Source organism: Leucobacter sp. MMO-125 (genome assembly GCF_037148395.1).
Classification (GTDB): domain Bacteria; phylum Actinomycetota; class Actinomycetes; order Actinomycetales; family Microbacteriaceae; genus Leucobacter.
Map to the genome: position 1 here is coordinate 228,657 of NZ_JBBCTL010000004.1, position 57,671 is coordinate 286,327.

The window sequence follows — 57,671 nt, forward strand, 5'->3', positions numbered from 1 at the left end:
CGGCGGTGCGTCACCGGGAGCGGTGTCTGACTTCGGCTCAGTCGTCGCGGCGGCAGGGGTCGGCCCCATCGCCGTCACCCCGGACCCCAGCAGCACCGCAAGCACGGTCGCGATGACGGCGAACCGTCTCCACGAATGCGCATGCTGTTGCCCCACCAAGGTCTCCCCGAAATGCCGCGACCGCAGTTCGACACGACATCTCGCGCGCGAACCACGGTCAGTTCCAACCCGCCTTCCCCATCGATGTTCCGGCGGACGATTTCTCTGACTGTAGATTGCGCGCTTCGACAGATTCGGCCCGCGAGGCCCCCAGCAGAAAACCTTCACCCAAAGTTCCCCCCTTGCGCCAGGGGTCTACCCCCTGAGGCTCCGCTGACTACTCCCTCGGTGGTCTTGACGGGTAACCCTGAGGTCTAGAATGAAATTCCCATAGGGTGCGTCTCCGTTCGCGGAGCCCCCAGAACCGCGCGAGAAGGGCCGAGGAGATGACCCCGCCGCCTTCACCCGCAGACGGGCCCCGACCAGGAGGCGCGAACGGCGTCGTGCCGATCCTGCCCCGCCCTCGCCTGCTTGCCATGCTCCCGCACTCCCACGCCGGGGTCTCCCTTGACGATGATCCCAACCGTGTTTCGGGCTTCACGCTGCTGCTCGCCCCCGCGGGGTATGGCAAAACCGCGCTCCTCACCGAATGGCTGCGCGATCGCGACGAAGCCCTGATCCGCATCAGCTGCGGTCTTGGCGCCGCCAGCGATCCGTGGCAGCCGATCGCTCGCGCCCTCAAGGCGCTCATCGGCGACGACCACCGCGATCACCCCACTCCCGGAATCGACGGCGCCTCCTCGCAAGACGCCGCGCTCACTCTCGCCGCGCAACTCGAAACACCCGTCACGCTCGTGCTCGACGACTACCACCGCATCACCAGCCCCGAGCAAGATCTCGCCCTCGCCAACCTCGTGCAGATCGCGCCGCGCCTCACCCTCGTGGTCTCAGCGCGCCGCGTGCGCATCCTCGACGGGCCCCTCGTCACCGGCCGCGCCCCGGTCACCGTGCTCGATGCCGACGACCTCGCATTCACCCCCGACGAAACAGCCGCGCTCGCCAAGCTCAGCGAGCGCGCCATCGACGCGCGCTGCGCGGAAGCCCTGCAGCTCGCCGCTGGGTGGCCCCTGGTGGTGCGGATCGTGCTCGGCGCCGAACCCACCCCGGTCACGGCGCACGGCTCAGCGCATCCAGAGCTCCATCGTTTCGCGCTCCACTCGCTCGAAATCATCGGCGAGGTCGCGCGCCGCGCCCTACTCGCCACCTCATGCATCGACGCCGTCACCCTTCAGGGCGCGGCGAAGTTCATCGACGCCGGCATCCCGCAGACGCGCTCCGCGCTCTACGAGCTCCTCGAACTTGGGCTCGTCGTGGTCAACAACGACGGCCTCTCGACCGAGTTCTCCTGCCACCCAGCCGTGCGTGACGCCCTTACCGCCCGAGCCTCCCGGTCGATCAGCGCCGAACAGCGCACCATGCTGGTCACCGACCGCGCAGCACACATCGAACCCGGTGCGCCGTTCACGGCATTCACCCTCCTCTGCACGCACGGCGCCTACAGCGAAGCAGAACTCGTACTGGCCAATCACTTCACACTCATCACCGACGAGGGCCCCACCGCTCTCGCGGTGATCCGCACACTTCCAGACGAAGCGCTCTTCGCGCTCCCCTCCTTCGCCGCAGCACGCCTCTTCCTCGAACACGACGATCCGCGACTCCCGCAATCGAGCATGCAAGATCTGCTCGACCGCATGGATCGCGGCCTGCAGCGACGGCTCCGGCAGCCTGACGCCGATGCGGAGCACGGAGAGGCAGCAGCACGGGTGAAGCGAACCTCCATCGCCCTCGCCGAAGGCCTTCCTGAGGCCCTGCACCTCCCCACGCTTGCCCAGGCAATGCTCAGCGCGCGACTGCGAGGCAACATCGCAGGTGCCCACGCACTGGCCATGCAACTCGAAGCGCGCCTCATCGCGGCCGGCGCCGACCAGCCTCCGAGCACCCGCAACGACAGCATCACCCCCCGAGCCGCATCAGGATCACACTTCTTCTATTTGCGGGAGATCGCACTCACGGCGATGCTCGTCGAAGACTTCCCCACACAGCGTCGCAACTGGGCGCGGCTCCGCTTGCAATCCGAAGAGCTCATCGAACGCCCCTGGCAGGGGTTCCCGCCGGCATCCACCCGCACCGTCACCGACCCCGAATCGGGTGCGCGGTGGCGGGCGGCCGCCACCGGCGGGCTCGCGCTCACCGCCGCAATCGACGGCAGCATGCCAGAAGCCCGCGAACTCCTCGCAGAACTCGACGAGATCACCCCAGACATCATCGATCGCGCCCCGAACACCTCATCGCACCACGGCGACCTCGCCCGCGCTGTGCTCGCCGCCGAATACTGCGACCACGCGCAACTCGAACTCGCCGCGCAACGACTCCTCTCCTCCTCCTGCCGCTGCGACAGCTGGCGGCCGGCCCTCCTGGTCGCACAGGCGGCGTTCCAGCGCCGCAGCGGCAGCGCCGCGACCGCGCTCGCCGACCTCGACTCCCACCGCAGCCACTTCACCGGCGCGGCGGCCACGGCCGGAAGCCCCTGGATCCGCACCCTCGTGCATCACCAGGCGCGTCTGAGCGCCGAGATCGGCAACTTCGCCGTCGCCGAACGCCTCCTCGGCACACTTCCCTCAGACCACCCGAGCACCCGTATCGAGCGCGCCCGCGTTGCGCTGTTTGCAAGCAACGATGTCCAAGCGCTCATGCTCGTGCAGCAGGAACACGAGCGCACCAGCGTCAGGCAGCAACTGGGACGGGCGCTCATTTCGGCGATCGCTGCGTGGAACTGCGGGCGTCTCTCCGAAGCACTCGATGAGTTCGGTGTGGCCTGCCGGCTCATCGATCGGCACGAACTGCTCTCACCGCTCTCGGGGGTGCCCCACGGTGAACTCCTCGCACTCGCCGTTGCCGCAACCGAGGCCGGCATCGACGCGGCCGACCGCGCACTCGTGCACATCCGCGCGGTCCCGGAGGCCGCACGCGCCCAACGCCGCGCCGCGCTCACCGGCATGGAGCAGCGCACCCTCGAAGCAATCGCCTCGCATCGCAACATCAACTCGGCCGCCGAGGCCCTCTTCATCAGCCCGGCCACGGTGAAGAAGCACCTGCACGCCGTGTACCGAAAGCTCAGAGTGTCCGGCCGTGACGAAGCGCTCCTGCAGGCCTCACGCATGGGGCTCATCGATGAAGCGCCGGGGGATGCCCCGGCCGCAGAGACACTCGACCTGACGCACTGAGGCGTTGAGGCGCGAGCGGCCCCTGCTTCGCAGCGACGACGATCCTGCGCGTGGGGCTGTCAAGCTCGGGTCATCCGGCGGCTTCAAGCTCCTCGCGGCCCAACGCGCGGAGCCCTTCGATGAGGGCGCGCAGGCCGAAATCGAAGGACTCCGTTGCGACGGGCACCCCACGCTCGGCAGCCCGGCGGCGGGCCGCACGTTCGGCAGATTCGAGCACCGGCGTGCTTTCGGGATCCCGGAAGGGCCGCAAGTTGTCCTCCGGCGCGAGCGCGTCGAGCGCCGAGCCAATGATGTAAGACTCGATGGCGATGATTGCCGGCACAATGCGGTGCTCGGGGTATCCATCGCGCCGGAACGCCTGAGCAATACGGTCGTAGTCTGACATCGACTCCGGTTCACCGTCGACGGGGAACGTCGCGAGCGCGGCGATGATCCCCGGGTGCTGTCCGAGAGTCTCCCGATAGGACCGAGCCCACAGCCGGATCGCCTCGTACCAGGGCAGTTGGCCGAAGCCGGGGTCCCCCACGCGCAGGGTCAGTCGACCTCGCATGCCCGCGATGAGATCTGCCTTGCTCTCGAAGTAGTGGTGCAACGCAGGTGGGCGCACACCCAGGGAGCGCGCGAGCGCCGCGAGCGTGAAATCCGAACCACGGTCGTCAACGAGAGCGAAAGCGGCCTCAAGGATCCGTTCGCGCGATAGGACGGCGGCCCGAGGCCGTCCAGCAGAACGCTGGGCATCGGAGTTGGGGGACATGAGCCTTCCGAAATGTTGCGCCGATAATTGAATGCAGTTAAATTAAATCTGGTCCTCGGCTAAGCCCGAGGAAAGAGACAGAGGAGTGCGCCAGTGACGGCAGCCGACATCATCATAGATGGGGCCAGGGTGCGGACCCTGATCCCCGGAGACGACTCCCCTCGGCCCCGCTCCATCGCTCTCTCAGGCGGTCGCATCCTCGGGGTCGGTGAACGCGATAACATCGCCCAGGCCTTCCGTGGGCCGCACACCCGCCTCGATGACGCCCGGGGCATGACGGTGACCCCAGGCCTCATCGACGCGCACCTGCATCCCATTCAGGGAGCGGAGCTCACCCAGGGGCTCGACCTCGGCGCCGTCTCAGACCCACGCGAACTGCTCGCAGCGCTCCGAGAGGAAGCCGTGCGAGTCCGGCGCGACACCAGTGACGGCTGGGTCCGCGGCTGGAACCTCGACTATGCGGTCTTCGATGGGGTGCCGCTGCGATCCGACATCATCGATGAGGCCGTCGACGGGCTTCCCACCCTGCTCTTCTTCTTCGACTTCCACACCGCGCTCGCCAGCACCGAGGGGCTGCGACGCGGCGGCATCACCGGAGCGCGACACTTCGACGACAGCTCCGAGATCGTGGTCGACAGCTGCGGCCGCCCGACTGGTGAGCTTCGCGAGGACAGCGCATACCAGCCGTTGCTCGCCACGATGCCCGCGCTTCGCCCCGAAGAGACCCTCGAATCAGCCCGTCGCACCTTCGCGCGAATGCGCCGATCAGGCCTCACCGGCGGCACGATCATGGACGGTAATTCCGGCACGCTCGACCTCCTTGAAGCTCTTGATTCCAGCGGCAGCGGCCTGCCGGTGCGGATCGTCAGCGCCATGGACGTGAAACCCACCGCGACAGCAGAGGATCGCGCCGCCATCCGCGCACAGCGTGACCGCGGCGGCAGGCGCTGGCGAGGAGGCGTGATCAAGCTCTACGCCGACGGCGTGATCGACACCGGCGCCGGTTGGCTCTACGAGCCCGACGCTGACGGGGCCGGTCTCAATGGCTTCTGGGGATCGCAGGCCGACTTCGTCGCGACCGTCGCGGAGTTCACCCAGGCCGGATTCCAGATCGCTACCCACGCCATTGGGGATCGCGCCGTCGGAGAGACCGTCACCGCCTATGAAACCGTAGGCTGCCGCGCGCGCGGCCGCGCCACCCACCGCATCGAGCATCTTGAGTGCCTGAACCCCCGCGACATTGCCCGCCTCGCGGCCACCGGCATCATCGCCTCAATGCAGCTCCCCCATATGCAGTGGCGCAGACCAGACGGCAGCGACGAGTGGGCCAGACGACTCGGCCCCGTGCGCGCCGCGCAGGCGTGGAGCGCTGGTTCCGTGCTCCGAGCCGGCGCGCCGCTCGCACTCGGTTCGGACTGGCCCATCGCCGATCTCGACGCCCGATTCGGTCTCGCCTGGGCGGTGCTACGCCGAAACCCGGGTGATCTCGACGGATTCGTGTATGAGCCGCACGAGCGGCTCACCTCCGCCGAAGCACTGCACGGCTATACCCGCGGCGCCGCACTGGCACAGGGCGACACCGACCTGGGCGTGATCCGAGAAGGAGCCCGCGCCGATCTCGCCGTGTGGGCCGACGACCCGGTCACCGTGCCGGCCGACGAGCTCGTCAAACTCCCGGTGCTCGCCACCTACCTCGACGGTTCGCGCGAAGACCACGCCCAGTAGTTCCACCCCGAATCCGCCCACTATCGATAACCCGGCGCGACGCCGCAGCCGCGCCCTGCCCGAAAGGCAACCGTGATCCAGAACACCGCGCTGGCGCTCCTGCCAGTCCTGACCGTCCTCCTCGTCTCCGTGCTAACGAAACGCGCGCTCCTGGGCTTGCTCGCAGGCGCCGTCACCGGAGCGATCCTGCTCGGCGGCTGGGGCTTCTTCGACACCTTGGTAGGCACGTTCGGCGCCTCCCTCTCCAATGAAACGGTGCACTGGCTCGCCCTGGTCGTGGTGCTCTTCGGCATCCTCATCGCCTATTTCAATGTTTCGGGAGCCGTTTCCGACTTTGCTGAGTGGACCGAGCGCTTCGTCACTTCCCGTCGCAAGTCTCTGCTGCTCACCTGGCTGCTGACCGTGGCACTGTTCATTGACGACTACCTCAACGCCCTCACCGTGGGCACCTCCATGAAGCGCGTCACTGACCGCTATGGGGTGCCGCGCACCCTCGTGGGTGCGATCGTCAAACTCACCTCCGCACCGATCGCCGTGATCATCCCGTTCTCCACCTGGGCCGTGTTCTTCGCCGCGCTGCTCGAACAAGATGGTGTCACCGTCAACGGGTCCGGCTTCGGCGCGTATGTCCAGGGCCTGCCGTTCGTGTTCTTCGGCTGGTTCGCTCTGGCAATCGGCCTGCTCCTCGCCCTCGGCCTGCTGCCACTGGTGGGCCCACTGCGCCGTGAACAACTGCGCGTCGACCGCACCGGCGACCCCCTTCCCGAGGGTCTCACGGCCGAGGAACGTGCGTTCGAGCTGTCAGGTGCCGCCACCTCAGGCAAGCGCCCACTCCCCTTCAATTTCCTCCTCCCCATCATCACCCTCATCGTCGTGACGATCCTCACCGATATCAACATCGTGGCCGGCTCTGCGGCCGCCGTCGTCGTTGCAATCGTCCTGTATCTGGCGCAGCGCAGAATGACCATCCGAGATGTCTTCGAGCAGGCGTTCGAGGGCGTCATGAGCATGGGATACGTCATCATCCTGTTCGTGCTGGCGTTCATGGTGCAGCATCTGAACACCGAACTCCAACTCGCGGAGTGGGTCATCGGCGCAACCGAACCGGTCATGCACGGCGCGCTCTTGCCGGCCATCGTGTTCCTCGTGTGCGGCGTCTACGCCTATGCGACCGGCGCGTTCTGGGATCTCGCCGCCGTCATCACACCGGTCGTGCTGCCCCTGGCGATTGCGGTCGGCGTCGACCCGGTACATGCCGGAACGGCCGTGTTCTCCGGTGCCGCGCTCGGCTCGACCACCTGCCTCTACGGCGACGGCATCATCCTCGCGTCGAAGTCGGTCGGCGTGAAGCCGCTGAATCTCATGCTTTCGATCCTCCCGTACGCGGGGGCGGCGGCAGTGCTCAGCGTGATCGCCTACCTCGTGGCGGGCTTTGCCACGTTCGGCTGATCGCTCGCTGCGATCCCGGTGCGCCAGAGGTTCAAGCACCGGCCGCAGCAGGCACGAGGCCCCGGGGCGGACGCTGCGCGTCCGCCCCGGGGCCTCGGTGATAGACAGGGCGTGTTTGATACGCCTGCGTCTTTTCGTGCCTGTTCGCGGCATATCCCTGACGCTGCTGCCATGGCAGCGATTCACGGGAGATCCGTTAGGCGGTGAGCGTCCGCTCGGCCATCTCCACCACATTCTTCAGCAGTAGCGCGCGGGTCATCGGGCCGACGCCGCCGGGGTTCGGCGACACCCAGCCGGCCACCTCGGCCACTGCGGGATCGACGTCGCCCACAACTCGGCTCTTGCCGGTCTCGGGGTCGATCTTGCGCGAGACGCCCACGTCGAGCACGATCGCACCGGGCTTGACGTCTTCGGCGCGCACGATCCCTTCGACGCCGGCTGCAGCGACGATCACATCGGCACGGCGCAGTTCTGCGGCGAGATCCTGCGTGCCGGTGTGGGTGAGGGTGACGGTGGCGTTGTACTCGCGGCGGGTGAGGAGCGGCCCGATGGGGCGGCCCACGGTCACGCCGCGGCCCACGACGACCACGTGCTTGCCGGCCCAGGACAGGCCGTTGCGCTCGACGAGTTCGATCACGCCGCGCGGCGTGCACGGCAGCGGGCTTGTGATCTCGGTGTTTGCGTTCAGCACGAGTCGGCCGAGGTTGGTCGGGTGCAGGCCGTCAGCGTCTTTGTCCGGGTCGATGCGTTCGAGAATGCGATCGGTGTCGATATGCTTCGGCAGCGGCAGCTGCACGATGTAGCCGGTGCAGCCGGGGTCGGCGTTGAGTTCATCGAGCACCGCTTCGAGCTCGTCCTGGGTGACGGTCTCGGGCAGCTCGCGTTTGATCGACGCGATGCCGACCTCGGCGCAGTCGCGGTGCTTACCCGCGACGTACCACTGGGATCCCGGGTCTGCACCGACGAGCACGGTGGCGAGACCGGGCACGACGCCGCGCTCGCGCAGGGCGGTGACCCGATCGGTCAACTCGCTCTTGATCGCGGCGGCCGCGGCCGTGCCGTTGAGGATGTTTGCAGGCATGACTGACTCCTCTGATGAGCCGTGCGCCAGGGCTGCCGGAGGGCGGTGCTGACCGCGCGCTCCGGCAGCCCCGGCGAACGGGGTTACCAGGTCTCGAGACCGGGGTAGAGCGGGAAGGCCTCGGCGAGCGCGGTGACGCGGGCTTTGAGGGCCTCGATGTCGCCGCTCTGCTGAAGGGTGAGCGCGATGATGTCGGCTACCTCGGCGAACTCGGTGTCGCCGAAGCCGCGGGTTGCGAGGGCGGGGGTGCCGATGCGCAGGCCGCTGGTGACCATCGGGGGGCGCGGATCGAAGGGCACTGCGTTGCGGTTGACGGTGATGCCCACAGCGTGCAGTGCGTCCTCGGCCTGCTGGCCGTCGAGCTGCGAGTTGCGCAGGTCGGCGAGCACGAGGTGCACGTCGGTGCCGCCGGTGAGCACGTCGACGCCGGCCGACTTTGAGGCGTCGCTCGTGAGCGCCTCGGCTACGAGCTTCGCACCCGAGAGCGTGCGCAGCTGGCGATCCTTGAACTCATCGGTGGCGGCGAGCTTGAAGGCGGTGGCCTTCGCGGCGATGACGTGCATGAGCGGGCCGCCCTGCTGGCCGGGGAACACGTTCGAGTTGAGCTTCTTGTAGAGCTCGAGGTCGTTGGTGAGGATGAAGCCGGAGCGGGGGCCGCCGATGGTCTTGTGCACGGTCGAGGAGGTGACGTGCGCGTGCGGCACCGGGCTCGGGTAGAGGCCGGCGGCGACGAGGCCTGCGAAGTGAGCCATGTCGACCCAGAGGGTCGCGCCGACCTCGTCGGCGATCTCGCGGAACTTCGCGAAGTCGAGCGTGCGGGGGTAGGCCGACCAACCGGCGATGATGACCTTGGGCTTGTGCTCGAGCGCCTGCGCGCGCACCACGTCCATGTCGATGAGGAAGGTCTCGGGGTCAACACCGTAGTGCACGACGTTGTAGAGCTTGCCCGAGAAATTGAGCTTCATACCGTGGGTGAGGTGGCCGCCGTGAGCGAGTTCGAGGCCCAGAATGGTGTCGCCGGGCTCGGCAATGGCGCTGAGCACGGCGGCGTTGGCGCTGGCACCCGAGTGGGGCTGCACGTTTGCGTACTTCGCACCGAAGAGCGACTTGGCACGCTCGCGGGCGAGATCTTCAGCCACGTCAACGAACTCGCAGCCGCCGTAGTAGCGGCGGCCGGGGTAGCCCTCGGCGTACTTGTTGGTCAGCACGGAACCCTGGGCCTCGAGCACGGCGCGCGGCACGAAGTTCTCGCTGGCGATCATCTCGAGCGTGGCGCGCTGACGGCCGAGCTCGTTCTGCAGCACGGCGGCGATCTCGGGATCGACCGACTCGAGCGGCTCGTTGAAGAATGCGGACTGGGTGGACATTGTGTGCTCCTTCTATCTTCGTCTCCGCGGCACACGGAGATTCCAGAGAAATACGACCCAGGCGAGCGGCCAATTCATACGAAGTTGTCGTTCCCCGATGGTGTCCCATCTGCACGCCAGTCACGACGAGCACCAGTTTAGCGCGGATCCACTACCCTTGTACTCCGTGAGCACGAACACGATCGCCCCCGCAGATATCGCAGAGCACACCCAATGGGTGCTGACCCTTTCCTGCATTGACGGTCCGGGTATTGTGCACGCCATCAGCGGCGCGATCGTCGCCGCCGGGGGCAACATCGAGGAGAGCCAGCAGTTCGCGAGCGCCGACACCGGCCGCTTCTTCATGCGACTGCAGGTCAGCGCCGTGGCACAGCCCGAAACCTTCGAGCAGCGCTTCTCAGCCGCGCTCGCCCCGGTCACCGAGCGTTACCACATGACGTGGCGCCTCGACACCGTGGGCCGGCCGGTGCGCACGCTCATTCTCGCGTCCACCGCCACGCACTGCATCAACGATCTGCTCTACCGTCGCCGCGGTGGCCAGCTGCCGATCGAGGTGCCGCTCGTGCTCTCAAATCATGAGACCGTGCGCGATATCGCCGAGTTCTACGGCGTGCCTTTCGAGCACCGCCCCATCGCCGGCGCCGAAGACAAGGCTGCGTTCGAGCGCCGCGTGCTCGAAGCCGTCGAGGAGCACGACATCGAGCTGGTGGTGCTCGCCCGCTATATGCAGATCTTGTCGCCCGAGCTGTGCCAGGCGCTCGAGGGGCGCGCGATCAATATCCACCACTCCTTCCTGCCCGGCTTCAAGGGAGCGAATCCTTACAAGCAGGCGCACCAGCGCGGGGTGAAGCTGATCGGCGCGACCGCGCACTTCGTCACCACCGATCTCGACGAGGGCCCCATCATCGAGCAGGACACCACTCGCGTCGATCACTCGTACTCGCCGCGCGAGCTGGTGCAGCTGGGTCAGGACATCGAGGCGCGGGTGCTGCGCCACGCGGTGAACTGGTTCGCTGAGAACCGTGTGCTCGCCGACGGCGACCGCACCATCATCTTCCAGTAGTCGAGGGGTTCGCGAGCTCGGCAGAGAATCCTGCGATAAGCGCGCGCAGCCCGAGTTCGAACGACGCATCGGCGGGCCGCGTGCCCGTCTGTGCGAGCAGCTTCGCGCGGGCGCGGTAGGCGGAGCTGAAGCGCGGCACGTCATCGCGCGGGCCGGGATCGAGCATGTCGTCTGGCGCTGAAAGATCGAGTGCCGATCCCAGCACGAACGATTCGAGCGCAACGAGCACGGTCACCGCATGTGTTTCGGGCCAGCCGGCGTCAACGAGTTTCGCGATCACCGCCTCGTACATCACGGTGGTCACCGATTCTTCGGCGAGGGGCAGCACCGCGAGCAACGCGACGAGCGAGGGGTGCGCCGCGAACACGTCGCGATAGTGGTGAGCCCAGGTGGCGAGCGCGGCTTCCCAGGGCTCGCGTTCGAAGGCGTCGGTGGGGATCCGCTCACTGATGAGCTCTCGCACCCCCGCGATGAGTTCGTTGTAGCCCGCAACGTGGTTGTAGAGCGCGGAAGGGCGCACGCCGAGTTCTGCGGCGATCGCACGCATGCTTGCCGCCTCGGTTCCGCGCTCGTCGATCAGCCTGAGACAAGTCTCCGTAATGAGGCGTTTCGAGAGCACTCCGGCGCTCGGACGGCCGACCCTGCGACGGGTTGTGGGCGCTGCTGCCGCGCCGTCGCCGTTTCGGTTCGCCATTTTGGGCCTTTCCGTACTATTCTCATTTCGGCAGTTCTAAAAGAACCCCGTTCATTTTACTGATTCTGCCGCAGGAGCCGGGCCCGACGCCCCGCACCCGAGCACTATCAAAGGAGATACCGTGGCCGAGACCGCATCGCCGCAACAGCACCTCAGACGAGAACTCGGCCTCGGAGGGCTCATCCTCTTCGGCCTGGCTTACATGGCGATGGGCACCGTCTTCACCACCTACGGCATCGTCAACCAGATGACCGAGGGCCGTCTCCCTGCAGCCTACGTGGTCGCGCTGCTCGTCATGTTGTTCACCGCGTACAGCTATGCATCGATGGTGCGCCGCTACCCCGTGGCGGGCTCCGCCTACACCTACGCCCAGCAGGCCTTCGGCGGCGGCGCAGGCTTCCTCACGGGCTGGGTGCTGCTGCTCGACTACCTGTTCATCCCGATGATCAACTTCATGATTCTGGGGCTCTACCTGAACACCCAGTTCCCCGAGGTGCCGTCACAGGTGTTCTCGTTCGCCGCGCTGCTGCTCGTCTTCCTCTTCAACGTGCTCGGCATCACGCTCGTGAGCAAGCTCAACGTGGCGATCATCGCCATCTCCACGGCCTCGCTGATCATCTTCACCACGCTCGCGGTGAAGGCAGCCATCGGCAACCCCGACGCGCCCAGCCTCATCGATCCCTTCATCCCCGGCCAGGAGGGCTTCAGCCCCATCTTCGCGGGATCCGCCGTACTCGCGCTCTCCTTCCTCGGCTTCGACGCCGTCTCCACCCTCTCCGAAGAGGCGAAGCACCCCCGCCGCGATATCCCCCGCGCGATCATGCTCACCACCCTCATCGGCGGCGCCATCTTCATCATCGTCTCGCTCGCCGGCGCCCTCGCGTACCAGCCCGAGAACTGGCAGGACATCCCCCGCGAACTCATCGACGCCGCGGCGGTCGTGCTCGCCGAGCACGTGGCAGGCCAGTGGCTTGCGGTGCTGTTCGTCATCGTGAGCGTGGCCGGCTGCTTCGGATCAGGCCTCGCCGGCCAGGTCTCGGTCGCGCGCATCCTCTACTCGATGGGCCGCGACGGCACCCTGCCCCGACCGCTCGGCATCCTCTGGTCGCGCTACGGCACCCCGGTCGTCGCAGCCGCCACGGTCTCTGTATTCGCCCTCGCGAGCCTGTTCCTCACGCTTGAGCAGGCCGCCTTCATGATCAGCTTCGGCGCGCTCGCCGCGTTCACCATGGTGAACCTGTCGGTGATCCGCGTCTACCTCTTCCCGAAGGCCGGCGATCCCAGGCCCACCACCGCCGATTGGTTCCTGCGCGGCCTGCTGCCCCTCATCGGCTTCGCCATGTCGCTCTGGCTGTGGACCTCGCTGCAGCCCGGCACCTGGGTGGTCGGCGGCATCTGGTTCGCAATCGGCGTGGTGATCCTCGCGATCAACACCCGCTTCTTCACCCGGCCGGTGCCCCGCATGGACTTCTCCGAGGGCCCCGCCACCGAGGTGATCGACGCCGTCGCCGAAGCGACCCCCTTCAAGTGATTCACCTGCGGGGGTGCGGCGAGCGCCGCACCCCCGCAGCCGCCCCGCACACCCCGTAGGCAAAGGAGCCGCCACTATGAGCCTCACCGTCTTCACCGGAGGCACCATCCTCGTCGACCCGCTCGCCTCGGGTGCCGCGGCGCGAAGCGACGCCATCGCGTTCCGTGACGGCGTCGTCGCGGCGCTCGGAACCGAGGCCGCAGCGCTGGCATCGCAGCCCGACGCCAGAGTGATCGATCTCGCCGGCGGTGTGCTGGCGCCCGCCCCGGGCGACGGCCACGCTCACCCGCTGCTCGGCGGCCTCGAGGCGATCGGCCCCCGCATTCGCGAGGCCTCAGACAAGCAGGGCATCCTCGACGCCGTCGCCGCATGGAAAGCCGAGCACCCCGAGGCTGAGTGGATCGTGGGCGGCAGCTACGACGCCACCTTTACCGAGGGCGGCCTCTTCGACGCCCGCTGGCTCGACGAGGTCACCGGAGACACCCCCACGATTCTGCGCGCCTGGGATTACCACACGGCGTGGGTGAACTCGGCGGCGCTGCGTGCAGGCGGCATCACCGCAGACACCCCCGATCCCGCCCTCGGCCGGATCGTGCGCCGCGCCGATGGCTCCCCTCTCGGCACCCTCCAGGAGGCCGCAGCCAACGACTTCCTCGCCAATATCGTGCCGGCCCACCCCCTCGAAACCCGGCTCGCCGCCATCGAAAGCGCCACGCGCAACTACGCGGCGCAGGGCACCACCTGGGTGCAAGACGCCTGGGTCGAACTCACTGAGCTGCCCGTCTACCTCGCCGCAGCCGAGCAGCAGCGGCTCCACACCCGCATCAACCTCGCGTTCCGCGCCGCACCCGGCGAGTGGCGCGAACAGCTCGCAGCCTTCGCCGATGCGCGGGCGAGCGTCGACGCACTCGGAGCCGACCGCCTCAGCGCGCACACCATCAAGTTCTTCGTCGACGGCGTCATCGAGAGCCACACCGCCGCGCTGCTCGCGCCTTATGCCGACAAACCCGACGAGCACGGCCTGCCGAACTGGTCCGCGGCCGAACTCACCGCCGCCGTCACCGCGTTCGACGCGGCAGGCTTCCAGCTGCATCTGCACGCCATCGGAGACGCCGCCAACCGTTTCGCACTCGACGCCATCGAAGCCGCGATCCGCACGAACGGCCCCCGCTTGCGCCACCACGTCATCGCGCACGTCGCCCTGCTCGACCCCGCCGATGTCGCACGCTTCGCAGAGCTCGACGTCATCGCCAACTTCGAGCCGTACTGGGCGCAGTGCGACGCGGTCATGCGCGATCTCACGATCCCGCACCTCGGGCATCCCCGCGACGAGTGGCAGTATCTCATCGGCTCGATCGTGCGCAGCGGTGCGACGGTCTCGTTCGGCAGTGACTGGCCTGTGACGACGCTCGATTGGCGCCCGGCCCTTTCGACGGCGATCACCCGCCACAGCCACACCGACCCCGGCGCGGAGGCCTGGCTGCCGGAGGAGCGCATCGATCCCGCCACTGCGTATGCCGCCTACACCGCCGGTATCGCGCGGCAGGCTCTCGCACCCGACCGCGGCTCACTCGGGCCCGGCCAGACCGCCGATGCCGTCTGGTTGTCAGCGGATCCGCTCACCATCGCTCCCGAGGAGATTGCGGATCTCACCGTGCACGGCACGTGGCTTGCCGGCGAGCAAACCTTTCAACGATAAACTCCCAACAACACCGATTTCAAAGGAGAAATCATGAGCGAATCCTCGCAGCCGCATCTCAAACGAGCCCTCGGCCTGACAGGTCTCACCCTGTTCGGCGTCACCTACATGACGGTGATCACGGTCTTCACGACCTACGGCATCGTCAACCAGGTCACCGATGGGCACCTTCCGGCCGCGTACATCGTCGCCGTCGTCACGATGCTCTTCACCGCCGCCAGCTACGGTGCGATGGTGCGCCGGTATCCCGTAGCAGGATCCGCCTACACCTACACGCAGCAGTCGTTCGGCGGCGCAGCAGGATTCCTCACCGGCTGGGTCATGCTGCTCGACTACCTGTTCATCCCGATGATCAACTTCATGCTCATCGGCATCTACCTCAATACGCAGTTCCCCGCGATCCCCGCCTGGGTGTTCACGCTCGCTGCGCTGCTGATCGTGCTCGTGTTCAACGTGCTCGGCATCACGCTCGTCAACAAGGTGAACATGGTGATCATCGCGCTCTCGGTGGTGCTCGTGGTGCTGTTCATGGTGCTCGCCTTCAAGCACGCACTCGGCGGCAACACCGAGATCAGCCTCATCGAACCCTTCACCTTCGGTGAAGGCGGCATCGGCGCGGTTGCTTCAGGCGCCGCGATCCTCGCGCTCTCCTTCCTCGGCTTCGACGCGGTCTCCACACTCTCCGAAGAGGCCAAGCGCCCCCGCAAGGACATCCCTCGCGCGATCGTGCTCGCAACGATGGTGGGTGGCCTCTTCTTCATCCTGGTTTCGTGGGCCGGCGCGATCGCCTACCGCCCCGACTGGGCTTCGCTCACCGCGGGCGAGGTCGATGCCGCTGGTGTGACCGTCATGAACAACATCGGCGGCGAGGCGTTCACCGCCTTCTTCGTCGCAGTCTACGTGGTCGGCGCGTTCGGATCCGGCATGACCGGGCAGGTGTCGGTGTCGCGCATCCTCTACGCTATGGGCCGCGACGGCATGCTGCCCAAGCCGCTCTCGCGCCTGAACCGCCGTTTCGGCACCCCCATCGTGGCGGCTGTCACGGTGTCGGTGTTCGCGCTGTCGAGCCTGTTCCTGTCGCTCGACACCGTCGCCTTCATGATCAGCTTCGGCGCGCTCGCCGCGTTCGCAATGGTCAACCTTTCGGTGATCCGCACCTACCTGTTCCCGAAGGGTGGCCGCAAGCAACCGCTCACCGCTCGCTCGATTCTGACGCACGGCGTCGCACCGTTCATCGGTTTCCTTCTCACCATCTGGCTGTGGACCTCGCTCGAGCCCGGCACCTGGCTGGTGGGCGGCATCTGGCTGGTGGTCGGCGGCATCATCATCGCGATCGTCACCGGCGGCTTCAAGCGGCCCGTGCCCAAGATGGACTTCTCCGAGAACGATCCCACCACCGAGCAGATCGACCAGCTCGGCGAGGAGTATCCGCTTGAGCCGCGCCGCTGAGGCTGCGGCACCGAAGTCGCAACGCCGGCGCTGATGCGCCAACAGCAGCGGGCGGGCACGGGGAACACACCCCGCGCCCGCCCGCTGTGGTCTGTGGTTGCGGTTACGCGGCTGCGGCTTCGGCTGCGCGGCTGCGGTCAGCGCAGGTGCTCGACGTCCCCCGCTGACACCGTGAGCACGCCGCCCGTCGGCAGATCCACCATCAGCGAGCCGTCCTCGGCGAGCCGCCGGGCCCGCCCGTCAACCACCTCACCGCCAGGCAGATGCACCCGCACCTCCGTGCCGAGGGTCAGTGAGTGCCGGGCCACGCGAGCGCGGGCCGCATCCGGGTCGCTCGCAGCGAGCTCGATCAGCCGCAGCAGCTCGCCGGCGTAGGCCGCCAGCACACGATCGGCGAGGTCGTGGCCGAGCGCATCGGCGAGACTCGGATCCGCCCCCTCGTGCTCACCCGCAAGCTCGCTGCGCGCAGACCCAGCAGAGGCCGCACCAGCAGGCACCGACTCAGCAGGTGCCGACCCGGCAGAGGCCGCACCAGCCATCAGATCAGCGCCCGCTGCCAGCAGCGAGGTCGCCCGCTCAGTGGGCAGTTCCCACTCGGGGATGAGCAGATTGATGCCAGTGCCCACCACTACCGAACCGTCAGGCAGCAGTTCGCAAAGGATGCCGCACAGCTTCTTGCCCGGTCGGCCCGCGATCGCGTCTTCCTCGTCGCGCAGGTGCACATCGTTCGGCCACTTCACGCCAACGCGCAGTCCCTCGCCGAAGAACGGCTGCAGTGCGGCCACCACCGCAGAGCCTGTGAGCAGCGGCAGCCAGCCGATGCCCAGCCCGGTGAAGCCGCGGATCAACAGCGAGGCCGCGATTGCGGTGTCGGGCGGGGTCACCCAGCTGCGATCGAGCCGACCGCGGCCGGCGGTCTGATTCGAGGTCGCGAGGAGGGTGCCGTGCGGCAGCGCGTCACCTCCGGGCCTCGTTGCGAGCGCCCGCAGCTCGGCGTTCGTCGAGGGCGAGCTCTCCCGCCAGATCACCTCAGCCAGCACGCCCCGCGTGCGCCACAACTCCATACCCCCAAGCTACCCCCTCACCTCAAGCACCCACCGCTCCCCCTTTTCGTAGGCAATCGACTACGAATTTCTACTTCAGTTGGAGGTGTCCATGAACCATCAGCCAGAGGCCCGCGCTAGGCTGGCAGGCGTGATCGAAGAGAACGCAGCCGCAGCCGCACCCGCCTCGCAGGGAGCAGACTCGCTCGCGACCACCGCGGGCCGCATCGCAGACCATCGCCGCAAGTATCAGGAGGCCGTGGGAGACCGCGATGCCGCCGCCGCCGCGAAGCAGCATCCCCGTGGCAAGATGACGGCGCGCGAGCGCATCTCGGCGCTGCTCGACCCGGGCTCCTTCGTCGAGTTCGACAAGTATGTGAAGCACCGCACCCAGGGCTTCGGCATGGAGAACAGCCGCCCCTTCGGCGATTCGGTAGTCACGGGTGCCGGCACCATTCACGGCCGCCAGGTGGTCGTGTTCTCGCAAGACTTCACCACCTTCGGCGGGTCGCTGGGCGAGGTCGCCGGCGAGAAGATCGTGAAGGCGATGGAGTTCGCACTCAAAACGGGCGCACCGCTGCTCGGCATTCTCGATTCGGGCGGCGCCCGCATTCAGGAGGGTGTGGTCGCGCTCAGCAAGTACGCGAAGATCTTCCGCCTGAACACGGCCTGCTCGGGCGTGATTCCGCAGATCTCCATCGTGATGGGCCCTTCGGCGGGCGGCGCGGTCTACTCGCCGGCCCTCACCGACTTCGTGATCATGGTCGACAAGACCAGCCACATGTTCGTCACCGGCCCTGACGTCATCAAGACCGTCACCGGCGAAGATGTCGGCTTCGAAGAGCTCGGCGGCGCGCTCACGCACAATAAGACGAGCGGCGTCAGCCACTATCTCGCCAGCGATGAGCTCGACGCGCTCGATTACGCTCGCGCGCTCATCAGCTACCTGCCCGACAACAACCTCGCCGAGGCCCCGGTCTACGACAGCGACACCGCTCTCGAGATCACCAGCGCCGACCGCCGCCTCAACACCATCATCCCGGACAGCCCCAACCAGCCGTACGACATGAAGGTGATCATCGAGGCGATCCTCGACGGCGGCGACTTCCTCGAGGTGCAGCCGCTGTTCGCCCCCAACATCCTCATCGGCTTCGGCCGCGTCGAGGGCCGCACGGTGGGCGTGGTCGCCAACCAGCCCAACCAGATGGCGGGCACCCTCAACATCGACGCCAGCGAGAAGGCCGCCCGCTTCGTGCGCTTCTGCGACGCGTTCTCGATCCCGATCCTCACCCTGGTCGACGTTCCCGGCTACCTGCCTGGCACCGATCAGGAGTTCCAGGGCGTCATCCGTCGCGGCGCGAAGCTGCTCTACGCTTACGCCGAGGCCACGGTGCCGCTGGTCACGATCATCACCCGCAAGGCTTACGGTGGCGCGTACATCGTGATGGGCTCGAAGGAGATGGGCGCCGATTTCAATATCGCGTGGCCCACTGCCGAAATCGCCGTCATGGGTGGCGCTGGCGCTGTGAACATTCTCTACCGCAAGGAGCTTGCGGCAGCTGCTGAGCGCGGCGACGATGTCGAAGCGCTGCGGGCCGAACTCACCGCAAAGTACACCGCTGATGTGTCGTCGCCGTTCCTCGCGGCTGAGCGCGGCGAGCTCGACAATGTGCTTGAGCCCGCCGGCACTCGCCTCGCGGTGATCAAGGCGTTGCGCGGTCTGCGCGGCAAGCGCGACGAGCTGCCTGCCAAGAAGCACGGCAACATCCCGCTGTAACGATTGGACGCGGGCGAGCACGGCGGCGCGGAGGGGCGGATCGGCACAGGGGTGCGGATCCGCCCCTCCCTCACCGGCGCAGAGTCACCCCAATCAACCGCCCGCGCCCCGTCAGGTATTCTCATGGGGTTGCGCCCTGCCGCTCCGTGGATCGAGAGGAATCATCGTGAACGATCGCCTGCTGCCCCCTGACGCCGCCGAGCGCGACGCCGCCAGGCGCCGGGAGCTGGGTGCACTTGACGATGCGCTCAGCGGAGACGATATTCGTTTCGTGACGCGGATGGTGGGCGAGGAGGAGCGAGCCGCTGTGGTGGCGGTGCTTACCGCGGTGCGCAGTGAGGAAACGCAGCGGCGCAAGCGTGTGGCGCGACGCGACCGCGAACCGTGGGCGCGTTCGCAGCGGGTGCCAGAGGGCATCAACGATCTGCTCATCGAAGGCTGATCAGGGGCCACGCCGTGCACCGCACTGTCGCTGATGCTGAGCGCGAGTTGCGCGAGCTGATGCGCCGCGGTTTCTCGTTTCCGTTCGACCCGCAGGGCGCCCGCTCTGATCGCCCGCTGCGTCACTCCGCGGTGCTGATTCTGTTTGGCGCGCTGGACCGCACGGAGGCTTCGCCTGCGGGTGCCGCGGCCAGTGGTCTGCCGCCCGAGCTTGATGTGCTGCTCATCAGGCGGGCGACGGGCATGCGGCATCACGCGGGTGAGATCGCGTTTCCTGGTGGCGGTGCCGAGCCTGAGGACGGCGATGATCCGGCGCGCACCGCATTGCGGGAGGCTGCCGAGGAGACGGGCCTGGTGCCTGAGGGTGTTGAGGTGCTGGGTTCGCTGCAGCGCGTGCATATTCCGGTGAGCAACAATCTGGTGACGCCGGTGGTGGGTTGGTGGCGTTTGCCGAGTGATGTGGCGGCGGATCGCACGGAGTCGGTTGACGTGTTTCGAGCGCCTGTTGCGGAGCTTGTGGATCCCGCGGCGCGCGGCACGTCGGTGCTGCGGCGGGGCGGATCGACCTATCGGGGGCCGGCATTTCGGCTGCACGACAGGCTGGGCGGCCACATCGTGTGGGGGTTCACGGGGATATTGCTCGCGGCGCTTTTCGAGGAGCTGGGTTGGGCGGCGCCTTGGGATGCTGGCCGGCTACTGCCTGTCTCCCCCTGAGGTGGATCAGGTGCGCGGGGTTCAGGCGTGGCTTGCGCCGTCTTCTGGGAACACCGTTGCGGTGTCGCCCAGCTGCAGCGCGAGCGCGGTGGCCTGGGCGGCGTCTTCGAGGTTGAGGGCGCGCCGGTACGCCATCTCGACAGTGTCAGCCACGACGGAGCAGCCGTGGTGCTGCATCACCACGCAGTCGTGCTGCCGCAGCTGCTCGGCGGCGGTGTCGGCGAGCTCGTCGGTGCCGTTGTGGAAGAACGGGGTGACGCCGATGGGGCCGAGGTAGTAGGCGTGGTCGAGGGTGAGGCGGCGAATGTCGTGGCCCAGGCTGGCGAGCACAACCGCGGTGCGCGGGTGCAGGTGCAGCACGCACTCCACGTCGGGCCGTGCCCGGTAGGCGCGGTGGTGCAGTTTCCACTCGCTCGACGGCTTCACACCGCTCGCCGAAGGCGCGCCGGTTTCGTCGTCGTCGAGGCTGAGTTCGACGAAGTCGGCTGCGGTGAGCTTGTCGAACCAGACGCCGCTGCCTGAGACGAGAAAACGGTCATCGGCGATGCGCACCGACAGGTTGCCTGCGCTTGCGAGCACGAGGCCCCGAGCTGCGGCGTCGCGGCCCACTTCGATCAGCTCCTGCACCAGCCGGTCACGGTCTCGCGTTGTAGTCATGCTCTCCACCGTACTCGCTCCCCGCGCTCAGACCGCGCCGGTCAGCTCCCGATGCGTGGTGAGGGCCTGCTGGTCGGTGAGCGACGCCACGTAGTCAAGGATCGCCCGCGTGCGGCCCTGGCGACGCAGGCCCGCATCGCTGGTGTCGCCTGAGAGCAGATCGGGACGTTCCCGCCGCAGTTCGAAGGAGGCCGCAACGGCGTCGTCAACCCATTCCAGCAGGCGACGGGGTGCCCGCGGGGCGTCGATAGGGTCGGCAAGCCAGGCGTCGAAACCGAGGGCGAGGTCTGCGATGACGCGAGCCTGCCCGCGCTGAGGCTGCCCCAGTTCGGGGCGTTCGAGCACGAAGTGGGCGTGCACGAATTTGAGCACCATCACTTCGTGCCAGGCCTGCTGGTCGAGGCGCACGTAGCCGCTGCGCACGTGTGGTCGTTCTTCAACGACGATGGAGGTGCGCAGGTGTTCGATCCAGCGGCGGGTGAAGTCGGAGACGGCGCGTTCGCTGTCGATGCCGCCGTCGTAGGGCACTTCGAGGAGTGCGTCGCCCACTTCGGCGCTGACGCGGCGCACGGCGGCGGTGAAGGCTTCGCGATCCGCGATCCACGCGTCTTTGAGGGCGAGGCGCCGCCAGAGTTGTTCGAGGGCGTGGCCTGGCACGCGCAGTGCGCCTGAGCCGGCGAGCTCTTCGGGGGCCATGTGCGCGAAGCGGCTGAGGTCGGCGAGCCAGGCGCGGAACTCGCCCGCAACGGCGGCCTGCTGCAGCACCCCGGCCCGCGTGAAGTCGTCGAGGTCGTGCACGGCGTAGGCGATATCGTCGGCGAGGTCCATGACGGCGCATTCGACGGTTTGCATGCCTGCTGAGATGTGCGGGAATGCGGCGAGCGCGGTTTCCATTTCGCGTGCGTCGAGCGCGTAGGCGGAGAACTTCTCGGCGCCGTGCGCGGCGTCTGCGCCGACGCCGCGGGGGCGCTCTGCGACGGGTCGCTGGGCTTCGGTGACGCCGATCCAGGAGGCGCGTGTCCAGGGGTACTTGAGGGTGGCGGCGCGGGTGGCGGCGGTGAGGTTGAGGCCGGGGAAGTCGCGGCCGAGGGTGTCGAGCTGCGTGAGGATGCGGAAGCTCTGGGCGTTGCCTTCAAAGCCTTCGGCAAGGCCGAGGCGTTCGCGGGCGACGCGGTCGAGCACGCGTTCGCCGAGGTGCCCGAATGGCGGGTGCCCGAGGTCGTGGGCGTGGGCTGCGGCTTGGGCGACGACGGTGTCGCAACCGCCGAGGCGGGCGATGATCGCACCAGTGGGATCGTCGTCGCGTTCGCCGCGGAGGTGTGCGCGGTGCCGGGCCTCGTGCCCTGCGAGCTGCGCGGCGATGACGCGCGCGACGGCGCTCACCTTCAGCGAGTGCGTGAGGCGGTTGTGCATTACGGGGCCCACGCCTGATCGCGGCACGACTTGGGTGACGTCGGAGAGCCGCGCGAAGTAGGAAGAGAAGCGGATCCGCTCAAGGTCGATGCGGTACTCCTGTGCGCCTGCGAGTTCGGGGCGTGCGGCGTCGGTGGGGGCGACCGCGTCGCCTTCTTGCACGACGTAGACGCCGCTATCGCCGGCGCCGTCGCCAGCGCCGTCTCCGATGCCCGCCGATCGGTGCTGCGACGAGACGTGTTCGACGTGCTGTCGCGCTTCCCGAGTGCTGTCCTCAGTCATGCCCCCATTCAAGCATCAGCGAGCGCCCTGCGGCTGACCTGGGCGGGCGCACTGGAAATCGTTGCTCGCGGCGCTGTAGCCTTCGAAGCGGAGCCGTGTTCCCGCGCCGGCGGGATCTTGTGACGCGCCCCGATAGTCGAGGAGAGAGCCCATGAGCGAGCAGGTCGGCATCGTCTGGAATCCGTCGAAGGTTGAGGGCGAAAGGCTGCGTGAAGCCTGCGAGCGCGCGCTTGCTGAGGTGTTCGAGTCGCCGCAGGATCGCCCGGAGTGCGTGTGGTTCGAGACCACCGAGGAGGATCCGGGGCAGGGTGCTGCGGCTGCGGCGCTCGATGCGGGCTGCTCGCTGGTGATCGCCGCGGGTGGGGATGGCACGGTTCGGGCGGTTGCTGAGCAGCTCGGGGGTTCGGGATCGCCGGCTGCCGATCTGGGTGTGGTGCCGTTGGGCACCGGCAACCTGCTCGCTCGCAACCTGGGGATTCCGCTCGGCAACCCGCGGGCCGCGTTTGTGCGGGCGTTCACGGGCACCGGGGCACCGCTCGATCTGGGTGAGGTGCGTGTGACGCGGGCCGCGGCTGGCACAGACTCCGCCAAGGCTGCTGGAGTGTCCGGTGCGGATGTCGAGCCTGAGCGTCACGGTTTCGTGGTGATGGTGGGGTTCGGCATCGACGCGCAGATGATCGTGGAGACCGATGACGAGTTGAAGGCGAAGACGGGTTGGCTCGCCTACGTGGAGTCGCTGGGGCGGGCGGCCACGGGCGCTGAGGTGGTTGAGCTGTCGTTGCAGCTTGACGATGCGCCCCCGGTGGTCGAGAGCGCGCACACGGTGCTGGTGGCGAATTGCGGCAGCATTCAGGGCGGCTTCACGCTGCTTCCCGATGCGGCTCCCGATGATGGCGAGCTCGATCTGCTGGTGCTGCGCGCCGATAATGCGGCGGCCTGGCTCGACACGATGAAGAACATGGTGTGGGATAACGGGCTAGTGCGCCTCATCCGCGGGGGCTCTGCGGCGAGTTCTGCGTCGACAGCGCATCTGCGGGCCCGTAATGTTCGGGTGGAGCTGCCTCAGGCACTCGCGTTCGAGGTCGATGGTGACGATGTCGGTGAGGTTTCGTCGTTCGAGGTGCGGATCCTGCCCGCAGCACTGCGGGTGCGCTGAGCGTTCGCGATCCGCCACTCTCAGCCTGTTCCCCAGCGACTCCGAGCTTCCTCATCGGCGCGGCTGCGAGGGTGGGGTTATCTCAACCGTCAACCCGCAGCGCAGAGGAGCCCCCGTGCAGAGATCTCAGAAGGTGCTCATTGGTGCCGGTGCGGGGGTGCTGGCTCTGGCTGTGGCCGCTTCGGTGGCCGGTCCCATCGTGTACCGTGACTTCATCGCCCCGCCTGCGGCTGAGGCGCCGAGCCTCAGCAGCGATGGCGACATGCTCGATCCGGTGGGCGACGCGCTCGACCCAGCCGCACTGGTGGGCGAGTGGCGGGTGGCGCAGGGTTCGAAGGCCGGGTATCGCGTTGATGAGGTGTTGAACGGCACCGATGTGACGGTGACGGGGCGCACTGGTGAGGTGACGGGCTCGTTCACGATCGGCGCTGATGGCCTCACTTTGGAGCGTGCCGAGATCACGGTTGATGTGGCGTCGATCAGCACTGACAGCGCGCAGCGCGACGCCTATTTCCGCGACCAGGCGTTGCGCACCGCGGAGCACCCCACTGCAACCTTCACCCTCACGCAGCCGGTCACGCTCGACGCGGCTCCAGCGGCTGGGGCTGTGGTGCAGACGCGGGCGATGGGGGATCTCACGATCACCGGGGTGACGCGCAGCGTCACCGCAGAGGTGCAGTTGCGCGGTTCGGCGAATGCCGACGGCAGTGGCACGGTCGCCGAGATCGCGGGCACGATTCCGATCACATTCGCAGATTTCGGTGTGGAGGCGCCGAGTTTGGGGTTCGTGCGGGTGGAGCCCCAGGGCTTCGTCGAGTTCCAGCTCACCGCAGAGCAGGGCTGACGGCGCCCCGGGCCCGCGCCCGCGCTCATCGAGTCGGCCCGTTCGTATCGAGTCGGCCCACGATTCACGCAAAATCCAGGCCGACTCGATACGAATAGGGCGACTCAACGACAGGCGCGGGACACGCACCTACCCGTCGGCGAGGTCTTGCGCCGATTTGGGGAGTTTGCGCACGCGGGCACGGCGACGCCGGCGCTCCGGGATCATCGACCGCATCTCTTCAAGCTTGCCGAAGCACAACAGCCGGTCTTCGGCTTCGAGCACGACGTGCTTGCGGGGGTTAGGGATGACCTGCACACCGCGGTGCAGGGTGAGCACGGTGATGTCGCGGTCCCACAGCCCGAGTTCGCCAAGGGTTTTGCCCACGTGCTCTGAGCCGTGCATGGTGAGCTCGGCAACGCCGTAGCCCGTCGACACGGAAAGCCGCTGCCGCACATCGATTTCGGGGAAGTCGACCTGTCCGGCGATGTAGTCGATGATGGCCCCCGCCACGTCGAGGCCGGTGGCCTGTTCGATGCCTTGCAGGCCGGGTGACGAGTTGACCTCCATCACGAGCGGGCCTTCTTCGCCTTCGAGCATGTCGACGCCTGCGACGCGCAGACCCATGATCTGGGCGGCGCGCACTGCGGTCTGCTCGTAAGCGGGGTCGAGTTGCACGGGTTCGACGGTGCCGCCGCGGTGCACGTTCGACCTGAACTCGTCGCCGCTGGCGCGGCGGCGCATGGCGGCGACAACGCGGTCGCCCACGACGAGCGCGCGCACGTCGCGGCCGCGGCTTTCGGCTACGAAGCGTTGGATGAGCACGTTCTGGCGGGTGGAGTGCAGGGTTTCAATGATGGCTTCGGCCACTTTTACCTGCGGCGCAAGGATCACGCCGATGCCCTGTGTGCCTTCGAGCAGTTTGATGACCACGGGTGCGCCGCCCACGCTCTCGATGGCGGGGCGCACGTCGGCTCGGTTGCGCACGAAAGCGGTGGCAGGCATGTCGATGTTGTGGCGGGAGAGAATTTGGATGGCCCGCAGTTTGTCACGCGCGTTGGAGATGCCGCCTGCGGTGTTGGGGGTGTAGACGTCCATCTGCTCGAATTGGCGCACGACGGCGGTGCCGAAGTAGGTGATGGAACTGCCGATGCGGGGCAGGATGGCGTCGTAGTCGCTGAGCTGTTTGCCTCGGTAGAGCAGGTCGGGTTCTTCGCCTGCGAGGTCGATCGAGAAGCGCAGTGTGTTGAGCACTCTGACTTTATGTCCGCGCTCTTCGGCTGCTGTTTGCAGTCGCTGCGTCGAGTACGCCTGCGGGGCGCGCGAAAGAATCGCGAGTTTCACCGTGATTTCCTGCCAAGATAGATGCGTGACCGTACCCGACTATTCAAGCACTCTCACGGGCTGGCGTGAATGGGTGTCGCTGCCCGATATCGGTGTGCCGTGGATCAAGGCGAAGGTTGATACGGGCGCTCAGACCTCTGCGTTGCATGCGACGGAGATCGAGGAGTTTGAACGCGACGGCGCGTCGTGGGTGCGGTTCTTGGTGCAGCCGTGGCAGCTGACCGAAGAGGATGCTGTGGCGGTTGAGCTGCCGGTGCATGATCGCCGCACGGTGCGCAGCTCTTCTGGGCATGCTCAGTTGCGCCCTGTGGTGCTTGTGGAGATCGGTTTGGCGGGCCGCAAGATCGAGGCTGAGGTGACGCTGACGGATCGCGAGGAGATGGTGTTCCGCATGCTGATCGGCCGTGAGGCGTTGCGGCAGGGCTTTGTGGTTGATTCGGCGGCGTCGTTTTTGGGTGGTCGCCCGTCGCGCGAGATCCGCCGCCGCAATCGCGGCAGTGTGTAGCCGCAACACAGGGCTCGGCATTCGGGGGCGGATCGCGCCTGCGACGCCCGGCCCGGCGGCGGGCGCGATCCGCAGCCGAGGCACCCGAGGCACCTGACGCAGCTGACGCAGCTGTTGCCGCGTGGGCCTGCACCATACTGGGGAGCATGAGTTCTGCCCCTCCTGCGGTCTCGGCCGCCGCCACGCGCCCTGCTGCCCGCCCGCGGGTGCGCTATATCGGCATCGATCTGGCTCGTTTCATCGCCATTGTGGGCATGATGGCGGCGCACCTGCTCACCGTGAACCGGTTCATCCCGACCGCTTCGGAGTTCGACCGGGGGCTGGCCGACGGCGCTGAGGTGGTCACGAACGGCACCGCGGCTGCGCTGTTTGCGTTGTTGGGTGGGCTGAGCATGGTGTTCGCCACTCGCAGGTTGCTGCGCGAGGGCCGCACAGGCTCGGCCATCGGCGCAATCATGGTGCGCGGCGTGGTGCTGATCGTGATCGGCCTGCTGCTGGGCCTCATCGAGAACGGGATCGTGGTGGTGCTCGCCTATTACGGCGTTGCCATGATCTTGGTGGCTCCGTTCATCGCAGCGCCGGGTTGGGTGCTTGCCTCGGTTGCGACGGTGTTGGGTCTTGGTGGTGCCTGGTTCAACGCGGTGGTGCGCCGCTCGTTGGAGGTGGTGGTCGAGGGCAAGTCGGTGTCGTTCGAGCTGTTGTTCACCGATCCGGTGGGGGCATTGCGGGCGTTGTTGTTGACGGGCGAGTATCCGGCGATCACCTGGTGCGTGTATTTGCTGGTCGGTGTTTTGGTGGGTCGAGCCCTGGTCTCGGCGACGGGCCGGGGCGCGCTAGGTCGCGCCGCGGCGGTGTTGGGGGCTGCGGGTGTTGCGCTGACGGTGTTCGCCCAGCTGGTGTCGAATTGGGCGCTCGCGAATCTCTCGGTGATCGGGGTGGGCTCGGGCGCACCATTCGACGAGACGCTGGCTGAGCAGCTGATGGCGTGGAATTTCGGTGCACCGCCATTCGATCTGCCTGGGGTGCAGCTGCTTGCGATTCCGCACTCGGGCACGGTGTTCGATCTGCTGCGCACGATCGGCATTTCCTTCGCGGTGATCGGGGTGCTGGTGTGGTTGTGCGATCGTGAGGGTGTGGCGGGGCGTGCTCCGGGCCGTGTGCTGGGGGTGCTGCGCGCGACGGGTGCGGCACCGCTCACCGTTTACACCTTGCACATCATCGTGTCGGGTCTGCTGATGGGCCCGTATCGGGATCCCGAGGTGATGATGCAGGGGATGCCGTGGTGGGCGCAGGGGCCTGCGGCGTTTGCGTTGCAGCTGGGCGGGGCGCTGCTGCTGGGCGCGTTTCTCGCAGCGTCGAAGCGCCGTGGCCCGCTTGAGGCGCTGCTGTCCCGTATTGTGGGGCTGGTCATTCGCTGATTTGGGGGCTGCGCGGGCGGTCGCGGGCTTTTCGGGTGGCGGATCGCTGCGCGTGATCGTGGCCCGAGTGTGACGCTGCTTTACTCGTCGGCTCGCGCCGTCGCGTTGCGGGGCGGCAGCATGGGGGCATGACCGAAGCCGACTGTCGTTCCAGCGTTGCCCCCGCCGGGGTGCTTGCCGCGCAGGCCGACCCCAGCGGGGTGCCGTTCGCTGAGCTCGATCCCGCGCTGCTGCGTGCGCAGCGCTCGAGCATCAAGTGGACGCGTTTCCCTGAGGAGGTGCTGCCGCTCTTCGTGGCTGAGATGGATTTCGCCGTGGCGCCTGAGATTCGCGCCGCGCTTGCGGCCCGCATTGAGGCCTCTGATATCGGCTATCTCGACTCTCCCGGCCCGCTGGCACCCGCGTTCGCGAGTTTCGCACGCAAACGTTGGGGGTGGGAGGTGCCGCACGATCACGTGCATCTCGCCACCGATGTCGCTACGGGTGTGGTGGAGTCGTTGCGCGTGTTTCGGCCTGCGGGGGGCCGCATCGCGGTGCCCACGCCCGTCTACCCCGGCTTTTTCGAGATGCTGGAGGAGGTGCCCTTCGAGGTCATCGAGATTGCGCTCGACACGGCGCGTGAGCCGCGGCTCGACCTCGCCGCGATCGAGCGCGTCTTTGCCGAGGGCCCGGGCGTTGACGCTTTTCTGCTCTGCAACCCGCACAACCCCCACGGTCTCGCGCACCGTGCCGAAGATCTTGCCGAGCTGGCACGGCTTGCCGCCGCGCACGATGTGTTCGTCGTCTCCGACGAGATCCATGCGCCGCTCGTGTTCGAGGGTGAGGCCTTCACCCCGTTCGCCCCGCTCGCGGCGGCTGCGGGCGCGCTTTCGGTGACTACCACTTCGGCCAGCAAGGGCTGGAACCTGGCGGGCGCGAAGTGCGCGGTGATCGTCGCGGCCGATGCGCGCGCGAACGAGGTGCTGCGCTGTCTCCCGCCTGAGACGGTCACCCGTGCCAGCATTCTGGGCTTGCACGCCGGGGTTGCTGCGTTCTCGGAGGCTACCGCCTGGCTTGACCGAGCGATTGCGCTGATCGAGCACAACGAACAGCTGCTCAGCGAGCTGGTGGCCGAGCAGCTGCCGGGGGTGCGGCTCACGCGGCCCCGCGCCGGCTATCTTGCCTGGCTCGATTTCCGTGGGGCTGGCCTCGGTGACGACCCATACGCGCGCATTCTCAGCGAGGCGCGGGTCGCCCTCAACGATGGCCGCCACTTCGGCACCGGCGGGGCCGGCCATGTGCGCCTCAATCTGGCCTGCGCCCCGAACACGATCCGGGATGCTGTTGCACGCATCGCGACGATTCTGCCTCACCCATCGAAGGAGTCCCGATGACCCAGCAGACCGCGCAGCCGATCTACGACTGGCAGGGCTTCGGTTTCGACACCCGCCAGGTGCACGCCGGCGAGTATCCCGATAAGAACAGCGGTCTCCGCGTTCCCCCGATCGCGCTTTCGGCGGGCTACCTTTTCGATGATTTCGACGATCAGGTCAACCGCTTCAATGGCAGCATTCACTGGCGGGCTGAGGATCACGCGGGGCATGACGCCGCGAACGGCTTCTCGGTGAGTGAGCATGCACCGATCTACTCTCGCCAGGGCAATCCCACGAACTGGGTGGCTGAGGAGCGGCTTGCGTCGCTTGAGGGCGGCACGGTGTCGGTGGCGGTCGCGAGCGGGCAGGCGGCTATCTCGGCGGCGCTGTTCGCGCTCGCGCAGCAGGGCGACCACATCGTTTCGACGGGTTCGATCTACGGCGGCACTCGTATTCTGTTCGGCCGCAGTTTCAAACGCTTCGGCATCGACTTCGACTACGTGTGGGATGCGGCCGACGATGCCGAGTGGGAGCGCGCGATCCGCCCCAATACGAAAGCGATCTATACCGAGACGATTCCCAACCCTCGCAACGACATCACTGATCTGCGCCGCATCGCCGAGGTCGCCGCGCGCTATAACCTGCCGGTGGTAGTCGATAACACGGTGGGCACGCCCGCGCTGATTCGCCCCTTCGAGCACGGCGCCAACATTGTGGTGCACTCGACCACGAAGTTTCTCACGGGGCACGGCGCCGCGGTGGGCGGTGCCGTGGTCGATGGCGGCAATTTCGATTGGGAGGCCGCAGAGCGGGCGGGGCGCGGCTACCCGCTCATCACGCAGTCGTCGCGGCCGGGGGTTGCGTCAATGCTTGATCGTTTTGGCCGTGGTGCATATGCGCGGGCGGTGCGCGAGTCGGTGGTGAACGATATCGGCCCGACGATGTCGCCGCTGCACGGGTTTTTGTTGCATCAGGGCATGGAGACGCTGTCGCTGCGCATGGAACGCCATGTTGATTCGTCGCTGCGCATCGCGGCCTGGTTGAAGCAGCAGCCCGAGGTGCTTTCGGTGGACTATGCAGGGTTGCCGTCGAACCCGCTGCACGGGCTCGCAGTGCGCGATTATGGCGCCGATGCGGCGGGCCACGGTCGCACGGGATCGGTGTTCGGGGTGACGGTGCGGGGCGGCATCGACGGGGCGCGCGCCTTCGTCAACGGGGTGCGCGTGTTCTCACGCATGACGGGCATCGGCGACACCCGTTCGATGATTCTGCACCCGCTCACCTCGACGCACGGCACCTTTTCACCCGAGATCAACGATCGGCTCGGCATCACGCCGGGCCTGCTGCGGCTCTCCGTGGGCCTCGAGTCTGCCGACGATCTCATCCGCGATCTGCGGGGCGCGCTCGACAGAGTTGCTGCGCGGTAGCGTTGCGGGCCGATCCGCCCGCTGCGTGTGTCAGGGGCGGATCTGGGCCTCAGCACGGCCCGGCCTATGGCGCCGGGGTGGTGGCTTTCCAGCGCGGTTTGCCGTCGGGGCCGACGGTGAGCACTTCACCGGGCTGGCCGGTTTTGCCGTCGGCGTCGATGAAGCGGTCGATCACTTCGAGCTCGCGCGCGCGGATGCGGTCGAAGGCCCCGGTGATGCGGTTGAACTTCAGCACGCTCGGATCGCTCCACACGGTCTGGGTGCCATCCCACACGAGCAGCTGCCCGTCGCTCTGGCCCATCTTTACCGTCGTGGGCTGGTTAGGGCAGGAACCCGACAGCTTGATGTAGGCGTTACCCTCGGAGGTGGCGGGCAGCACGACGACGTTTTGCAGTGAGCTGTCGGGGCTGAGAAGCTTGATCTCGCTCGCACCCACATAGACCTTGCCGTCATTCTGAGTCACGTCGATTCTGTAGTACCTGTAGTTTGCTGGTTGCGAGAGCACAAACTGTTTGGTGTCACTGAGTTGCGCGGCCCAGGTCACCCCGCTTCGGGTGTCGAGGGTGGTCCATGACCCTGCCGCCCCGGTATCGGAGCCTTGGAAGGTGAAGCTGCGCGGAGCGTAGGCTCCCGGGTCAGACGTCTCAAAGCGGAGCGAATAGTTGTATGCCGCCACCTGCCGCTTTTGCGGGAGACCGATCTGCACCCATCCAGTCTTCACGTTGACGGCTGTGCTCCAGTCTGTCTTGAAATTTCGATCGAAGGCCCGCCAAGAATCCAGCCCGGAGCTCATCGAAGACGTGCTCGCGGTGTACCCCGTTGGAAGCGCATTCGAGCTCAGCGCTGGAGTCACAACGGCCTGCCCCGCACCTGGGGCTGGGGCAGTGTTCAGCGTGATGCCGGTCATCGTCTCGAATTTGTCGTTCGGGAGCATGGGGTAGTCGGCGCGGGTGACGGGTTGCCCGTTGGCGCGCAACCAGACCTGGCCGTGCTGGTCGGTGTAGCTGAGGCCGGTCTGGTTGAAGTAGCCGGTGTCGCCGATCGCGGGGCAAGAGGAGGCGGGTGCCGTCTGGTCGTCGACGCAGGCGAACGCGGCGCCCGACCACTGCAGCTTCTCGTAGGCCCCGCAGGTGGGCACGTCGAGGCTGAAGGTGTTGCCGTTTGCGGCATCGAGTTTGAGGCCGGCGCCCGCCCGGTAGGTGGTGTCGGCGTCGCCGATGGTCACCGTGCCGCCTCCGCCGGAGAGGGAGAGTTCGCGGGTGCCGGTGTTCCAGGAGAGGGTTTGCGCAGTGCCGGCCGCGGTTTCGTCGTTGGCGCAGGCGAAGCCCGGCACGCGCCCGTCGGGGTTGTTCACCGCGTTGAACACGAGCTTGTTCTTCGCCCCGCCCGGCTGCGAGGTGGCGGGGCAGTCGGTCATGTCGATCGCGAAGGTGTTCGTGGTGGCATCGAGGGCGAGCCCGGTGCCGGCTTTGTACACCGCATCGGCCGGGGTGGCCGGATCCACCCAGGTGAGCTTGCCGCCCACCACACCGAGCACCTGCCCGTTCTTTCCTACTGCGCCGCCAACGTCAAGAATCATCTCGGCGTGCAACTGCTGCGCGAACAGTTTGCCCGCCCCGGCATCGAACTTCACCAGCTTTGGATCGGTCCACACCGTCTTCGTGCCATCCCAGAACAGCATCTGCCCCGGGGCGGTGCCCGCCTCAACCAGCGTCGGCTGCCCCGGGCAACCCTCTGACACCTTCATGAACGGGTTGCCGGCACCCCTACCATCCCCGGGGTCGGTGGCTCGAGCAGGCATCACCACAACGTTCTTACGCGAGGCGTCAGCATCAAGAATGAAAAAGCTCGACACAACGCTGTACTTGTTCAGCGCATCGCCTTGCCGTACCTCTTTCGGGGAGAACCGGAAGAACTTGAAGGCCGCTGTAGGCGCAAAATCTACGGCCTTCCACACACCGAACGCCGCCTCTGACCAGGCATCAGTCGTGTTCTGGACATGAATCGGCACCCAAGTAGTGCCGTCAACGCTGCCTTGGAAGTCCCATCGAGACGGATACGCCTTGTAGCCCGGCGAGGGTTGGCGGCTCTGCATCACAAACCCACTGATGGATCGAGGCTCAGGAACTTCCAGCTGGAACCAGCTATTTGTCTGCTGCTGATACGCCGAAGCCCACATGGTCCCGCCATCATGATCTTGACGATGATCGAATTGGACCACGCTAGTCGCGCTGTACGGGTTCTGATTGAGCACCCTGAATGGCGAAGGAGTTGTCAGGCTTGTCATCGCTGGGAACACGATCCCTCGCCCGGGCGACGCGCTTCCACCCGATATCTGCGTGCCGCTCATCACAGTGAAGGCAGAATCCGGGAGCAAGGGGTACGCGGCTCGGGTGACTGGCGCACCGTTCGCGCGCACCCACACCTGCCCGGACGCATCCGTGTATTCGTAACCGCGCCCGTCTGCAGCGCGCACCCCCTCCTGTGGGAAGTAGCGCACGTCGCCCGGCACCGGGCAGGTTGACGGGGGCAATGTCAGGTCTTCAACGCAGGTGAACTTCTTCTGGCCAGCATCCCACTGCAGTTTTTGGGAGGCGGTGCAGGTGGGCACGTCGAGGCCGATGGTGCGGGAGCTTGCGGAATCCTGCTCGATTTTGAGCCCGGCACCGGCTTCGACGGCTTTGGTGACACCCGCGGGCGGGTTGGCCCACACGAGCTTGCCGTTCACAATCGTGAGCACCTGGCCCTCGGCGCCGGTGACACCGTTGGCGTCGCGCAGTTTCGAGGCCGCGCCGAAGGTGAGCTCATCGCCCACCTGCAGCTTGTTGGCAAAGAGGCCCGTGGTGGGGTCGAACTTCACCATCGAGGTGTCGGTCCACTCCGTCTTGCCCGAGGTCTGGTTCCAGAACAGCATCTGGCCGTCAGCCGAACCGGTACGCACCGTCGTCGGCTGGTCAGGGCAGTTCCCCGACACCTTGATGAACGCGTTGCCCGTGCCGTGCCCATCACCAGGATCGGTGGCTCGAGCAGGCAACACGACTAGATTGGCACGAGCATTGTCAGCGTCGAACAGGTATACGGTGCCGAGCCCGACGCGCCTACCTGTCGAGTTCACCGAGAGCCGAAACTTGTTGTAGCTGCCAGTGTCAGCGATAGGAAACAGTGTCCCATTCCAGCTTGAAACCGCGAGACTAGTGGGAGGCCACTGCGCATAGATGCTGTTCCAGGTTCCAAGCTGCACCAGTCCGTTCGTACCGCTCTGCCCATCGACACGCAGAGAGTATGGAAGGTAGTTCTGAATTGAGACATATGGACTCGAGATCTTGATCGAGCTAATCCGTCGAGCCTCAGGCAGTTGAACCTCAAGCCATCCTGAGGAGGATGCAGAAGCTAGCTGGGAATACCAGCTCCCTAGGAGTGGCCGCCCAAAGGGATACACCGGAGAAACTGGATCAGAGTTCCCACCCTCTGTGCTTGATGCCTGCGCGCTGTAGCCATTGGGCAATGCCCCGTTTGTTATTGAGGGCGTAACGAGCGCACGCCCAACAGGGTCACCTAAGGCGACAGCACCTCCGGTCACCTCATCGAATCTCTGGAATTGAGAGTCGCTCAGTGCGGCATAGCCACCACGATTCACTGGTGCACCGTTCGCACTGACCCACACCTGACCGTACGCATCCGTGTACTCGTAGCCGCGCCCGTCCCCGGCGCGCACTCCGTTCTGGGGAAAGTAGCGCACGTCGCCCGGCACCGGGCACGACGAGGCTGGCTGGGTCTGATCCGGCACGCAGGCGAAGGTCGTACCGGTCCAGGTGAGCACCTCACCGGCGGCGCACGCTTTAGGGATGTCGACGCCGAGAGCGTTGCCGTTTGCGGTGTCGAGTTTGAGGCCTGCGCCCGCGCGATACGTGGTGTCGTTGTCGGCGATGGTGACCTTGTTGCCGCTCGCGCCGATCTGCAGGGTGCGGTCACCCGCGTTCCAGATGAGGTTGGGGATTGCTCCGCTGCCGCCGGTCTGGTCGGTGCCGCATGCAAAGCCGGTGCCGTTCCACACCACTTTCGCGTCGGCGGCGGCGCAGCCCGCCGTGTTGATGTTGAGGTGGAACGCGTTGGAGGCATCGAGGGCGAGGCCGGTGCCCGCCGAGTAGGTGGTGTTCAGGTCGGCGGCGCAGGCCCAGACCCCACCAGCCTGAGCTTTGAGAACTTCACCGGGCTGGCAGGGGGCCAGCGAGAGGCGGTTGCCTGTCAGCTGCAGCGGGGCGTCGACCTCCACAGCGACACCCGCACCGGGGTCGCCCTTGTCTCCCTTGTCACCTTTGAGGCCCTGGTCGCCTCGGTCACCCTTCACACCCGGGGTGCCCTGATCGCCCTGGTCACCTTTCGCGCCGGGGTCGCCCTTCGCACCGCGCAGCGAGTTCAGAAAGTCTTGCGGGGTGCCCGAGTTGCCCGCGTCAAGCCACACCTCGTAGGCCGACTTTCCCGCAGCACCAGCAGCCCCGTCCTTACCCGCGGCACCGTCCTTGCCATCAACGCCGTCTTTGCCGTCGATGCCGTCCTTGCCAGCAGCACCGTCTTGACCGGCAACACCATCTCTACCGTCAACGCCATCTCGGCCATTGACGCCGTCCCTACCCGCAGCGCCATCCTTACCAGCGGCACCATCCTTGCCATCAACGCCGTCTTTGCCGTTGAGGCCGTTCGTGCCGGCAGCGCCGTCTTTCCCCGCGGGACCGATCAGCGAGCGCAGAAAGTCGTCGATGCTGCCGGTATTGCCCGCGTCAAGCCAGATCTCATACGCTGAGAGGCCGTTCTTGCCGTCAACCCCGGGCAAGCCATGCAGCCAGTCAAGAAAATCACGCTCACTGCCCGTGTGCCCGTTGTCGAGCCAGATGTCGTAGGCCGAAGCCCCCGCTGCACCATCACGACCGTTCACACCGTCACGACCATTCGCGCCATTCACACCATCACGGCCGTTGGTGCCATTCACGCCATCACGACCAGCCACGCCATCGCGACCATTCGTGCCATTCACGCCATCGCGGCCGTTCAGGCCGTCACGACCATTCGACCCCGGCGCACCATCGCGACCGTTCGGCCCGTTGGCACCGGCTGCACCATCACGCCCTTTCGAGCCGTTGGCGCCGTTCACGCCATCACGACCGTTCGACCCATCTGCGCCGTTCACACCGTCACGACCGTTGGCACCGCTCGCACCCGTAGCGCCGCCAATGCCCGCAACGCCATCGCGGTCGGCCGATCCGCCACCCCCAACAGCACCATCACGGCCCGCAACCCCCGCAGCACCGCCAAGATCAGCCGTCACATCCCCATCACGCAGCAGCGCCGCGACCAGACGATCCACATCGCCCGACGCGCCCAGCAGGGCAACATCTTGCCGCACATCAAGATAGCTTGCGGCCTCAGCATCAGGCGCGCACCCTACCCGCTGCGCCTCACCCAAACGATCACTGCCGATCAGACGACCCCACCAGCCACTCGCAAACGCAGGCACCACATACGCGCACGTCGTTACCGCAAACGGGCGCGCCGCCACCACTCGCTCACTCACCCGATCGCTGTCGCTGCGCGCACACCACGCCCACCCCGCACGACCACCGCTCGTATCCACACACGCCTCAACGTGCACATCACGCTCACGCCACGGCACCGGCGGCACCCACGAAAACTCCAAGGTCTCGCCCACCACCGACGCCTCACCAGGCACCGTATACAACAGGCGCCCTTCACCCGGCTCAGCGTCATACGCGCGCAACGTGACAGGCAACTGCGAAGCCTTCAGCACCCCAGCAGGGGCATCCACCGCCAGCGTCAGGCGGGCATCGCCCAAGGAGACCGCCACGAACGCCCCGCCACCGATCAACAGCAGCACCAGCAGCACCGCGAGCGCGAACGGCCCGCGGCGACGCCGAGCAGCGGTCTCATCCCGGGCGTCATCGCCCCAGGACTCCCCCGCCGCAGCCACGCCACTCTCCATCACGCGCACCCGACCCCCTCAGTCCGAAGCAATACGCCAGAGACAGATTACCCGAAGGGAGCACACCGAAACTTCACAACTAAGAGAGCGCGTCAATAGCCCCTAGAGAGAGTTGAGCTGGTTCCGAAACGATTAGGCCCCGATCGCGACTCGCTCTGCGTGATCAGGCCGTAGGTGGATGTTCCAATATCATCGGAGAAGACCTATACCTCTCGTTTAGAAGGGCACCAATGACGAAGGCCAAGAATCTCAAGCGAACGGTCCAGTACTGGAGATTGGTCGATGCCCGGGACGGCTCGCTAGTTGATGAAGTGGATTGGGAGATTGTTCTGGGAAAGCTCCAGGGCACTCGTCACACTTTCGACATTGAGGGTCGAGAACATGCAGGAACAATTGTTCCGCTTGAAGTGCTGGAAGAATGGCGCGAGCACTTGGACCTTTCGGGCATACCTGACGCCCGAAAAGTCCAGAATTCCGATCTCATTCGCGGAGTGGTTCTTGCGGCAGACAAGGACTATGTGCCAAACCAGGAAGAGGAAAACTCGGGCGCTCAGAAGCCGATGGGTTTGGCTGGTCGCGGCTGGAACCCTGTCGATAATCTCTTCATTTGGCATCTCCCGTTTGGGAACATGATCGGCGTGCTTGCTGAATCTACGTCGTCTTCCCGGGCTGGAAAGTACGCGAACTGGCTGACGCGAGCTACTAAAGACCAGTACAAGGATGATCCAGACTTTGCGTGGGAGGCGCGTCCTGTCATTGATCAGTCGAGGGCGAATCTCCTTCGGAAAGCGAAAGGGCTCAAGTCGTTCGCTTACGCTGGTGAGGTTGGCGAAGGCGTCCACGAAGCAACGGGGGCTCGCGCAATATTTGGTGGACCGGGGAAGAAGCAACCGACCGCGATCCGAATTGAGGTTAAGGCCTCGCTCGTTCGCGGGAAGACAGATGCACATGAGGACGAGCTTGTTCTCTTGGATTGGTTCACGCAGACGTTTGGATCGCTTGAGGGGAACGTAACCAAGGCCCAGGTCGCTCTCCCGCCGTCTCAAGACATCCCCGCCTCAGAGGTTGATTTGCTTCACCACAGACTGACTAGAAAGACCCAGGTGCCGCTCGAAACTGGCGCGACGAGAGCGTTCACTTCAATGTCGGCGGTTGGCGCTATCGTCAAAGCATTCGGAATCGACAGAGCCGACCTGCTCAAGCTTCGACACAACACTGACTAGGAGTGAAGATGGTTGATCGCGCATCCAAAGTACAGCTCGTGATCATCCTCGTTGTCGCGGTGGTTCTGGTCGGAGCATTCGGTTTCCTGCTGACGTGGGCAATTTCTGAAGTTTCTGATGCGAGATTGGAAGCTGGGCTTACGAATGTCGCCACAATTGGCGGTATCGTAAGCGGCCTTTCGCTCAGTGGAACTGCCGTTCTCGCGCTGAGCGGTCGATACACGGCAAAAGTCGTGGGCAAATACGGTTCCGTCATTCGAGTCATCCTGTTTGGGGGATTCTCTGTCCTTGTAGCCGCATCCCTACTTTGTGCGGTATCTGTGCTCTGGGTTGATCAGGCATGGACGCGAGCGGTTCTCGGTTATACCGTCCCGCTCATGCTCCTGACTCTCATCGCCACCGCTCTCCTCATCAACAGTGCCTTTGCCTGGAATGAGCCGCAGCGTCCCAAGACCAAGCCAAGTCCCTACGCCGACACAACCCCGTCGGAGCCATCAATGACACATTGAAGCGACCGTCGAGCGTTCCTAGTCAATACACCCTTCTGAGTCCCGAAGTCCTTTCAACTCGCGTAGCGCGCGCCGCCTCTCCTCCGGAGTGATCTGAGCGGCAAGAGCGTTATAGTCAGCGGTCGCCTTTTTGTAAGCCCGCTCCTGGCAATCGGCCGTGGCCAGGTCGGCCAGGTCGCGCATCGTCTCGGCATGCTCTTCGTTGATGTAGCGTGCGACGGCTTCGGCGTCGAACCGCCTACTTTGTTCGCTCTGCTCAGGCTCCACGGCCGCTCTTTCGCGCCCGATTGCGCTCAGAAGCAGCTCGGCTGGCCTGCGCCAGGCCACTGATCCGGTAATGCAGCGCCGGATAGTTGAGAAGGAACGTGGAGAGGACCTGCGCGTCGGCGTATTCGCGGTGACGCTGGGCCAGGTCCTCCGGCAGGCACACTCCGCTCGCTGCTTCTGCGTGGGTTTTGCCCGTGAAGATCACGTCCATAACCAAGGGGAAGGCCTCCCGGTCACCGAGAGCCAGGAATTCCCGCTCCGCTCCGCCCAGCGCCCGGTTGATGATGAGGCTGGCCTCGGCCCACATGGCATTGCGATAGAACACCACGTCCTCCAGCTCCGAGCGCCCCATACCCAGGGCATCAAGGACCGGCCAGGTGGGACGGGCAAGTTTCGCGAGGATGGACTCGGTGAAGTCGGGAGCTTGGGAAGGATGCACAGTCACTGCCCCTGGCTCGCGGGCGGAGCGGGATACTGCGCGGGCACCGGCTGTTGGTAGTAGACCGGGCGGGGTTTCGCCGCCCGCTTTGCCGCGAAGAAGGCGTTGGGCGCAGGTAGCCAGATCAGCACCGCGCCTGCGGCGGTAAGCAGAATCTGCAGCAGGGGCAAGACGCCCAGGATCAGCATGGCCAGGAGCAGGAAGATCGACATCCCCGACAGGATCGTGGCGATCAGTCGGGCGACGTTGCTGCCGCGGAGCACGAAGATCGTCACGAGCACGTAGCCGATAAGCCCGATCAGGCCCGCGAAGATCACCGCCCCGAACCAGGGTGCCTGCATCTGTCCCACGACCCGGTCCATATTGCCGTAGAGCTGGCCGGTGATCGGGTCGGCCTGCATGTAGGCCTGCGCGGCGAGCCGGGACTCGTTATTGGCCTTGACTACCGAGGCGATGGGGCCGATCAGCGCGAGCAGGCCAGCGACACCCCAGAGGATTCCGGCGGTGAGGACCGTGCCGGGCAGCCCGGCGAACGCGCTATGGGGCCGGGGCGGCGGGGTGTAGGCGGGCGGCGAGTAGACGGGTTGTTGCTCGGACACGGGACCTCCGGTTTGTTGGAAGTCCCAGCGCACTATTCCAAGTCCCTGAGCAGGTCGGCCGGGGTGACACCGAGAGCATCTGCCAGCCCGAAGAGTGTGGTCGCTCGGGGATTGGACGGCGGGCCGTCCTCCCGCGCCGATCCCCGACCCGCCTCCAGGAGCTGGACCTGGTTCTTGGTGATCCCGGCTCGATAGGCCAGGGCTTCTTGGGTGGTGTTCTGATCCTTCCGAAGTTGCTTGATTCTCATCCCGAGTTCAAGCGCAGAGTTTTTCGTCCAGACCACACATCGAGCGTCGCCCGAAAACCATGTTTACTCGACCCTATATACCGGGATTCAATTCAAGTTTGGCACGCACGGAAGGCCGATGCAAGCTATGAACTGGCCCCCTCGGCCTTCGTTTTCATCATCACGCGAACTTCGGTATCGCCTACTCCCTCGTACCAGGCAAGCAAGCGCACAATTTCAGATTCACGAATCATGATTGCTCCACCGGTGGGCGCCCTCTCTGAAATGACTTCTTCGCGTTCGATCCACTTGTAGAGCGAGGATCGCGAAACATGCGGCGAGAGGAGGCGAATTGCTTCAGCTACCGATATGGCCTTGTCTCCCATATAAAACCCCTGTTCATATCGAATTTATCTACTTCTATAGCGTAGCTTCGCGTCTAGCTCCGAAACAGCGTGGCTGGATTAACTGGACGATTAGGAAGTTTGGTACGATCGAGAAATAGTCATAGCTTCACGCTGATTGATCGCTTGCCAGCGCAGAACAGTGCGATCCCGACCCTGAAATGGAGCCAGGGCAACGGAATCTCGGCTCTGCCCAAAGCGGGTATTCCGGAAGCGATGAACTGACGCTCGCTTCGTTTTAGACCGGCAACGCGTTCGACGGTCAGACTCCAGTCGGAATGACTGGAGCTTTGCCATGCCTGCTGTGCGAGTAGATATTGAACGGGCGCTATGGGCGGAATTCTCTGCTCACATTCCCGAGCATGTCAGTAATCATCGCTACGGCGGGCATCGTCCTCGAATCTCCAACTACATCGTGTTCAGGAAGCTCCTAGAGGTGCTCGCTTTCGGTATTTCTTACGCGAGCGCCGCCGACCACCTCGTCTCCGCGAGCACGCTTCGCAGGAGAAGAGATGAATGGATCGAGGCCGGCATCTTCAAGCGCGTGGAGCAGGCGGCCCTTGACGCCTATGAGAAGGTGGTCGGCCTGGACCTGGAGAACATCAGCGTAGATGGTTGCCTGGTCAAAGCCCCTTGGGGTGGGAAGGAGTTCTCTGGACCCAACCCCGTGGACCGGGGCAAACCGGGGATGAAGCGCTCGCTCATGGTGGATGGCAACGGCATTCCGCTGGGCGTCATTCTGGCCCCGGCGAACCGCCATGACAGTCCTCTTCTGCGCCCAACTCTCGAATGCCTGAGGCGTTTTGGCTTCGACCTGCCGGAAAAGATCACGGTTCACCTTGATGCTGGCTATGACTCACGAGTGACGCGCGATCTACTGGACGAATTGGGCTGTGATCATCAGATCAGCAAGAAAGGCCTCCCACTTCAGGCAGGTCGACGCTGGGTCGTTGAGCGCACCCACGCCTGGCACAACAGTTTCGGCAAGCTCCTACGGATGACCGAGCGGCACCTTGCCTCAGCCGATGCATGGGTGTGCTTGGCTAACGCGATCATCGTAATTCGCAGAATCATCGGCGAAGCGTGGAAGACCCACCGATGGGCCCGCCGCCCGAGGCGACCAGTGAGTGGCAAATAGACTCGAATGAGTAGCGTGAAGTCAAGACGAGTGCGCTTCAGTCGCTCCAAGCGACCGGGGAAGCATGCCGTCCGGTCGCGCCACGCGAAGCCCAAGAATCGCATCGTCGCGCTGCTTCACTTCACGTTGCCCTCTGTGGGACGAGTTGCGCGAAGCCTAATTGCCCAGTTAATTGTCGCCTTGGTGAGTAGTGGATTGTTCGCGATCTTTCTGCGGCACTAGCACCGACACCGCTCAGCCGTGGATGATTCGCAGGCGCGTTTTTCGCCAGTGCGCTTGCCCGAAGCCTCCTTCTAGTGATCCTGATCTTGGCTGGCGAGCCTCAAAGTGAAGTAATTTGGATCTCTTGCCATGAGGAATGGTCGTGCATCTGGATTGCCCAATGGTGGTGAAAGCCACGCCCACACGAGAAATGATGAACCTGACAACTCGTCAACCGATTTGCTCCGCGTCCGCGTAAGGGTTAGATCGATTACCTCACGACTGAGCCGGACACTTGGAAGACCTTTAGCAGTATGCAGCCAGGCCCCTCCATCGGTAGTGGGCTCGCAGAAGATCACCGTTCCCCAGTAGAGTCGCTTCCGTTTCACGCTTGCGTCTCTAATCTGGTTCAGTTCAACGCAGTAATCGCGGACGGTTGTTTCGGCGTCTTCAAGCTTCAATCGTTCGTCGCTCGCCGCGAAAGCTTCATCCCTGAGCAGGCGGCGCAGAAGGCGATTCATTTGAATCGAGCCAATAGTGCGCTCACCGCCTTCGAGCCTGGCGAAGCGCCGCGCCTTACCCGTGTGGCTTTCTGCGTCGGGATCATGCTCGAACCGGTCAGCTGATTCATGCGTCACACGATCCGGGACGATACGCAGGATACCGTCGAGCGCTTCACGCCGAGCTGCAGCGAAAAGGTCAGCTGACTCGCGGTCACCTGTCTGTTGCGTGGCGAACTCGCACCCAGTGACGTGAGGCCTGGCGCCAAAGAAAAACGAGTTTCCATTCGATCTCTTGGCCGTGAAATAGGCAGGTGCGTCGCATCCGTCGCAAGCAAGCCTTCGACGATACCTCGCGATAACTGAAGCGGGTAGCCGCCCAAACTCCTGTGCACTAAAGAGACGGTTGTCATCTAAGTATCTCGCGACGTCCATGAGAGCAGATTAAGAGTTGAATCCAGTTACTGGCAACCCCGGGAATTCCGGCTGCTAGATCGTATCGATTTGGAGTTCATGCCCGGGTATTTACGAGGCGCCGCGAAGGGCTATTGACGCGACCTCTAAGCTTTTTCACCCTAATCGTTAAAGCATCAGGCGGGCATGGTCAGTGCTGCGCGCATCGAGGTCACCCGTGTGGCCGTTATTCGGGCGCGCAAAAGGCCACACGCGTGACCTCGATGCGTGTGGGTGGGGCGGGGTGTGTACGGGAGCGGCGCGCGGGCGCGCGGGCCGCGCAGCGCCCGCAGCGCGCGCCTACACGCCGCGGGCGGCGGCGCGAGCAGCCTCGACGGCCTCCGAGCTTGCGGCATACTGATGCTCGGCCGCGGGGAACGCCCCCGAACGCACCTCATCGGCATACGCACCGATCGCGGCAACCGTATCGGGCCCGATCGTGCCGTACGTCTTCACAAACTTCGCCGTGCGCCCCTCGGTCACGCCCAGCAGATCATGCAGCACCAGCACCTGCCCGTCAGCCGGGCCAGCCCCGATACCGATGATCGGAATCTCAAGCGTCTCACGCAGCACCGCAGTCACCTCAGACGGCACCGCCTCAACCACCACGCAGAACGCGCCAGCCCGCTGGGCCCCCACAGCCTCCTCGATCACGCGCGCCGCGCTCGCCTCGGTGCGACCCTGAGCGCGCAAGCCGCCCAGCGCCGTCGCCGTCTGTGGCGTCAACCCCACATGCGCCACCACCGGGATGCCCGCAGCAACAATCGCACTGATACGGCTCAGCTGCGCAGCCCCGCCGCCCTCAAGCTTCACCGCGTCGGCACCGGCCTCCTTCACGAAGCGCACCGCAGTTGCAACCGCCTGCGCATCGCTCTGCTCCGTCGAACCGAACGGCACATCGCACACCAGAAACGGGGTGCTGGTGCCACGACGCACAGCCTTCGCGAGCGTCAGCATCTCATCGATCGTCACCTCGGCGGTCGTCGGATAGCCCAGCACCACCTGGGCACCCGAGTCACCCACGAGCACCATGTCAACGCTGGCCTGCTCCGCGGCGCGCGCACCGGGGTAGTCGTAGGCCGTCACCATCACAATGGGGTCGCCAGTGCTCTTACGCTCGATCAAACTCGGGATCGTCACCTTGGGCATCTCAGCACTCCCTACCGCTGCTCGGGCCCGGCACCCAGCAGCACGTTATCGATGAGCCGCACCTCGCCAACGCGCGCGGCGATAGCGCAGAGCGTCGCGCCGGTCACCCGAGGCACTGCCTCCAGCGTATCTGGATCAACGAGCGCAAGATACTCGGCCGTCACACCACTCTGCGCGAGCACCGCCACACCCCGCTCAATGAGGGCGGTCGCATCGGTCACACCAGAACTCACAGTCTCAGAGACCTCGGCAAGCGCGCGCGGAATCGCAAGCGCCTTCGACCGCTGCTCAGCGCTGAGCCGCGTATTCCGGCTCGACCGCGCCAGGCCGTCATCGTCACGCGAAATCGGGCAGGCCACGATCCGCACCGGAAGACCCAGATCAGCAACCATACGGCGCACCACCACCACCTGCTGCGCATCTTTCTGCCCGAAATAGGCGGCATCCGGGGCGGCGGCAATCAGCAACTTCGACACCACCGTCGCAACACCGTCGAAGTGGGCGGGCCCGCGCCCAGCCCCCTCAAGCGTTTCGGTGATGGCGCCCCCCACATGCACCGTCGTCGCGAAACCAGCGGGGTACAGCTCCGCCGCCTCCGGGGCGAACACCAGATCGACACCGGCGCTCTCGGCAAGTTCCGCATCACGATCCTCCTGCCGCGGATACGCGGCAAGATCCGCAGCCTCAGTGAACTGCGTCGGATTGACGAAAATCGACATCACCACGTAGCCGTGCTCGGCCCGCGCGGCCCGCACCAAGGAAAGATGCCCTTCATGCAGCGCCCCCATCGTGGGAATCAGTGCAATCGACGCGCCGGCACCCCTCGCCGCAGCAATTGCTTCGCGCAGCTCGCTCAAAGTGCGAACGATCTTCATGCTGGGGTCTCCTTGTCTGCAGGCAGTGCGGCATTCGGTGACGCGATCTCTGGTTCATGCTGCGCAGGCACCTCGGGGTGGCGGATCGCGGGCGCCGAGGCAAGCCGACGCGTCTCCGCAGCGAGCGCATCAAACAGCGGCAGCCGATCCGCCATCCGCTCAGCCACCGCCGCACGCTGCCGCTGCACGGTACCCTCATCACCGCGAGCAATCGGCCCCGTCAACGCCGCAGCAGCACCCCGCTCACCCCAATTGCGCAACGCCGCCTCCGCAAGCGGCCGCAACGCATCACGCGGCACCCCCGCACCAGCAGCAAGCTCCTCAGCAAACCCCTCAAGCGCAACCAAAAAATTCGAGGCGATCGACGCCGCCGCGTGATACGCCGCGCGATCCGCCCCCCGCACCCGAAACGTGCGCAACCCCAACGCGCCAGCCACACGCTGCGCAACCGCCAACGCCCCCTCATCAGAGGCGTCAATGGCCGCGTGCGCGCCAGAGAACGACGTGCCAGCACCCAACACCGTCAACAGCGGATGCAACGAAAAGGCGGCATGCGGTCGCAACACCTCAAGACCCGTCGCCCCTGAACAATGCCCCACCACAGGGCCAGCAACCACCAGCGCCGCAGCCTCAGCAATCGCCGCATCAGGCACCGCCAACAGCACCACATCGACAGGCCGACCATCAGGGCCCACCCCATCAGCACCCCGCCCAGCAAGCGGCAGCACCTCAAGATCAGAGCCCGCCAGCGCATGCGCCAACGCCGCGCCCACCCGGCCGCGCCCAACGAGCTGCACGCGCATGCCCGCTACAGCTCCAAACCGTAGAGATTGGGTTCGGGGGCGAGAATCACACCGAACTCCTGCTGCACACGCTGCACCACGAAACGGGCGAGCTCAGCCACCTGCGCGGCGGTAGCGCCGCCGCGGTTGGTGATCGCGAGAGTGTGCTTCGAGGAGATCGCCGCACCAGACCCCGGCAAACGAAACCCGCGCGGCACCCCAGAATGCTCAATCAGCCACGCCGCCGAAAGCTTCACCCGCCGCTCAGGCGCCGGCTGCGGAAGACGCATCGGCAAACCAGCCGCAAGCTCCTCAAGCGTCGTGATCGCTGGGGCGGGCTCGACATCGCCCACCGGAAAACGAGGCGCATCCTCCGGCAAGGTGCGCGCAAAACGCTCACTCACAATGGGGTTCGTGAAGAACGAGCCGGCGCTCCACGTATCGTGATCCGCCGCATCAAGCACCATGCCCTTCGAGGCCCGCAAGCGCAACACAGCCTCTCGCAACTCGCGCACAGGCACACGCGCACCCAGCTCAACCCCGAGGGCCGCCGCAAGCTGCGCGTAACGCACGGGCTCCGAAAGCGCATCGGCCTCGGGGGCGACAGGGGCCGCAGGCGCAGCATGGCGGCCTGCAGGAGCCGAGGCGTCGGCTGGCGCATCGGCCGGCGCGGCCATACCTGGCGGCACAGCCATGCTGAGCAGCAGGTCAATCGAGAGCACCACACCCTCACGCCCGCGCTTCATCACCGAATCGCGGTAACCCAACTCCAACTCGTCAGCAGCGAGGCGCAACACCTCGCCGCTCTCACGGTCGAAAAACTCAATCGAATGCAGCACGTCAGCGAGCTCTTGCCCGTACGCGCCAATGTTCTGCACGGGGGCCGCACCCGCAAGCCCAGGAATGCCCGACAGCGCTTCGATCCCCGACCAGCCACGCTCAACACACTCAGCAACAAGCGCATCCCAGTCATGGCCCGCCTGCACCCGCAACCGCAGCCGGCCCACCGGCTGCTGCGCATCGGCCACAAGCTCGATACCGGTGCTGCGCACCAGCAGCAACGTGCCCGGAAAGCCGTTATCGTGCATCACCGTGTTCGAGCCGCCACCGAGCAGCAACCAGGGTTCGTCACCCTCCCACAGCTCGGCGGCGAAACTCACCAGTTCGTCGCGGCTGCGCGCCACCAGCATGCGCTCAGCAGGGCCACCGACACGCATCGTGGTCAGCTCGGCGAACGATGTGCCGTCGTCGACAGACACCGCGCCGGGCTCAGGGATCGAAGCGGCAGCCGACAGATTCACGCGAACGCCGCCAACAGCTGGGCCTTGCCCAGCACAGTCGCACCCTCGAAAACCACCTTCAAGTCGACGCGGGCCGTACGTGCCTCAACATCGATAGCGGCGATCGTCGCAGTGACAGTGACTGACGCGCCCTCGCGTGCGTCGACAGGCACCGGTCGGGTAAACCGCGACTGATAGTCGCGCACCCACGCAGCAGACCCCAGCCAGTCAGTCGCCACAGAACCTGCCGCGCCCATCGTGAGCATGCCGTGGGCCAACACACCCGGAAGCCCCACAGACTGCGCAACATCGTCACGGTAGTGAATCGGGTTGAAATCGCCCGACGCGCCCGCGTAACGCACCAAGCTGTCGCGGGTAAACCGAAGTTCACGCTCAGCGACAACATCACCCAGGGTCAGATTCTCGAACTCCGGTGCGATGGTCATGCGTCTTCCCCTCTCACCACAAGCGTCGAAATAGCCGTAACCACATGCGCCCCCGAGGCGTCAGCAATACTGCTCGACGCCGTGACCATCGAATTGCCGCCGAGCTGCTTCACCGCGGCAATCGTGAGCGTGGCCGTCAGCTCATCACCCGCGACGATGGGGCGGGTGTAGCTGAAACGCTGATCGCCGTGCACCACGCGCGAAAAGTCCACACCGGCCTCAGGATCGGCGAGCAACTGCGCCAGCGTTGCCTCCTGCACCACGACGGCGAAGGTGGGCGGTGCCACCACGTCGGAGTAGCCCGCGGCGCGCGCGGCCTCGGGATCGAGGTGCAGCGGAGAGTCGCTCTGCACGGCACGCGCAAACTCGCGCACCTTCTCGCGACCCACCAGATACGGGGCAGTCGGCGGGTACTCCCGGCCTTGGATCTCTGGATTCACCACCCGGACAGTCTACCGCGCCGCCCCTCCCCGGCTCCGGGCGCCGGGTTTGCCTCCGCCCCCTTCCCCCTTCGCTCTCCATCTTCCCCTTCCCCTCTCCCCTCTCCTCCCAACCGCACCGATCGACGTTCAAACACCGAACTCACACGAATCGAGGTGCGTAAACGTCGATCGGCGCCGTGGGGGTCGGGAGGAAGAAGAAGGGAAGGAGAGAAGGAAGGATCGGATCGCGGCGCTCGGGGCGGCAGGCGGGGCGGATCCCGGCGCGGTGCGAGGGGGCGGATCCCGGGGCGAACTATGCGCATCGGCAACGAAACGTCGAAAGGTTTGTGCCCTATATCCAATGCTCGCAGGGAGTCCTGGAATAGGCTGTACCCCATGTCGCGCATTCGTAAAGTGCTTATCGCCAACCGTGGCGAGATCGCCGTCCGCATCATCCGCGCCGCCGCAGACAGCGGCATCGCCTCGGTCGCCGTCTACGCCGATCAGGATCGGGATGCCATGCACGCGCAGCTCGCCGACGAGGCGTACGCGCTGAACGGCACCACCAGCGCCGAAACCTACCTCGTGATCGACAAGATCCTGGCCGTCGCCCGCCGTTCGGGCGCCGACGCCGTGCACCCGGGCTACGGCTTCCTCGCCGAGAACGCTGAGTTCGCTCGCGCCGTTGCCGCTGCCGGCCTCATCTGGATCGGCCCGGGCCCCGACGCGATCGAGCGCCTGGGCGACAAGGTTTCCGCACGTCACGTCGCCGAGAAGGTGGGCGCACCCCTCGCTGCCGGCACGAGCGATCCTGTGGCGAACGCCGACGAGGTGCTGGCCTTCGCCGACGAGGTCGGCCTGCCGATCGCCATCAAGGCGGCGTTCGGCGGCGGCGGTCGCGGCCTGAAGGTCGCCTACCACCGCGAGGAGGTCGCCGAGCTTTTCGAGTCGGCCACGCGCGAGGCTGTCGCGGCGTTCGGTCGCGGCGAGTGCTTCGTCGAGAAGTACCTTGAGAAGCCGCGCCACGTCGAAACCCAGTGCCTCGCCGATCAGCACGGCAATGTGGTGGTGGTTTCGACGCGCGACTGCTCGCTGCAGCGCCGCCACCAGAAGCTTGTCGAGGAGGCGCCCGCGCCGTTCCTCACCGATGAGCAGAACGAGAAGCTGTACTCCGCGTCGAAGGCGATCCTCAAGGAGGTCGGCTATGTGGGTGCCGGCACCTGCGAGTTCCTCGTCGCGAAGGACGGCACGGTGTCGTTCCTCGAGGTGAACACCCGTCTGCAGGTGGAGCACCCGGTTTCCGAGGAAGTCACCGGCATTGATCTCGTGCGCGAGCAGTTCCGGATCGCCGAGGGCGGCGTCATCGATTACGCCGACCCGGTGTCTCGGGGCCACTCCTTTGAGTTCCGCTTGAACGGTGAGGATCCAGGCAACGGCTTCCTGCCTGCCCCCGGCCCGGTGTCGCTGTTCAAGCCGGCCGCCGGCCCTGGTGTTCGCGTTGACACGGGCGTGCAGTCGGGTGATGTGGTTTCGGGCTCGTTCGACTCGATGCTGGGCAAGCTCATCGTCACCGGCGCTACCCGCGAGGAGGCGCTTGAGCGTTCCCGCCGCGCCCTCGACGAATTCGAGATTCAGGGCCTGCCGACGGTGCTCCCCTTCCACCGCAAGATCGTGCGCGATCCCGCGTTCACCGCACCCGATGGCACCTTCGGCGTGTACACGCTGTGGATCGAGAGCGAGTTCGACAACGATATCGAGCCCTGGGAGGGCGAGGTGCCGCCGATCGGCCAGGATCCGAAGCGGCAGACCGTCGTTGTGGAGGTCGCCGGGCGACGCGTCGAGGTATCGATGCCCGCAACGCTGCTGCCGCTCGTCGATCAGGACGTCACCCGCGGCCCTGCCCCGAAGCGTGCGAAGGGTTCCGGCGTGGCAACCGCTACGGGCGACGCCGTCGCGGCTCCGATGCAGGCCACTGTGGTGAAGGTCGCCGTTGAGGCCGGCCAGCAGGTCGCCGAGGGCGATCTGGTCGCAGTGCTCGAGGCCATGAAGATGGAGCAGTCGCTCTACGCGCACCGCGATGGTGTGGTCGCCAACATCGATGCGCCTGTGGGCCAGACCGTGCCGAGCGGGCACGTGCTGCTCAGCATCGTCGATTCCGAGTAGTTCCCCCCGGCTGCGACACCGCAGCCGTCGCATGCCGAAGGGCCGCCCCGAAAATCGGGGCGGCCCTTCGTCGAATCTGCGCCCGACTGCACGGTGCAGCACTACTCAGAACGCTCAGCCCGCAGCCCCGCAGCCCCACAGCCCCACAGCCCCACAGCCCCACAGCCCCAGCATGAAAAGGAACATGAAAACAAGCGGGCTTCGCACAACTTGCGCAACTGTCGTCGCGTATGGGTTTAGAATGCTATGCGGGGATCAATTCATCCGATATTTGGACAAGGAAGTCAAATAATGACAGCACCAACGTCAGCACCGCCCAAGAACAGCGCGCACGAGCGCCGGAAAGTCGTCGCAGCCTCGATCATCGGCACCACGATCGAATGGTACGACTTCTTCATCTACGCCTTCGCCGCCAACCTCGTGCTGGCGAAGCTGTTCTTCGAGCCCGCCGGCCCCGGCATGATGCAGATCCTCTCGCTCGTGACGATCGGTCTCTCGTTCCTCTTCCGCCCCCTCGGCGCGTTCCTCGCCGGTCACTTCGGTGACAAGCTCGGCCGCCAGCCGATGCTCGTCATCACGCTGCTGGTCATGGGCGTCGCGACCGTGGGCATCGGCCTGCTGCCCACCTACCAGTCGATCGGCATCGTGGCCCCGGTCATCCTCATCGTGCTGCGCATCCTGCAGGGCCTCTCGGCCGGCGGCGAATGGGGCGGTGCCGTGCTCATGTCGGTCGAGCACGCGCCCGAGGGCAAGCGCGGCCTCTTCGGCGTCTTCCCCCAGCTCGGCGTGCCGTTCGGCATGCTGCTCGCCTCGGCAATGCTCGCGATCATGCGCGTCGTCGCACCCGGCGATGCCTTTGAGGAGTGGGGCTGGCGCGTGCCGTTCCTGTTCTCGGTCGTGCTGATCGTGATCGGCTTCGTCATTCGCCGCACCGTCGACGAGTCGCCCGTGTTCAGCGAGATCAAGCAGACCAAGAAGCAGGCCTCGGCACCCATCGCCCAGGTGTTCAAGGCGCACACCCCGCTCGTGATTCTCGCCGCACTGCTGTTCGCCGGCAACAATGCCGTCGGCTACATGCTCACCGGCGGCTATGTTCAGGGCCTCGCCTCACGCCCGGAAACCGAGGGCGGATTGGGATACGACCCGGTGCAGGTGCAGCTCGCCGTGCTCGCCTCCGCCGTGGTCTGGGCGATCTTCACCTTCATCTCGGGCCCGCTGAGCGACCGTTTCGGCCGCAAGCCTGTGATGACCGTCGGCTGGTTCCTCCAGGCCGCGGCCGTCATCCCGCTCTTCCAGTTCGTCTTCAACGGCGGCGTCGGCGGCGTGCTCATCGGCACCAGCCTGCTCGCGGTGGGCCTTGGCCTCACCTACGGCCCCACGGCCGTCTGGTACGCCGAAACCTTCCCGGCCTCGATCCGCTACTCGGGCATCTCGATCAGCTACGCGATCGGCGGCGTCATCGGCGGCGCCTTCGCGCCGACCATCGCGCAGATCCTGCTGCAGTCCTTCGGCAGCACCTGGGCCATCGTGGTCTACCTGCTCATCATGACGGGCCTCGGCCTGCTCGCGAGCACGCTGCTGAAGGATCGCACCAACATCCCGCTCGACCCCGAGTTCGAGCACAGCGGCCTCATCAAGACCTGGGCACCCGCGAAGCGCTAACTCGCGCACTCGCGCACACAGAGAGGGGCGGATCCGGTAACGGATCCGCCCTTCTCCGTCGTGCCGGGGAATACGTGATCCGGCCCCCCGGTTGCATTTCGCATGGCCGCCACCCCGCTCTCGATCCTCGACCTCGCCACAGTGGAGGCAGACGGCAGCATCGCCGACGCATTCCGCCACTCCGTCGCAGTGGCCCGCCTCGCCGAGAGCAGCGGCTACCGCCGCATCTGGTACGCCGAGCACCACAACATGCCGTCGATCGCTTCGAGCGCCACCGCTGTGCTCATCGGCCACATCGCAGCCCACACCGAACACATCGGCCTCGGCGCAGGCGGCGTCATGCTGCCGAACCACTCGCCCCTCGTCATCGCCGAACAGTTCGGCACCCTTGCCGAATTGCACCCCGGCCGCATCGACCTCGGCCTCGGCCGCGCACCAGGCACCGACGGTGCCACGTTCCGCGCCCTGCGCCGCACCCACGAGGCCGCCGAGAACTTCCCAGCCGACGTGCTCGAACTGCAGCGCTACCTGTCAGACGAGCTGCCCCGCACCGCAGTGAACGCTTACCCGGGGCGCGGCACCCGGGTGCCGCTCACGATCCTCGGATCCAGCCTGTTCGGTGCGAGCCTCGCAGCACAGCTCGGGCTCCCCTACTCCTTCGCCTCGCACTTCGCCCCGCAGCAGCTCACCGCGGCAGTGCAGCACTACCGCGCACACTTCGTGCCGAGCGCTGCTCACCCCGAACCCTACGTGAGCGCCGGCATCAATGTGGTCGCTGCCAACACCGACGAAGAAGCCGAAGCCCTGTTCGTGCGCACCGAGATCGACCGAGTGCGGCGCTTCCTGTCGCGGGGCCGCGAGCGCGAACTCACCGCCGATGAGGCTTCGGCGCTCGTCGACACCCCCGCCGGTGTGGAGATCCGCGGCATGATGCAGTACACCGCGATCGGCGGGCGCGAACGGGTGCGTGAAGAACTCGAAGCCTTCGCCCGCTTCGCCAATGTTGACGAGCTGATCACCGTGCACCCGGCCCCCACGCGCGCCGAGCAGCTGGCCTCGGTCAGGATCGCAGCCCCGGAGAACTGAGGCCCGCAGCACGCACCGGGATCCGCCCCACGCCCCGGGATCCGCCCCTCACACACGCATCGGCCCCGGCCCGCCGCGGCGACCGCTCCGCTGAGGAGCGCCCGCCGCAGCGAACCGAGGCCGATCTATCACCCAGAAGCCGGGTGACGGGACTACTTGCCCGTGCCGCCGATGTGGGCAGCCCAGGGGTAGAAGGTGTAGTCGAACGCGGCCGGCGCGCCGGTGATGCGGTTGTTCTGCCACACTGCGTTGTCCTGCGTGATGCCGGGCGTCATCGGCAGCAGTTCCTCGCGGGAGATACGCGCCATCTCGGCGGTGGCTTTGGCGCGCTCGGCGTCATCCTCGATCTGCACGGCCTTCGCGAAGAGCTCGTCGATGCCGGTGTAGCCGTAGGAGTTGAACGAGCCGCCGGTCACCGAGGTGATCTGCATCCAGTCGAGCGGATCGGGGATGTTCGGCCAGAAGGTGGTGTAGAGGATGTCGGTGTCACCGCGGGTTTCGGGGTCGTACAGGTAGTTCGTGTACTGGTTGGCCGGCGACACCGTCAGCTTGAAGTCGAGGCCGAGCTTCTTGGCGGCGTCTTCGACGGCGAGGCCGAGCTGCTGGGTCTCCGACTGCTCGGGCACCACCATCTTGATGGTCTTCGCCTTCGCCTCGGGGCTGGCACCCTCGAGCGCCTGCTTCGCGGCCTCGATATCAGCCTTGCCGTCGGTGGCGAACTCCTGCTCGAGCACGTCCATCGCGCTCGCACTGGTGCCGAACGCGGCGGGTGGGGTCTGCAGGGCCGAAGCCTTACCGATGCCGCCGAAGGCCTGGCGGGCGATGCCGCTCCAGTCGGTCGCGAGCTGCAGCGCTTCACGGATCGCGGGATCCGCCATCGCGCCATCGGGGTTCGTGTAGAACGTGGTGACCACGAGCGGCGCAGGGCCGAAGGCGAGCTCACCGGCGTCGCTCGACAGCAGCTGCTGCGTCGAAGAGCTCGGCGGGTTGTAGGTGCCGTCGATCTCGCCCGAGAGCAGCGCCGAGGTGATCGCCGTGTCATCGGTGAGGAAGGTGAACTTCAGCTCCTTGGCCTTCGGCCGCAGCTTGTCGTTCCAGTAGCCGTCGTAGCGGCTCAGGGTGATCGAGTCGCCCTGATCCCACTTCGTGAACTGGAACGGGCCCGTGCACATCACGCCAACCGAGGGGGTGCCGAGGTCTTCGGCGTGCGCCTCGATGAACTCCTTCTGCATGACGACGCCCACGAAGCTCGCGAGCTGCTTATGGAAGAGGTAGTTCGGGGTCTTCAGCTTGACGGTCACCTCGAACTCGCCCGTCGCGGTGACCGACTCGACCGAGGAGTAGTTGGCGTGCTGGAAGGAGGTGGGGTCGGTCTGCGAGTGAGTCATCGTCGCGGCGACGTCTTCGGCGGTCATAGGGGAGCCATCCCAGAAGGTGACGTCGTCGCGTAGCTGGTATACCCAGGTGAGCGGATCGGGGTTCTCCCACGATGCCGCGAGGTTCGGCTTGATCTCGAACTCGGGGGTCTGCTGCAGCAGGGTCTCGCACATGTTCGACCCGACCATGTTGGGGGCGAAGTCGGCGGAGGTGAAGGGGTTCAGCGTCCACGGCTCGCCCTGGAACAGGTTCCAGGAGACCGAGTCGACCTCGGTGGTGGGGGCGGGCGTCATGGTGGTGAGTTCGTAGGTGAACTCTTCCTTCGGCGGCTTGCCGCCGGGGCCGCCGGGCGCTCCGGCGCAGGCCACGAGCGCGGTGCTCGCGATCAGGCCAACAGCGAGGGCTGCGCCGGATCGGCGGATCGTCTTCGATCTCATGTCATTCTCCTTGTGAATGGGGTGTGGTGTTCGTGGGGTCGGGTGAGGATGACGGCCCGGGCTCAAAACCGGGCAGGGCCGGCGAGCGGATCCCAGCCGTCCTGGGGCACGCTGTCGCGCAGCAGGCGGGTATAGGGGTGCTCGGGGCTGTCGAGCACCCGCTCGGTGGGGCCCTGCTCGACGACCTCGCCGTAACGCATGACGATGGTGTCGTCGCAGATCTGGCGAATCACCGCGAGGTCGTGGCTGATGAAGAGGAAGCCGATGCCCTGCTCGGCGCGGATATCGGCGAGCAGGTTGAGAATCTGCGCCTGGATCGACACGTCGAGCGCCGACACCGCCTCATCGAGGATGAGCAACTGTGGCTGGGCGGCAAGCGCACGCGCAATGGCGACGCGCTGCCGCTGACCGCCGGAGAGCGCGCGCGGCAGGGCGCGCAGCTGCCGCTCGTCGAGACCGACGAGATCGGCGAGCTCTTCGACTCTGCTGCGCAGCTGGGCCCGATCACCGGGGAAGTGCAGACGCACCACCTCGGCGAGGCAGTCGCCCACGGTCTGCTTGCGGTCGAGCGAGGTGTAAGGATCCTGAAACACGATCTGGATCTCGCGCCCGCGACGCTTCCACTCGCGTGCGCTGCGCGGCGGCGCGGTGCGATCCTCGCCGCGGTAGAGGATCGTGCCTGAGGTGGGGCGTTCGAGCCCCATGACCATGCGTGCGGTGGTGGTCTTGCCAGATCCCGACTCGCCGACGATGCCGAGCGAGCCGCCGGCTTCGAGCTCGAAGGAGACGCCGTCGACGGCGACCGCGCGGGCGCGGCCGGTGCCGTAGTGCTTGGTCAGCCCCTGCACCTGGAGCAATGGAGCGGTCATCGAGTCGCCTCCTCATCGGCGGGGCCTGCGGCGAGGCCGGTAGCAGGAACGGGATCGGCGGCGGCCTCCACAGGTGCGAGCAGCGCACCCCGCAGCTCATCGGCCCGCAGGCAGCGGCTCAGACCGGCAGCGTCGAGCGCTTCGAGCGCGGGCTTCTCGGCCCGGCAGCGATCCTGGGCAAAGCGGCAGCGCGGCGCGAAGGCGCAACCGGCCGGCGCCTCATAGGCGGTGGTGGGGTGGCCGGGCACCGAGAGCAGGCGCTCGGAACGCCGGTGAATATCGGGGCGGGCCTGCACGAGCGCCGCAGTGTACGGGTGCAGCGGATCGCGGTGCAGCTGCGCCGAGCGCTGCTGTTCGACCACCTCGCCGGCGTAGAGCACCACGGTCTCGTCGCAGATCGATCCCGCAAGTTCGAGATCGTGCGTGATGAACAGCATGGCCATGCCGTACTCCTGCTGCATACGCTTGAGAATCGCCATCACCTCGGCCTGCGTGGTGACGTCGAGCGCGGTGGTCGGCTCATCGGCGAGGATGAGTCGCGGCCGTGCCGCGACGGAGGCGGCGATCATGACGCGCTGCAGCAGACCGCCCGACAATTCGTGCGGGTACTGCCGCATGCGGCGTTCGGCGTCGTGCACGCCCACAGCTTCGAGCAGTTCGACGGCGGTGGCCTCAGCCTGGCGGCGGCCCGTCTTGCCGTTGAGAATCATCGCCTCGGTGAGGAAGTCGCCGATGCGGCGCACCGGGTTGGTGTGCGCGCGGGCATCCTGGAACACCATCGCGACATCGGAGGCGCGGTAGCGGCGCAGCGCATCTCCGCGCAGATCGAGCACGTCGCGGTCACCGAAGCGCACGCTGCCGGTGACCGCGGCACCCTCGGGCAGCAGACGCGAGACGGCACGGACGGTCATCGACTTGCCCGACCCGGACTCGCCGACGAGGCCGACGGTCTGCCCCTCGCCGACGGAGAACGAAACCTGCTTGAGCACGGTGCGCATCTCATCGCCGACCTTGAGATCGACGGTGAGGTCTTCAACGGTGAGCAGAGCGGTCATGCGCGGTTCTCCGATCGCTGGACGAGGCGGTCTCCGAGGGTGTTGACGGCGGCGACAGTGATCACGATGAGCAGGCTCGCGGCGAGAGCTTCGCCTGGCTCGCCCTGCAGGATGCCCGACATGCCGCCGCCGACCATCGCACCCCAGTCGGCCGTGGGGGGCTGCACGCCGAAACCGATGAAGGAGAGCGCGGCGAGGTCGATGAGCGCAAGCCCGAAGCAGAGCGTGGCGTTCGCGACGATCAGCCCAGAAACGTTGGGCAGAATGTGCCTCGCGCTGATCGCGAAGCCGTGACGCCCCTGCACCTGCAGCGCAGAAATGTAGGGCAGGTTGCGTTCGCGCAGCGCCGCGCTGCGCACGATACGCGCAATGTACGGGGTGTAGGCGATTGCGAGCGCGATCGTGGCAGCCAGCAGGCCAGGGCCGAACAGAGCGGTGGCGAGGATCGCGACCAGGATGCCGGGGAATGCGAAGATCGCATCGATGACGCGCACGATCGTGGCGTCGACCCAGCCGCCGAACCAGACCGCGACAAGCCCGAGCAGCGTGCCCAGGAAGGTCGCCATGGTGACCACGGCCAGCGGGCCGAGCAGGGCGGTGCGCGATCCGACGATGAGTCGGCTCAGGATGTCGCGTCCGCTCGCGTCGGCACCGAGCGGGTACCACGGGCTCGGCGGGTAGTAGGCGTATTCGAGGTCGACGGCGTTGGGGTCGACCTGCACGAACATCGGGCCGATCGCTGCGAGCAGCGCGACGGCAATGACGGTCCAGAATGCGATCTGACCGGTGATGCCGATGCCGGGCAGGATTCGCAGGCGGGGTGTGCGCGCCGCGGGGCGAGCTGTCGCAATAGCTGTTGTGGAGGTCATGACGTCTTCTTTCCGAGCGAGACGCGGGGGTCGAGGAGGGTGTACGCGATATCGATCAGAGTGTTGAGCACGATGAAGGTGGCGACGTAGATGAGGCAGATCGCCTGCACCACGGGGAAGTCCTTCTTCTGCACTGAGTCGATGAGAAACTGGCCGAGACCGCCGAGCTGGAAGATCTGCTCGATGATCACGCTGCCGGCGATGAGGCCGGCGACGGTGAGACCGGCCGCGGTGAGCACGGGCATGGCGGCATTGCGGATGATGTGGCGACGCACGATGAAGCGCGATGGGAGGCCTCGTGAGACGGCAGTCTGCACGTGCTCGGATTTCATCTCGGCGCGCACCGCGTTCTGGGTGAGTCTGGCGACGAACGCGATCGAGGTGATCGCAAGCGCGATGGATGGCAGCGCAAGGTGTTGCAGGGTTCCGATGCCCGGCTCGCCCATGCCGTAGCTCGGCATCCACCCGAGCTGCACCGCGAACACGAGCATCAGCACGACGGCCGCGACGAAGCCGGGCACCGCCATCGCCGCGGTGGCGAGGGCCATCACCGACTCGGAGAGCACGCCGGGCTTGAGGCCGGCGAAGAATCCGACGGCGAGGCCGATCACCAGCACCAGCACCGCAGCGGCGGCGAGCAGCAGGGCCGTGTTGCCGACGCGCTGCGCGAGCAGGCTGGTCACAGGATCACCGAAGATGATCGAGGCGCCGAAGTCGCCGCGCAGCACCCCGCCGAGCCAGATGAAGTACTGCACGA

The 57,671-nt window shown here is 66.2% G+C and carries 49 protein-coding genes and 1 riboswitch (2 of these 50 cut by a window edge); of the genes, 22 read left to right on the plus strand and 27 right to left on the minus strand.

The features are described from left to right. Positions 1-156: the beginning of a DUF7927 domain-containing protein gene (locus WFI54_RS11175; RefSeq protein ID WP_336652871.1), read on the minus strand. 4,056 nt of this gene lie to the left of the window's left edge; 156 of the gene's 4,212 nt are visible here — the first part of the coding sequence; its start codon is at positions 154-156; its stop codon lies beyond the left edge, outside the window. 419 nt (positions 157-575) lie between these two features. On the opposite strand from WFI54_RS11175, the gene WFI54_RS11180 reads away from it, so the two are divergent. After that, positions 576-3,323: a helix-turn-helix transcriptional regulator gene (locus WFI54_RS11180; protein WP_336652872.1), complete on the plus strand. Its 2,748-nt coding sequence runs from the start codon at positions 576-578 to the stop codon at positions 3,321-3,323. A 70-nt stretch (positions 3,324-3,393) separates the two neighbouring features. On the opposite strand, the gene WFI54_RS11185 is transcribed toward WFI54_RS11180, so the two are convergent. Further along, positions 3,394-4,077 carry a TetR/AcrR family transcriptional regulator gene (locus WFI54_RS11185; protein ID WP_336652873.1) on the minus strand — a complete coding sequence of 228 codons (684 nt, stop codon included), beginning with the start codon at positions 4,075-4,077 and terminating at the stop codon, positions 3,394-3,396. A 93-nt stretch (positions 4,078-4,170) separates the two neighbouring features. On the opposite strand from WFI54_RS11185, the gene WFI54_RS11190 reads away from it, so the two are divergent. Then, positions 4,171-5,802 (plus strand): amidohydrolase, encoded by a 1,632-nt coding sequence (locus WFI54_RS11190; protein ID WP_336652874.1) that lies wholly within the window; start codon positions 4,171-4,173, stop codon positions 5,800-5,802. Positions 5,803-5,874: 72 nt separating this feature from the next. After that, on the plus strand, positions 5,875-7,251 hold the full coding sequence (locus tag WFI54_RS11195; protein WP_336652875.1) for a TRAP transporter large permease subunit: 1,377 nt from the start codon (positions 5,875-5,877) through the stop codon (positions 7,249-7,251). A 196-nt stretch (positions 7,252-7,447) separates the two neighbouring features. Here the strand turns inward: WFI54_RS11195 and WFI54_RS11200 are convergent, their stop codons facing one another. Together WFI54_RS11200 and glyA are read right to left on the minus strand one after the other, a co-directional pair. Beyond that, positions 7,448-8,332 carry a bifunctional methylenetetrahydrofolate dehydrogenase/methenyltetrahydrofolate cyclohydrolase gene (locus WFI54_RS11200; protein WP_336652876.1) on the minus strand — a complete coding sequence of 295 codons (885 nt, stop codon included), beginning with the start codon at positions 8,330-8,332 and terminating at the stop codon, positions 7,448-7,450. Between the two features lie 83 nt (positions 8,333-8,415). After that, positions 8,416-9,699: a serine hydroxymethyltransferase gene (gene glyA / locus WFI54_RS11205; RefSeq protein ID WP_336652877.1), complete on the minus strand. Its 1,284-nt coding sequence runs from the start codon at positions 9,697-9,699 to the stop codon at positions 8,416-8,418. A gap of 48 nt (positions 9,700-9,747) precedes the next feature. Next, positions 9,748-9,833: riboswitch (ZMP/ZTP riboswitch) on the minus strand. A 23-nt stretch (positions 9,834-9,856) separates the two neighbouring features. Here glyA and purU point away from each other — a divergent pair. Then, positions 9,857-10,762, plus strand: a complete 906-nt coding sequence (gene purU / locus WFI54_RS11210; protein WP_336652878.1) for a formyltetrahydrofolate deformylase — start codon at positions 9,857-9,859, stop codon at positions 10,760-10,762. On the opposite strand, the gene WFI54_RS11215 is transcribed toward purU, so the two are convergent. After that, positions 10,749-11,456 (minus strand): TetR/AcrR family transcriptional regulator, encoded by a 708-nt coding sequence (locus WFI54_RS11215; RefSeq protein WP_336652879.1) that lies wholly within the window; start codon positions 11,454-11,456, stop codon positions 10,749-10,751. The two genes, purU and WFI54_RS11215, sit on opposite strands and share 14 nt — an antisense overlap. A 121-nt stretch (positions 11,457-11,577) precedes the next feature. Here WFI54_RS11215 and WFI54_RS11220 point away from each other — a divergent pair, with 121 nt between their 5' ends. The 3 genes from WFI54_RS11220 to WFI54_RS11230 all read left to right on the plus strand — a co-directional run bounded on the left by WFI54_RS11220 (position 11,578) and on the right by WFI54_RS11230 (position 16,135). Beyond that, on the plus strand, positions 11,578-12,987 hold the full coding sequence (locus tag WFI54_RS11220) for an APC family permease (RefSeq protein ID WP_336652880.1): 1,410 nt from the start codon (positions 11,578-11,580) through the stop codon (positions 12,985-12,987). Between the two features lie 76 nt (positions 12,988-13,063). Then, positions 13,064-14,686 (plus strand): amidohydrolase, encoded by a 1,623-nt coding sequence (locus tag WFI54_RS11225; protein WP_336652881.1) that lies wholly within the window; start codon positions 13,064-13,066, stop codon positions 14,684-14,686. A gap of 33 nt (positions 14,687-14,719) precedes the next feature. Continuing rightward, positions 14,720-16,135, plus strand: a complete 1,416-nt coding sequence (locus tag WFI54_RS11230; protein ID WP_336652882.1) for an APC family permease — start codon at positions 14,720-14,722, stop codon at positions 16,133-16,135. Between the two features lie 137 nt (positions 16,136-16,272). Here WFI54_RS11230 and WFI54_RS11235 read toward each other — a convergent pair whose 3' ends face one another. Beyond that, a complete protein-coding gene (locus tag WFI54_RS11235) occupies positions 16,273-17,199 on the minus strand; it encodes a biotin--[acetyl-CoA-carboxylase] ligase (RefSeq protein WP_336652883.1) in 927 nt (308 codons plus the stop codon). Between the two features lie 130 nt (positions 17,200-17,329). On the opposite strand from WFI54_RS11235, the gene WFI54_RS11240 reads away from it, so the two are divergent. From WFI54_RS11240 to WFI54_RS11250, 3 genes are all read left to right on the plus strand, one after another. Further along, complete coding sequence (locus WFI54_RS11240; protein WP_336652884.1) at positions 17,330-18,955, plus strand: acyl-CoA carboxylase subunit beta; 1,626 nt, start codon at positions 17,330-17,332, stop codon at positions 18,953-18,955. A gap of 166 nt (positions 18,956-19,121) precedes the next feature. Beyond that, positions 19,122-19,397 carry a hypothetical protein gene (locus WFI54_RS11245; RefSeq protein ID WP_336652885.1) on the plus strand — a complete coding sequence of 92 codons (276 nt, stop codon included), beginning with the start codon at positions 19,122-19,124 and terminating at the stop codon, positions 19,395-19,397. A gap of 14 nt (positions 19,398-19,411) precedes the next feature. Then, complete coding sequence (locus WFI54_RS11250) at positions 19,412-20,110, plus strand: NUDIX hydrolase (RefSeq protein ID WP_336652886.1); 699 nt, start codon at positions 19,412-19,414, stop codon at positions 20,108-20,110. Positions 20,111-20,131: 21 nt separating this feature from the next. Here the strand turns inward: WFI54_RS11250 and WFI54_RS11255 are convergent, their stop codons facing one another. Then, positions 20,132-20,767: a class II aldolase/adducin family protein gene (locus WFI54_RS11255; protein WP_336652887.1), complete on the minus strand. Its 636-nt coding sequence runs from the start codon at positions 20,765-20,767 to the stop codon at positions 20,132-20,134. A gap of 27 nt (positions 20,768-20,794) precedes the next feature. Continuing rightward, positions 20,795-22,462 (minus strand): deoxyguanosinetriphosphate triphosphohydrolase family protein, encoded by a 1,668-nt coding sequence (locus WFI54_RS11260; RefSeq protein WP_336652888.1) that lies wholly within the window; start codon positions 22,460-22,462, stop codon positions 20,795-20,797. 151 nt (positions 22,463-22,613) lie between these two features. Between WFI54_RS11260 and WFI54_RS11265 the strand changes: the two genes are divergently transcribed. Then, a complete protein-coding gene (locus WFI54_RS11265) occupies positions 22,614-23,618 on the plus strand; it encodes a diacylglycerol/lipid kinase family protein (RefSeq protein WP_336652889.1) in 1,005 nt (334 codons plus the stop codon). A 115-nt stretch (positions 23,619-23,733) separates the two neighbouring features. After that, positions 23,734-24,462 carry a YceI family protein gene (locus WFI54_RS11270; protein WP_336652890.1) on the plus strand — a complete coding sequence of 243 codons (729 nt, stop codon included), beginning with the start codon at positions 23,734-23,736 and terminating at the stop codon, positions 24,460-24,462. A gap of 129 nt (positions 24,463-24,591) precedes the next feature. Here the strand turns inward: WFI54_RS11270 and WFI54_RS11275 are convergent, their stop codons facing one another. Next, entirely contained in the window at positions 24,592-25,785 is a 1,194-nt protein-coding gene (locus WFI54_RS11275) for a RimK family alpha-L-glutamate ligase (protein ID WP_336652891.1), read from the minus strand. A 25-nt stretch (positions 25,786-25,810) separates the two neighbouring features. Between WFI54_RS11275 and WFI54_RS11280 the strand changes: the two genes are divergently transcribed. The 4 genes from WFI54_RS11280 to WFI54_RS11295 all read left to right on the plus strand — a co-directional run bounded on the left by WFI54_RS11280 (position 25,811) and on the right by WFI54_RS11295 (position 30,487). Beyond that, positions 25,811-26,290 (plus strand): ATP-dependent zinc protease family protein, encoded by a 480-nt coding sequence (locus tag WFI54_RS11280; RefSeq protein WP_336652892.1) that lies wholly within the window; start codon positions 25,811-25,813, stop codon positions 26,288-26,290. A 146-nt stretch (positions 26,291-26,436) separates the two neighbouring features. After that, a complete protein-coding gene (locus tag WFI54_RS11285) occupies positions 26,437-27,708 on the plus strand; it encodes a heparan-alpha-glucosaminide N-acetyltransferase domain-containing protein (protein ID WP_336652893.1) in 1,272 nt (423 codons plus the stop codon). A gap of 128 nt (positions 27,709-27,836) precedes the next feature. Next, the gene (locus tag WFI54_RS11290; protein ID WP_336652894.1) at positions 27,837-29,081 is read left to right on the plus strand and encodes a MalY/PatB family protein; all 1,245 of its coding nucleotides are present in this window, start codon (positions 27,837-27,839) and stop codon (positions 29,079-29,081) included. Further along, the gene (locus WFI54_RS11295; protein WP_336652895.1) at positions 29,078-30,487 is read left to right on the plus strand and encodes an O-acetylhomoserine aminocarboxypropyltransferase/cysteine synthase family protein; all 1,410 of its coding nucleotides are present in this window, start codon (positions 29,078-29,080) and stop codon (positions 30,485-30,487) included. The genes WFI54_RS11290 and WFI54_RS11295 overlap by 4 nt, the downstream gene beginning before the upstream one ends. A 64-nt stretch (positions 30,488-30,551) precedes the next feature. On the opposite strand, the gene WFI54_RS11300 is transcribed toward WFI54_RS11295, so the two are convergent. Next, a complete protein-coding gene (locus WFI54_RS11300; protein ID WP_336652896.1) occupies positions 30,552-36,482 on the minus strand; it encodes a discoidin domain-containing protein in 5,931 nt (1,976 codons plus the stop codon). 230 nt (positions 36,483-36,712) lie between these two features. Between WFI54_RS11300 and WFI54_RS11305 the strand changes: the two genes are divergently transcribed. Beyond that, positions 36,713-37,705, plus strand: a complete 993-nt coding sequence (locus tag WFI54_RS11305; RefSeq protein ID WP_336652897.1) for a hypothetical protein — start codon at positions 36,713-36,715, stop codon at positions 37,703-37,705. Positions 37,706-37,713: 8 nt separating this feature from the next. Further along, entirely contained in the window at positions 37,714-38,214 is a 501-nt protein-coding gene (locus tag WFI54_RS11310; protein ID WP_336652898.1) for a hypothetical protein, read from the plus strand. 18 nt (positions 38,215-38,232) lie between these two features. Here the strand turns inward: WFI54_RS11310 and WFI54_RS11315 are convergent, their stop codons facing one another. From WFI54_RS11315 to WFI54_RS11330, 5 genes are all read right to left on the minus strand, one after another. Continuing rightward, the gene (locus WFI54_RS11315) at positions 38,233-38,481 is read right to left on the minus strand and encodes a hypothetical protein (protein ID WP_336652899.1); all 249 of its coding nucleotides are present in this window, start codon (positions 38,479-38,481) and stop codon (positions 38,233-38,235) included. Further along, positions 38,471-38,926, minus strand: coding sequence for a hypothetical protein (locus WFI54_RS11320; protein ID WP_336652900.1), 456 nt, complete (start codon positions 38,924-38,926; stop codon positions 38,471-38,473). The genes WFI54_RS11315 and WFI54_RS11320 overlap by 11 nt, the downstream gene beginning before the upstream one ends. Beyond that, on the minus strand, positions 38,923-39,519 hold the full coding sequence (locus WFI54_RS11325; RefSeq protein ID WP_336652901.1) for a hypothetical protein: 597 nt from the start codon (positions 39,517-39,519) through the stop codon (positions 38,923-38,925). The genes WFI54_RS11320 and WFI54_RS11325 overlap by 4 nt, the downstream gene beginning before the upstream one ends. 32 nt (positions 39,520-39,551) lie before the next feature. Continuing rightward, positions 39,552-39,767, minus strand: coding sequence for a helix-turn-helix domain-containing protein (locus WFI54_RS12755; protein WP_442918600.1), 216 nt, complete (start codon positions 39,765-39,767; stop codon positions 39,552-39,554). Between the two features lie 125 nt (positions 39,768-39,892). Further along, positions 39,893-40,132: a hypothetical protein gene (locus WFI54_RS11330; RefSeq protein ID WP_336652902.1), complete on the minus strand. Its 240-nt coding sequence runs from the start codon at positions 40,130-40,132 to the stop codon at positions 39,893-39,895. Between the two features lie 313 nt (positions 40,133-40,445). Here WFI54_RS11330 and WFI54_RS11335 point away from each other — a divergent pair, with 313 nt between their 5' ends. Then, a complete protein-coding gene (locus WFI54_RS11335) occupies positions 40,446-41,288 on the plus strand; it encodes an IS5 family transposase (RefSeq protein WP_336652903.1) in 843 nt (280 codons plus the stop codon). A 293-nt stretch (positions 41,289-41,581) separates the two neighbouring features. On the opposite strand, the gene WFI54_RS11340 is transcribed toward WFI54_RS11335, so the two are convergent. From WFI54_RS11340 to WFI54_RS11370, 7 genes are all read right to left on the minus strand, one after another. Then, complete coding sequence (locus WFI54_RS11340) at positions 41,582-42,424, minus strand: hypothetical protein (RefSeq protein ID WP_336652904.1); 843 nt, start codon at positions 42,422-42,424, stop codon at positions 41,582-41,584. A gap of 318 nt (positions 42,425-42,742) precedes the next feature. Then, positions 42,743-43,591, minus strand: coding sequence for a 3-methyl-2-oxobutanoate hydroxymethyltransferase (panB, locus tag WFI54_RS11345; RefSeq protein ID WP_336652905.1), 849 nt, complete (start codon positions 43,589-43,591; stop codon positions 42,743-42,745). Between the two features lie 11 nt (positions 43,592-43,602). Continuing rightward, positions 43,603-44,466 (minus strand): pantoate--beta-alanine ligase, encoded by an 864-nt coding sequence (gene panC, locus WFI54_RS11350; RefSeq protein ID WP_336652906.1) that lies wholly within the window; start codon positions 44,464-44,466, stop codon positions 43,603-43,605. Then, entirely contained in the window at positions 44,463-45,269 is an 807-nt protein-coding gene (locus tag WFI54_RS11355; RefSeq protein WP_336652907.1) for a DUF2520 domain-containing protein, read from the minus strand. Before WFI54_RS11355 ends, panC begins: the two co-directional genes overlap by 4 nt. A gap of 5 nt (positions 45,270-45,274) precedes the next feature. Continuing rightward, positions 45,275-46,465, minus strand: a complete 1,191-nt coding sequence (locus WFI54_RS11360; RefSeq protein ID WP_336653096.1) for an FAD-binding protein — start codon at positions 46,463-46,465, stop codon at positions 45,275-45,277. Between the two features lie 80 nt (positions 46,466-46,545). Then, positions 46,546-46,974: a MaoC/PaaZ C-terminal domain-containing protein gene (locus tag WFI54_RS11365; RefSeq protein ID WP_336652908.1), complete on the minus strand. Its 429-nt coding sequence runs from the start codon at positions 46,972-46,974 to the stop codon at positions 46,546-46,548. Then, a complete protein-coding gene (locus WFI54_RS11370) occupies positions 46,971-47,417 on the minus strand; it encodes an FAS1-like dehydratase domain-containing protein (RefSeq protein ID WP_336652909.1) in 447 nt (148 codons plus the stop codon). The genes WFI54_RS11365 and WFI54_RS11370 overlap by 4 nt, the downstream gene beginning before the upstream one ends. Positions 47,418-47,792: 375 nt before the next feature. Here WFI54_RS11370 and WFI54_RS11375 point away from each other — a divergent pair, with 375 nt between their 5' ends. The 3 genes from WFI54_RS11375 to WFI54_RS11385 all read left to right on the plus strand — a co-directional run bounded on the left by WFI54_RS11375 (position 47,793) and on the right by WFI54_RS11385 (position 52,307). Continuing rightward, positions 47,793-49,559 carry an acetyl/propionyl/methylcrotonyl-CoA carboxylase subunit alpha gene (locus tag WFI54_RS11375; RefSeq protein WP_336652910.1) on the plus strand — a complete coding sequence of 589 codons (1,767 nt, stop codon included), beginning with the start codon at positions 47,793-47,795 and terminating at the stop codon, positions 49,557-49,559. A 291-nt stretch (positions 49,560-49,850) separates the two neighbouring features. Then, a complete protein-coding gene (locus tag WFI54_RS11380; protein ID WP_336652911.1) occupies positions 49,851-51,221 on the plus strand; it encodes an MFS transporter in 1,371 nt (456 codons plus the stop codon). Between the two features lie 102 nt (positions 51,222-51,323). Continuing rightward, complete coding sequence (locus tag WFI54_RS11385; RefSeq protein WP_336652912.1) at positions 51,324-52,307, plus strand: LLM class flavin-dependent oxidoreductase; 984 nt, start codon at positions 51,324-51,326, stop codon at positions 52,305-52,307. Between the two features lie 152 nt (positions 52,308-52,459). On the opposite strand, the gene WFI54_RS11390 is transcribed toward WFI54_RS11385, so the two are convergent. The 5 genes from WFI54_RS11390 to WFI54_RS11410 form a co-directional block, all read right to left on the minus strand. Beyond that, positions 52,460-54,121: an ABC transporter substrate-binding protein gene (locus tag WFI54_RS11390; protein WP_336652913.1), complete on the minus strand. Its 1,662-nt coding sequence runs from the start codon at positions 54,119-54,121 to the stop codon at positions 52,460-52,462. A 62-nt stretch (positions 54,122-54,183) separates the two neighbouring features. Continuing rightward, on the minus strand, positions 54,184-54,990 hold the full coding sequence (locus WFI54_RS11395; RefSeq protein WP_336652914.1) for an ABC transporter ATP-binding protein: 807 nt from the start codon (positions 54,988-54,990) through the stop codon (positions 54,184-54,186). Continuing rightward, the gene (locus WFI54_RS11400) at positions 54,987-56,045 is read right to left on the minus strand and encodes an ABC transporter ATP-binding protein (RefSeq protein WP_336652915.1); all 1,059 of its coding nucleotides are present in this window, start codon (positions 56,043-56,045) and stop codon (positions 54,987-54,989) included. The genes WFI54_RS11395 and WFI54_RS11400 overlap by 4 nt, the downstream gene beginning before the upstream one ends. Beyond that, a complete protein-coding gene (locus WFI54_RS11405; protein ID WP_336652916.1) occupies positions 56,042-56,914 on the minus strand; it encodes an ABC transporter permease in 873 nt (290 codons plus the stop codon). Before WFI54_RS11405 ends, WFI54_RS11400 begins: the two co-directional genes overlap by 4 nt. After that, positions 56,911-57,671, minus strand: the 3' portion of a protein-coding gene (locus WFI54_RS11410) for an ABC transporter permease (protein WP_336652917.1). The gene runs 289 nt beyond the window's last position; only the last 761 of its 1,050 coding nucleotides appear in the window; its start codon lies off the right edge, out of view — the gene reads right to left on this strand; the stop codon is at positions 56,911-56,913. Before WFI54_RS11410 ends, WFI54_RS11405 begins: the two co-directional genes overlap by 4 nt.

What these genes read in the sequence shown, in the direction of transcription:
- WFI54_RS11180 (WP_336652872.1), top strand. Translation starts at nt 576, where the DNA reads ATGCTCCCGCACTCCCACGCCGGGGTCTCCCTTGACGATGATCCCAAC.
- WFI54_RS11185 (WP_336652873.1), bottom strand. Translation starts at nt 4,077, where the DNA reads ATGTCCCCCAACTCCGATGCCCAGCGTTCTGCTGGACGGCCTCGGGCC.
- WFI54_RS11200 (WP_336652876.1), bottom strand. Translation starts at nt 8,332, where the DNA reads ATGCCTGCAAACATCCTCAACGGCACGGCCGCGGCCGCCGCGATCAAG.
- glyA (WP_336652877.1), bottom strand. Translation starts at nt 9,699, where the DNA reads ATGTCCACCCAGTCCGCATTCTTCAACGAGCCGCTCGAGTCGGTCGAT.
- WFI54_RS11215 (WP_336652879.1), bottom strand. Translation starts at nt 11,456, where the DNA reads ATGGCGAACCGAAACGGCGACGGCGCGGCAGCAGCGCCCACAACCCGT.
- WFI54_RS11225 (WP_336652881.1), top strand. Translation starts at nt 13,064, where the DNA reads ATGAGCCTCACCGTCTTCACCGGAGGCACCATCCTCGTCGACCCGCTC.
- WFI54_RS11230 (WP_336652882.1), top strand. Translation starts at nt 14,720, where the DNA reads ATGAGCGAATCCTCGCAGCCGCATCTCAAACGAGCCCTCGGCCTGACA.
- WFI54_RS11235 (WP_336652883.1), bottom strand. Translation starts at nt 17,199, where the DNA reads ATGGAGTTGTGGCGCACGCGGGGCGTGCTGGCTGAGGTGATCTGGCGG.
- WFI54_RS11255 (WP_336652887.1), bottom strand. Translation starts at nt 20,767, where the DNA reads ATGACTACAACGCGAGACCGTGACCGGCTGGTGCAGGAGCTGATCGAA.
- WFI54_RS11260 (WP_336652888.1), bottom strand. Translation starts at nt 22,462, where the DNA reads ATGACTGAGGACAGCACTCGGGAAGCGCGACAGCACGTCGAACACGTC.
- WFI54_RS11265 (WP_336652889.1), top strand. Translation starts at nt 22,614, where the DNA reads ATGAGCGAGCAGGTCGGCATCGTCTGGAATCCGTCGAAGGTTGAGGGC.
- WFI54_RS11285 (WP_336652893.1), top strand. Translation starts at nt 26,437, where the DNA reads ATGAGTTCTGCCCCTCCTGCGGTCTCGGCCGCCGCCACGCGCCCTGCT.
- WFI54_RS11290 (WP_336652894.1), top strand. Translation starts at nt 27,837, where the DNA reads ATGACCGAAGCCGACTGTCGTTCCAGCGTTGCCCCCGCCGGGGTGCTT.
- WFI54_RS11295 (WP_336652895.1), top strand. Translation starts at nt 29,078, where the DNA reads ATGACCCAGCAGACCGCGCAGCCGATCTACGACTGGCAGGGCTTCGGT.
- WFI54_RS11300 (WP_336652896.1), bottom strand. Translation starts at nt 36,482, where the DNA reads ATGGAGAGTGGCGTGGCTGCGGCGGGGGAGTCCTGGGGCGATGACGCC.
- WFI54_RS11305 (WP_336652897.1), top strand. Translation starts at nt 36,713, where the DNA reads ATGACGAAGGCCAAGAATCTCAAGCGAACGGTCCAGTACTGGAGATTG.
- WFI54_RS11310 (WP_336652898.1), top strand. Translation starts at nt 37,714, where the DNA reads ATGGTTGATCGCGCATCCAAAGTACAGCTCGTGATCATCCTCGTTGTC.
- WFI54_RS12755 (WP_442918600.1), bottom strand. Translation starts at nt 39,767, where the DNA reads ATGAGAATCAAGCAACTTCGGAAGGATCAGAACACCACCCAAGAAGCC.
- WFI54_RS11330 (WP_336652902.1), bottom strand. Translation starts at nt 40,132, where the DNA reads ATGGGAGACAAGGCCATATCGGTAGCTGAAGCAATTCGCCTCCTCTCG.
- WFI54_RS11335 (WP_336652903.1), top strand. Translation starts at nt 40,446, where the DNA reads ATGCCTGCTGTGCGAGTAGATATTGAACGGGCGCTATGGGCGGAATTC.
- WFI54_RS11340 (WP_336652904.1), bottom strand. Translation starts at nt 42,424, where the DNA reads ATGGACGTCGCGAGATACTTAGATGACAACCGTCTCTTTAGTGCACAG.
- panB (WP_336652905.1), bottom strand. Translation starts at nt 43,591, where the DNA reads ATGCCCAAGGTGACGATCCCGAGTTTGATCGAGCGTAAGAGCACTGGC.
- panC (WP_336652906.1), bottom strand. Translation starts at nt 44,466, where the DNA reads ATGAAGATCGTTCGCACTTTGAGCGAGCTGCGCGAAGCAATTGCTGCG.
- WFI54_RS11355 (WP_336652907.1), bottom strand. Translation starts at nt 45,269, where the DNA reads ATGCGCGTGCAGCTCGTTGGGCGCGGCCGGGTGGGCGCGGCGTTGGCG.
- WFI54_RS11360 (WP_336653096.1), bottom strand. Translation starts at nt 46,465, where the DNA reads ATGCGTGTCGGTGGCCCTGCTGAGCGCATGCTGGTGGCGCGCAGCCGC.
- WFI54_RS11365 (WP_336652908.1), bottom strand. Translation starts at nt 46,974, where the DNA reads ATGACCATCGCACCGGAGTTCGAGAATCTGACCCTGGGTGATGTTGTC.
- WFI54_RS11375 (WP_336652910.1), top strand. Translation starts at nt 47,793, where the DNA reads ATGTCGCGCATTCGTAAAGTGCTTATCGCCAACCGTGGCGAGATCGCC.
- WFI54_RS11380 (WP_336652911.1), top strand. Translation starts at nt 49,851, where the DNA reads ATGACAGCACCAACGTCAGCACCGCCCAAGAACAGCGCGCACGAGCGC.
- WFI54_RS11385 (WP_336652912.1), top strand. Translation starts at nt 51,324, where the DNA reads ATGGCCGCCACCCCGCTCTCGATCCTCGACCTCGCCACAGTGGAGGCA.
- WFI54_RS11390 (WP_336652913.1), bottom strand. Translation starts at nt 54,121, where the DNA reads ATGAGATCGAAGACGATCCGCCGATCCGGCGCAGCCCTCGCTGTTGGC.
- WFI54_RS11395 (WP_336652914.1), bottom strand. Translation starts at nt 54,990, where the DNA reads ATGACCGCTCCATTGCTCCAGGTGCAGGGGCTGACCAAGCACTACGGC.
- WFI54_RS11400 (WP_336652915.1), bottom strand. Translation starts at nt 56,045, where the DNA reads ATGACCGCTCTGCTCACCGTTGAAGACCTCACCGTCGATCTCAAGGTC.
- WFI54_RS11405 (WP_336652916.1), bottom strand. Translation starts at nt 56,914, where the DNA reads ATGACCTCCACAACAGCTATTGCGACAGCTCGCCCCGCGGCGCGCACA.